Genomic DNA, 57,671 nt, shown 5'->3' with positions numbered 1-57,671 from the left:
GATCAATCCAGTAGTTGAAGACAGTGATTTTCAGATTGACTTTCCTGTTGGTACATTTGTAACAGATATGCGAAAACATGACCGCTATAACCACGAACTGAACTATATCGTGCGAAAAAATGGGAAAAAGCGTATTGTCTTATGGGAAGAACGTGACAAAACATATGATGAGCTTCTGGCATCTAATACACCACAACCGACTCAACAAATTAATTCCACTATTAACATCCGATTTCTAATAACCGTTATCAATGTTATACTTGTTCTTGTGATTTTAAGCATCGTATTCTACAAACGTTATAAAACAAAAGCGTAGTTTTTTGTGTTGAGAAAAAGTATTACCAATTTCTCTCACATTTCTTAGATTTTCGTCAGGCGACATTCTTTTAATTATTGGGGGAAGTATGAAACAAAATTGGAAGCTAGAATTTAACTTAGGAATTGTTTTGATATACGCCTTACTATTTTCGTATCAGGCTTGGAACTCACATGCATCTTGCCAAACACCAGAGTGTGATGAGTTCTCATGCTACAGGTATGACTCTAATGGTACAAAAGCAAATGAAAACATATTGTATCTCAAGGATACTGCAAAATCTACTATAAGCAATACTCCGCTTAGTGGTACTCGAGTAAAACACAATAGCGAAACCGTTACGAGATATGATTGTGCTTTCGCAGTTCCATCTGAATGTGCGAATAATTTTGTTGCACTTAGGAATTATCCAGGTACCAGTTGCCAAGATTGTTTTTTAGATCAAGACTATTTCAGATATTTTTGCGCAGAGGGTGATCCAAAAGAAGGCGTTGCTGGATCTTGGAACGAATATGAAGATGCTGATAACTAAAATTGAACTTTAGTTGTACCAATCTAAATAGAGGATGGTTAACTTTTGACCTTGCCCACAAACTTGTACCAGTTGGAATGTTAGAAATCCAAGGTAATCATGCCCGGCGCGCCGGGCATGATTTTTTCGCAAACTCCACTGGGGTCTGATTTCCCAATGTGCGATAGCCCAAGACTGGCGGACTCCTGAAGAATACTTCAGAATCTTCTTAGGAGGAAATCATGAGCAAGGAGTTCAAAGTGTCAGGGAAACAGCACCGGCGATCGTTTACGGAAGAATTCAAGCGGGATGCGGTCAATCTTGTTGCAGTTGAAGGTTATTCATTCAACCGTGCTGCACAAGCCGTTGGTGTGATGGTCTGATTTTCAAAAACTGATCCAATTGTTATGAAGGTTCTTAGCGTCCTTTAGACGAGGAGACCTTTTGATGAACAAACGAAGAAAACGCCACAGTCCCGAACAGATTGTTCGTAAATTGCGCGATGCGGATGCCATGCTGAATGCTGGTAAAGATCTGGCTTCTGTCCTGCAGATTCTTGCAGTCTGCGAATTGACCTTCCCCCCGTTTCTTGATCCATGCGGAATGTGAGAAATATTGTTATTCTTTCATTTTAAAAAGGACCAGATCTATGAAACGAAAACGCTACACAGAGGAACAAATCGCTTTTGCACTACGGCAAGCTGAGTCAGGAACCGCTGTCGTTGAGGTGACGCGCAAGATGGGTATTTCCGAACAAACGTTCTACCGCTGGAAAAAGAAGTTTGCCGGGATGGGAGTCGCTGAAGTACGTCGCCTGAAGCAACTCGAAGAAGAAAATAAAAAGCTGAAACAACTTGTAGCTGATCTCAGCTTGGATAAAAAAATGTTGCAGGATGTCGTCCAGGGAAAAGTATGAGGTCCGATCGTCGTCGAGTAGTGGTGAAACGGTTGCAAGTCAGTTATGCCGAAAGTGAACGTCGCGTTTGTAAAGCCTTGAACTTTCCGCGAGCCAGCCACCGTTACAAAAGTGTTCGAGACGAGCGGGCCGAATTACGAATCCGTTTACGTGATCTTGCCAGTACCCGTGTGGATTTCGGTTATCGTCGGTTACATATTTTCTTGTTGCGTGAAGGATGGAAAGTAAATCATAAGCTGGTTTACCGTCTTTATATCGAAGAAGGCCTACAAATGCGTCGAAAACGTCCACGGCGGAATCGAAGTTGTCAGGTCCGAATAACGCGACCGAAAGCCAGCTGCACTAATGAGAGTTGGAGTATGGACTTCATGTCCGATCAACTATTTGACGGGAAGCGATTCCGGCTGTTAACGTTAGTCGATAACTTTAGTCGTGAGAGTCTGGCTATTCGGGTCGGTACCCGGATGACGGGAGATGATGTCGTAGCAGCTCTGGAGCGAGTCAAAGAGGTTCGGGGCTGTCCTCAATCGATTCGCGTGGATAACGGCCCCGAGTTCATTTCGAAGAGCCTGGACTGGTGGGCTTACTTCAACAAGGTAACTCTGGATTTCAGTCGGCTTGGAAAACCGACGGATAATGCGTATATTGAATCGTTCAATGGACGAGTTCGCCAGGAATGTTTAAACCAGCATTGGTTTTTAAGCCTGGCAGACGCTCAAGAACAAGTTGACCAGTGGCGGCTGGACTACAACGAAAACCGCCCACATAGCTCACTGGGAAATCTGACCCCGGTGGAGTTTGCGAAAAAATCATCCTCGGCGCGCCGAGGATGATTTACATTGGATTTCTAACATTCCAACTGGCTCAAGGTTGGGGGCAAGGTCAAAGTCTATTGGAAACTCTCACAACAAATGGATCAAGTTAAGGGGGGCATGCCACCGCCGGATTGTCACACGCTGGGAATACCATGATTATCTCTACGAAAGCTTTGTTATATTCGGATGTATATTTACACTTTTAAAACGGTTTTGAGATGACCTCTAGTCATATTATGACTGACTTGCGCAAAGATTCATGCGAAAGCGATTTTGAGATCAAGATACTTTTGGGTCTACGGAACCAGTGATCTTTTGTGTCATGATGTTTATAATAACAAACGGACAGTTGAAGTGTGCATTTAGGTATCAGAAAGAGGTAATTGCGTGTTAGTTATCGTAGGTGGTGTAGTTTTATCTTATGCGATTCTCTCATTAGTACACTTGGGTATCCAAATTTGTCTGGCCCAGCTTTATCACCAGAGGGTAGTCAAGAAATACCAAAGTGCGGTTGAAAGCCAGCCGAGTATTTCAGTGATTTATCCAGTATACAACGAGAGTCCTGAAATTCTGACCATGGTGATGGAATATGCAAAATCTTGCCTTAACATTGAAGGATTAGAAATTATTTTTGTAGATGATGGATCACCAAATCGTTTTGAGTTAGATCCTGTTTACAAAAAATATGAATGCGATCAGATAAAAGTTGTTTATCAGGAAAATAAAGGCAAGCGAGGGGCGCAGCACAAAGGGCTCGAATTTGCCTCGGGAGAATTTATAATTACGGTGGATTCGGACACACTTATTATCCCGGAAAATATTCCCAAGTTGATCCAACCGCTTCTCATTGATCCCAATATTGGTGCCGTTTGTGGTGAAATTTTACCCAAGAATTCAAAAATAAACCTCCTGACTCGTTTACTGGATTTACGCTATTGGACTTCATTTAATCTGGAACGGGCTTCTCAAAGTTATTTAAAGTCTGTTCTATGCTGTTCAGGTCCTTTTTCTGCGTATCGTGCTTCCATTCTGCACGAGGTAAAGGAAAAGTATATCAATCAAATTTTTTGTAACGAAATTTGTACTTATGGAGACGATAGGCACCTTACAAACTTGGTCTTAGGTGAGGGATATCATGTCATTTATCAACCCGGGGCGACAGCCTGGACCTTCGTTCCTGAGTCACTGGGAGAATTTATTCGTCAACAGAACCGTTGGAATAAAAGTTTTTTCAGGGAAATGATTTGGACTTTTAAAATAAAGCGTTGTGTCCATCCTTATGTCTTGTTTGATATGTTGATGCAGCCGTTACTTTTCATAGGGTTTACTGTAGCTCTTTGTTTCAGTCTGTTATTAATTAATGAAACTGCCAATTTAATGATTCCGGTTTATTATTTAGGTACATTGGTCACCATGGCTACTGTGAGATCTTTTTATGGGCTGTTCCGTACGAGAGATATCCGTTACTTACTTTTTGTTTTATATGGGTTTTTGCACGTATTTATTTTGGTACCCGTGCGTTTCAAATCTTTGCTGACTTTAACTGACAATCGGTGGGGAACCCGGGGATCAGTGAAGTTGAACACTCCACTTGATTTTTTGTTCTGGGCTTCAGCCTATTTTTCAATTCTGGTTTTGGGAGCTTGTATTATCAATTTGTTATTGCCGAATGTCATTTCATCTACGAGTATGCATTTTAATGGTTCGTTGATCGATTGGGTTTGGCGAATGATCATTCCGATAGGATATTCACTGATCATTCAGATCTTACTTTTAATTGCTTTAGTCTGTTTTCCGTTCAAAAGAAAATTCAGAAATTCATAGATTCAGTCTCTGACTGAGTCATACTTTCGAAGTTTATTTTCTCAGTTTTACTTTTAATAAATAATAGAAGACTAGTGAAACCAGGAGAATATTCAAAATAAGGGTAACCCAGAGAGTAAAGTTGCTTTCGGTAGCTAACTTACTGCTTTCAGTCCGGGAAATTGGGAGATTGCTCTTAATTCTATTGAATGACCTTGTGTTGTAGCTATAAGGAGGCAGCACTGCCAGTGCTTGGTCTTGTTGAAATTCCTTTAGATTGAGCTGGCTATTATGGTCCAAGTCTAACTGATTAAAAACATTATCCACATTTGACATAATCTTTTCATATTTAATCGTATCTTTTGAGTTAATCAGTCTTTTGGTAGCAACAAATATTTCTTCAAAGGACAAGTATTGGTCGTTGTTTTTATCCAAGTTTTTGAATACGATTTCGCGCGGCGCTTTTATTAGATTGAGTTGAAGAAGGAACTCCCTTTGATCGAGTCGCTGGTTCCGGTCCTGGTCGAGGCGATGGAAGTAGTCTTGGATAAGGGTCCGAGCGACCAGTCCCTGTTTCCAGTCGAATTCGGCAGCCGAGAGCATACCGTCGTGGTCCAAGTCTTTCCGCTGCACGTGCCACTGGACCAGGGGGTTGGTGATGGGGGTGTCACGGTATTCGTAGAGTGAGAGGACGCCATCACCGTTGCCATCGAAGGCGGGAATCAGATACGGAGCCAGTTCCCGGTGGAAGCCGGTGTCAGATGCCAGTTCGGCAGCGGTGAGTCGGGCATTACCGTCTTTGTCGATCCGTTTGAAGTAGTAGACGGGATCGATCCAGCACAGGTCGGTGGTCTTCCATTCTTTCAGACTGATTTGCTGGTCTTTGTTCTGGTCCGCCTGCTGGAAGAACTTCGTGAGCTGTTGATCCTGTTTGAATTGGGGCTTGAGTTCCCCGGCACTGAGCTGCCCGCTATGATCGGTATCCAGGTGTGTGAACAGCATCCAGTTGACGACGCGGCCCGAGGGTTCCCGTAATAGCTGGCCGTCCAGAGTGCGTACGCCATAGGCGATATCCAGCAACCGCTGCAGGTCATCACGGGCGACCGGTTTGTTATTGTGCTGGTCGGCCAGTTCAGGGAAGGCTGCTTTGAGTTCTTCTATGCTGAGTTGGCTATCATTATTTTGATCGGCCTTCGGGAAGGTACTCAACTGCTGCCGTACTCGATCAATGACCGGATCGGGAATCTGCCGTTGCGCCAGAGGAACGGCAGGTGTGCCGCGGTATTCGTCGAACTCCATCCGCTGATCACTGTTCTGATCATAGAGTCGGAAGTCCCGTTGTCCGACTTTCTGGTGTTCGGGTTTGAGGGTGGCCAGGTACTCGGTTTCGTCTAGAGCACCATCGTTGTTCTTATCCGCCAGATCGAATTGCTTGCGTGAATTCAGGTTGGAAGTAAAAAAATACTCTTCGGCTGATAAGTATTTATCATCGTTAAGATCAAAATTACTGAAGAAATGAGCTTGTAATGATAGGCAGGATGGTGAGGATTCAGTCAAATATTCTGAAAAGTCTAGCAGATCATTTCCATCCAAATCTTTTCTAATGTTATACCAACTTCCTAAAGGATTGCTTAATGGGGTATGTAGAAATTCTGTAAGTGATAAAGAATGGTTATTGTCAGTATCAAAACCAGGGAAAATATATTTCACTAATTGTTTTTGCCAGCTTCCAGCATTTAACGTGATTTCATCTGAATCAAGTTCCCCATCAAGATTGGTATCAAATCTATCGAATACAGAAGCAGGGCTGAGATTATGGTACTTTAAAGTTTGAAATTCTTTAAAAGATAAGGCACCATCCTGGTCAACATCTGCTTGACGGAACTGAGTATGATCAGAATTGGAATCAAAGCCGGCTTGTGTATATTCTTTCAAGCTGAGTAGCTGGTTTTGATCTGAATCCTTCACGATGAACCATCTTAAATTCACAGTGACAGCATTATCCAAACGTAATAATTGTCCGTTTTTATCTCGGATGCCATATGCAATATCAACCAGTTCCTTGACTTCTGGCAGACTGCAGTACTGATCTTTGTTTCTGTCCCAATCATTGAAAGAAGTTTTTTTTAATTCAGTCAGAGAATTGATGAGTTGGGATTGAATCCATTCTTTTTGATTTAGTCGATTATCCGAATCTTCATCCCACCTATTCCATGAGCCCTCTATTCTGTTTTGGATAGAATGAACCATTTCATTGATAGGATCGACAATACGGTCCAGTTGATTAACTGGAAGAACTGAAGTGATTTTTGAGAATTCAGTCAAAATTAAGAACTGATTCTGATCCAGATCATGCTTTGAAAACAAGGTTTTCGATTGTTCTGAGGTCAGATTAGGAACCCCATCCGTAAACTCGTTTAAGTCTAATTGGTCATCTCTGTTAACATCGAGAAATCGAAAATTATTCAGATGACGCGGATGTTTCCCGTGTCCTCGATCGATCATCTCCTGCATCTCAAGTTTTTCATTAAAGTTAGTGTCCCAATAGTAAAACTGGACACGCCTTTTGGCTCGAATATTTGGTGGTGAAGCCTCAACGAATTCTGCAAACGAAAGATGTCGTGAATGATCAGTGTCAAACTGATCAAATAATTTTGAAATAATGAGTTTCTGCGAATTTTCATCCGGGAGATTTTTTTGTGCAGCGAGACCCCCCGAAAAGAATAATTCAATCAAAATCAGCAAAATGGTAAATCGAAGAGTCTCTAGTGAACGAGACGGTTTAAGAATGATGTTTAACATGACTCAGTTTCTCAATTCAAATATTTTCTATTCAGGATGATGAAGATCAGTATAAGAAATAAAAATCATAACAAGATCATCAGTTGTGGTTCATATCACATACGACTCGAAAACCGATAAAGGGATTCTTGTTCCAGGGAGCTGTAATCGGGTAATTTATTTTGCAGAATTCTCCTCGATAGATCCAATCTCCCCCTCGAACGACTTTGAAATAGCCAGATTCGGGGCCTTGCGGATCCTGGGAGGGCGAGCGACTATAATAGTCGCGATCAAACCAGTCAGAACACCATTCCCAGACATTGCCGCGCATGTCATACAAGCCAAATTTATTCGGTTGATAACTGCCGACTTGCGTAACTGGCAGGGGAGAAATTCTGCCTGCCATTTCACCATAAGCATCATTTTTTCTAAAGATATAAGGAGAGTCTGATCCTGTGCGACAGGCATATTCCCATTCTGCCTCAGTGGGGAGACGATACGTTCTTCCTGCTTTTTGCTCTTCTTTAACTTCTGAGAGCCGTTTGCAGAAGAGGTGAGCCTCGTTCCAGCTGACTTGTTCTATAGGGAACTGGGATGTATCCTGGGAATCAGATTGATGAGATGCAGGATTATCTCCCATAATCCTTTGATACTCTGACTGCGTAACTTCATGGCAACCTAAATAAAAAGGGGTTGTAAGCTGGACTCTGTGTTGTGGAGTTTCTGGTGGTAGATCAAAATTATTTTTACGATCAGCTAGCCCCATTTGAAACTGACCAGCCGGAATCAGGGTAAATTTCATTCCCATTGAGTTCGAAAATGCCGCGGGCGAGTTTGAACCCGTTGTTAAAGGATTGGAAGTTTTAGCTGCATCTTCAAGAATGTTTCCTATGTAGAGACGACGTTCAAAATTGGTTGCCAGGATTTCATCAGGTGTATCGCGGGAATGAATGACGTGCCAGAGTCCGGGGTCAATCTGATCTGCAATGAATTTGACAGTTCCATCCAGGAAGAGAACATTGACTCCTCCCGAGTGTTGGCTGCGTGAGGTAGCCTGTAGATTCTGATCAATGTAGGAGGGACAGCCCATCTTTTCAGTGACAAGCTTTTCGGTACCCAGTAACTTGTGCAACTTACTGCAACCGATGATATCGTCCGCTCTATCCCACGAGTTGTTTGGCCCATAATCATCTCCATTCACTCCATGCGCCCAAGTGACACTGCTGCCAATGTGCCCCCATCCCCAGACTCCGCGAGGATCAACGGGATGAATGCCGGCCCGGATTTCTTCGAGTGCGACAAGATGTGAGCTGCCGTTTGTAAAATCATCATAGTGAAATGACTTATTAAAACCGGCAATTCCATTGCCCCAATATTGGAAAGAATTTGATTCACGATCAATTGATAGGTGAGCGTAATCACTAGTGGGAGAGGATGTCGATCCCGCGCCAATTTTGGCCGTATGTGTGCCACCATTGATGGCGTAATTTCCGCGTGCCAGTTCAATGATCTTCCCATTAGAGGATTCAAATCGGTGCTTTGAGCGATTGTAAGAATCACTGGGGCAACTCAAAAGAGAAAGCGGGGTAGTTATGATTTCGATATTCTGCGGGTGGGTAACGGGTAAATTACCATTGTATGCCTGAACGGTTCCGGCAGCTTCCGTATGAGGAAGTATCAATAAAGCCCAGTTCGCATAAGAAAAACGGTCAAGTTGTTTACTGACGTGTAGACCAAGTGATCGCATACCGTTTGTCCCCCATATTGCAGCGGGAGGAAGACTATGGTGCGTTTGAATGTAGCTCTGTAACGCTTTACCCAACTGGCTCATTTTCTGTTTACACGAATCCTGCCTCGCGGATTCCCGTACTGCCAGAATCTGAGGACTAAGAAGAGCGCACAGGAGTCCTAAGATGACTAGTACCACCAGTAGTTCGCGCAAGGCAAACCCTTGACGGTGTTGTGATTTGAAAAACTTTTTTGAGAATGTAGTAAGTTGGATCTGGTTCATGTCGTACTTTTATATGATAGATAGGCCGGTAAATTTGTTTTTACTGATTGTCGAATTCAATTTCTTGTTTTTTCTAACTGGAACTGGCTTGTTCCAGTTACCTTTGATCTTTTGGGGGTAAAATTCTCTCGTAAAGACGCAGCACTGGTTCACAGTAATAATCAGGGAAAGATTGTTCTTTAACGAGCTTCCATTGATGTGAGATGGGGACTTTGATTTTCAGCCAACGGTTTTCATCCAGAGTCCAGATCCATTCCGTATAGGACTTGTCGATCTTGGGATTGCTGATGTAATCTGAATCCAGCATGACAGAACTCCCTTGGAAGTAAGGGAATTCCTGACCTTTGTCGCGCGAATAGTTAAATACGCGATCCCGGTTACTTGTGCAGGTGATTACTGTTGTGTAAAGCAAGGGATTACAGACAATCAGTGGAGCACTATTTTTACTCTTATTGTCAAAGTGAGAGATTGCTGCATGCATTCCAGGCAGTTGCGATTTTGCCAGACGAAGCTGGTCATTCCAGAAACTGCATAGGGCCAGTCCACCGAGGGCCGATGTCATCACCGAGTACTTCAGGAATTTATTTGGAATCCGACTGATGAGGACTGCCGCGGCGGCAAAGATAAATAACTGAACATACAGAAAGTAACGGGGTTTGAAGATATTTCTTGATGTCACAGAGTAAAGCACAGCCATCAGGAAAGTTATCGTTACTACCAGAAAAATGTAGAGGTCGGCTGAGCAACGCCCCAGGAGCAGTACCAGTAATCCCAGAAAGACAAGCTGAGCAATGGCCAGACCTGCCAATGTCATATTTGGAGACCAATGTTCCCCTATCAAGAGGCGGTAGAAGGTGTACCCTACATCTTTTAGTTGAATGTCTCTTGTATAAAATAGCTTGTCAACACGTTGACTCTGATCTAAAAAGCTAATTAGTACCGGTTGCCACATCCAGAAAAAAAAGACTGCCGAGAGGAAAACTGGTTTCAGTTGAAGAATACGATCTTGATATTTTGACGTAGGGGATTGAAACCAGAGGTAACCCGTAGCAAAAAAATACTGGGCTGTAACAATAAACAGACCAAAGTGGTGAGTGTAAGCGAGTGCGGTTGCGGTAAGAGTGAATAGGATCCAGTTCTGTCCCCCTGGAGCTTTCTGATGGAGTGCGCACATTAAAAACCAACTAGAGAACGCAGCCAGGCATGTGCCCAGACTATACATGCGGGCAATCATCGACCAGGAGGCCTGTAGCGGATTCAGGGCAATAAATGCGGCAGTCAGGAGCGCTGCGGTGAGAGGCATATTATTTTGCTTATCAGAACAGAGCTCGTCTCTGGTTGAATAAGCTTCTTTGATGAAAAGAAACATGCCTGCGATTGTCAGTATGCCAAAAGTTACACTAAACAGTCGGGAGGCGAGCATGGATTTACCGAACAACAGCCCCCAAAGCTTGAGCAGAATGAAGGACAGGGGAGGATGGGTGTCTTGTGAAACGCGTTGCCAGAGTTCAATCCATGAAAACTCTGTCATTTTTAATGAGAAACTTTCATCGAAGAGATACGTCACTTGGGTTAAGTAACGCGTGCGCAAGAATAATGCCAATAGTAAAATTAAAGCAAATACTATTCCCGTGTAATATACTTTCTGTCGAGATTCTTTTTGTGGTATAGTTTGAGGCATTCAAATATTCGGTCGAAAAGATTGAGTTGTAAAACACGACTTGGGCTCAACAAGGGGCACTGATTAAAGATTTCTATTGCGCCAACGACGTTCCCTGTAAAGACTGACCTTGTGGACTGGCTTGCGCTGCGTAAACTTTTCCGTCGATATTTTCAGAAACAAACTCGACCCGTCCGTCGCAGAAACCAATATTGACGCCTCCGTTATGCCCAGAGCTTGGGTAGGGGGAAGATCCCTCTGGTTGTGTCCTTCCTGAGTTAATGGCCGATCCTCCTGAATTTGAGCGGTTATAGTCTACATTTCCACTCATGCAATTACCGCTTAGGCAGGGGGCACCAATGTAATAACTGGTGAGATAGGGATTGGGAGATGCCCAGTTGGCTCTTGAATTCGCAGGATCAAAACCTGTTCGCAGGTTTTCTGAAATGAGCATGGTATTGGAAGCACCATCTGTTATAGAAGCAATGGTATGGTGACGTTTGGACCTTGATTCACCTTTCCAGGTTTCATTAAAAAACAGCCCCATCTGAGCCAAAATTTCACGGTCCGATGGTGTACCATCAGGGGCAGCTGAAGAATTACAAGTGATACCATTTCCGTTTAGATCTAAAGCCTGTTGTAAGGGATCTATGGGGCAGTCGTGGATTCCATTGCGCAGAGTGGTAAAGCCAACACCACTATTGACAACATAGGTTAAGTTACCTTGACCTGAAACTTCAGTTTTATCATCCGGACAGGTTAGGATCGGGATATGCGAATTTGCCAGCGGGGAATTAACCGGGTCTTCATATCCTTTCTCCAGATCCCATTTGTCAAAGATAACCGACTGGCCAAGATAGGGCAGGACTTCGACGACCCAGCTACGATAAGAGCCAACCGTACCGGGAGAGCCATCTCCATAATAACCGCAGGCAGGAAAGCGGTTGGCGCTGTCCGTCGCCTGTAGCAACCCGAGGCTGACATTGCGCATATTACTTAAACATTGCACCTGTCGAGCAGATTCGCGTGCCGATTGAACAGCCGGCAGTGCAAGTGCGATTAAAATACTGATGACTGCAACAACAACCAGAAGTTCGATGATCGTATAACCTCTTCTAGGATTTGAGGATCCAGAGATCGGAACGGTCTTCGCGCGATCAGCAAAACAACGTTTACACTTCATCGGCGTGCGCCTCCAGCCACCAGGCGGCAAAATAAGTCAGAACAGCCACAAAAATGACACTATCCACAAAGTACATCCAATAAGCGAAAGAGGAACATTCACCGATGATCGGAAAGATCAGCTTGGCTTCCGTTGGTTTCCGCGAAGGAAAAATCATGTTCTGCTTCTCAGACCAGTTCAGCAAGAACAAAACGGTGATATTCGCAGTAATCACAGCGGCCCCTACCCTGAATCCGACACGTAAATAGGGAGCTGCGATGTACGCTAACAATGGTCCCAGAATGAATACCGCCAGGAACGAACAGCCGGAATAGACCAGAAACAACAGCGGCGAGGTCGAGCCGACCAGGGGAAAGTATAATTTCCCCTGTCCCACCCAGCTGACGAACCCGTAGATCCCGGCACTGGCACAAAGAATAATGGCACCTGCAAAGATCAGCTTCCGAAAGACTGGATTTTGTAGAAAAGAAAGACTGATCGTGGGTACGATCTGCCGAGAAGGCAGGGGCGTTTCCTGCTTTGGGGCTCGCGCATCAATCCGTTCAACGGCCGCATTCACCGTCGATGCCCAGGTCTCTTCGGAATAGGCACCGACTTCTGCTTCGGCATCAAGATTCACCTCTCCCAAAGGAACCTCTGATCCCAGGTCTGAGTCTGCCACTTCATCATTCGTAACAGTACGATTGAGATCGACGTGGAATTCTCGCTCCCGATCAACGGGAACCGGCGGAATCTTACTGTTTCGCAGTGTCAGCAGACGTCGCAACCATCCCGGTTGTTCTACCTGCTCATGTAAAACATCGCGTTCAATCGGTTCGGGATCATCCGATTCCGCTAAAAAAGCATCCAGGTCGTCTGCATCAGTAAACTCATCACCAATGGGATCTACGGCAGACCGAACAGGGGGAAGGGTTGCCGGATCTCGCCGGGCCATATGAAACAAGCCGACAACAGAATCGGCCCGCTGCCACTCATCCAGGTAGTTGGGACGAACCATGGTTTCGGGTAAAAGCTGCTCCTCACGAACCATTTCCACCATCTCGCGGAAGGAATAAGGCCCCAGCGCTTCATCCGACTGTTTGTAATACCATTCAGTTGCCATTAATAAAGTCGCTTTAAATCCTAATTTGTAAGTAATTTACCACATAATCAGAATAAAAATAATTGAACACATCGATGCATAGAGGCAGTATACACGGACTATTAGCACAAGGCAAACATGAGTTCACTGATTTGTTGAAAATGATATAACCTGTTTTTTTTGTGTTCTGCTGGGGTCTGAAACGTTAAGAGGTTCTCAGCAGGTGATAGACGGACTCGCGTTTACGAAAAGAGCTTAGAAGTTTCCCTCTGCAATATCCTTAAGCATCGCTTGATCTAGCCCCCTTAACCGCGTCCACCTGAAATGTGGTAACATTTCGATTTGACCTTGCCCGAATTATTGGAAGGAAAGACACAGCGATCTTTCGATAGTTCCCTATGGTGTCAATTGAAAATGAACTCCAGAAAGGACCCGTAGGCCTTTTGATCAAATTTAAATCACTCCCCTGTCGAGAATCAATCAGCAATCCTTCACGTGGGGGCGATTATTTCCTGGGAAATAAATTCTGTCCTGAATGAATTTGAAAGCAGGCTTCATTGTATAGTTTCGATTCAACTGTTATTGGGTTGATACTTTTGAGTCCTTCCTTTCAACTGGTACCAAAAATGGTACCTAATATTGCCGCCGCACGCCTTCCAAATGGTAATTCACACTATCTAAAATGATAGAACGGATCTATTATAATGCTTTGTATGCAGTGTTTACCCTGTGAGTAGAATTCGAGCAGTTGCGCGATGCCGCTTTCCTAAAGCATAGGTCGCAGGTTCGAACCCTGCCGGGGGTATGTTTTCACAGGGACGGTCATTCAGCTCCGTTTATGTCATTTCCAGAAGGAATCCCGTCATGCTCAAGCCGCTCAGCATTTTTATCTCCTGCTGTCTTATTGCACTTGGAATTCTATATGCGGGGACCTCCCTCCAGGCAGAAGAGAAAGCGAAAAGCTATTACCTGATCGGCAACTCGCTGACCTGGGATACTGTTCCTTCGTTGCTCGACGGCGATGTGCAGTGGCATGTCGACTGTGGCAAGAGTCTGCCTTACATTCATGCTCATCCGGAAAAGCCTTGTGTCAAGAACTCCACACTCTGGCCCACGGCACTCAAAGAGAAACAGTACGATCTGATTTCCGTACAGCCGCACTATGGCTCCACACTGGCAGAAGATGTCGATACGATTTCCAAATGGGTCAAAATGCAGCCTAAAGCGACATTCATCATTCATACCGGCTGGGCGCGCAGTGCGACGCGGGCTGATGAATATGCCAGTTCAGACGTTTCTGGCAAGCTGCAGCATAGCCCTGCGTATATCAACGCCTTGATTGCGGCTCTGAAAAAACAATTTCCCGATCGAGAGTTTAAACAGACCTACGCCATCAATCTGCTGGAGCAGGTCGATGCCGATATTAAGCAGAACAAGGCACCTTTCGACCAGATTACGGATCTCTATCGCGACGCCATCCACATGAAAACCGACAGTGGCCGCTACCTGATGCACAATGCAATGCGTCATGCGATGGGACAACCTCGGTCCGAGAAAGGCTATGAAAAAGTCGATCCGAAAGTGAAACAGTATCTGAATCAGGTGCTTGATACGCTCAACCAGCCGTAATTATAACTCCGGCAGTTCAGCAATCAGTTTCTGCTTTTCCTCGTCAGAGAGAAACGCCGCGGTGAATGAATTTCGGGCGAGTTGTACCAGATCCTTGCGAGACAGGTTAAAGGCTTCCTGGATCGCCTGATAATTCTCGTTGACGTAACCGCCGAAGTAGGGGGGATCGTCAGAATTCACGGTCACCAAGAGGCCCGCATCCATCATTTGTTTGATCGTGTGATCCGACATCGATTTAAAAACGCATAATCGTACATTCGACAGCGGACAAACGGTGAGTGGAATCTGTTCTTCTGCGAGCCGTTTTACGAGAGCCGTATCTTCCATACAACGCACCCCATGATCAATGCGTTCGGCGTGCAGCAGATCCAGGGCTTCATTGATGTATTCCGGCGGACCTTCTTCACCTGCATGGCACACCACCCGGAACCCCTGCCGACGGACTTCTTCGAATACGTTCACAAATTTGGAGGGGGGATGCCCCAGTTCCGAAGAATCCAGGCCGACGCCGATAAATTGATCACGGAAGGGAAGTGCCTGTTGTAAGGTCTCCATCGCCGCTTCTTCTGAAAGATGTCGCAGGAAGCTGAGGATCAGTTTCGAAGTCACACCGAGTTCTGTTTCCGCTTTCCGAAGTGCCGCCGTGATCCCGTTGATGACCGTTCCCATGGGAATATCGCGTGCCGTATGCGATTGAGGATCGAAGAAAATTTCGGTGTGCCGTACGTTCTGTGAGGCCGCCTTTTTCAGGTAAGCCAGCGTCAGGTCATGAAAGTCTTCTTCTGTCTGCACCACACTGATCGAGGCGTAATACAAATCCAGAAACGATTGCAGATCGCTGAAATTATACGCGGCCCGCATCTCATCCACCGATGAGAAGGGGAGTGCAACCTGATTCTTCTCCGCGAGCGCAAAAGCCAGCTCTGGTTCCAGTGTTCCTTCAATGTGCAAATGTAGTTCTGCTTTGGGCAGTTGAGCAATGAACTCGTCCATGTTCCCGTCTCCGTCTCGCTGTTGATTCTGTGAGTGTTCAAGATTGGCATCATCCTAGCCCGCTGACGATCGTTGTCAATATCATGATTTCCGAAGTGAGTCTTCGTTGACGTGTCGTGATCGGATAGGATAAATTGGAGTGCGCTGATCGCTTGTTTTTTGAAAGAGAATGAAGCCATGTTAAGACTCGTCTTGTTTTGTCTGACTGCTTTGCTGGTCTGGGCTCCGTCAATGTTACTGGCTGGCGACTGGAAGGTCGGCATGGCCCGGGTGGATATTACGCCGACGAAGAAAATCTGGCTTGGCGGATACGCTTCGCGTAAAAAGCCGGCTGAGGGCACAACGCACCCCTTGTGGGCCAAAGCGTTGGTGTTCGAAGACAAGCAGGGATCCCGCGCCGCAATTGTCACCACCGACCTGATCGGGCTGACGCGGGAAATTTCCGACGCGGTCGGGAAACGGGTTGCTCAGAAAACGGGGATCACCCGCGAGCAGATTCTATTGAATTGCTCGCACACGCACAGCAGTCCCGTCGTATTAGGCTGTGCGTCGCTGGCCTATGATTTGAGTCCCGTGCACCAGAAAGAGATTGAGGACTACGCAAAACAACTTCAGGATAATCTGGTCAAAGTCATTGTAGAGGCCAGCCAGTCGCTGTCCGACGCATCGCTCAGCTACGGCGAAGAACGGGCCACGTTTGCCATTAATCGACGCGGGCGGATCAATCCGGATGGCCCCGTTGATCATACCGTTCCCGTGCTTAGGGTGAATGATCCAACTGGTAAAATGCGGGCAGTCCTGTTCGGCTATGCCTGCCACAACACCACGATCGCTCTGTTCAAGTATTGTGGTGACTACGCCGGCTTCGCACAGGTGGCGCTCGAGAAAAAGTACCCGGGAACCATGGCGCTGTTTATGATCGGCTGCGGTGGTGATGCCAATCCCGATCCGCGCGGCACACTCGCTTTGGCAGAACAGCATGGAAATTCTCTGGCGGAAGCCGTGATACGAGCCGTGGATCAACCGCTGGAGCCGATTCACGGGCCGTTGACCGTTAAAATGAAGCGAACCGATCTGCCGTTTGTTGCCCCCCCTACCAAAGCAGAACTGCTGAAACAGCAGGGAAAAGGAGATGTCTATTCTCAGCGACTCACGAAGTATCTGTTGAATCAACTCGATGAGCAGGGCGCGATTGCAACTTCTTATCCGTTTTCAGTTCAGGTGATCCAGTTTGGCGACGACCTGACGTTGATCGGCCTGGGGGGGGAGACGGTGATTGATTATTCCATTCGGCTGCACGAAGAATTTTCCGACCGTCGCATCTGGGTGGCTGGCTACTGTAATGAAGTCTTCGCTTATGTCCCTTCAGAACGGGTTCTTAAAGAAGGCGGCTATGAAGGGGGCGGTGCGATGAAGTACTTCGGTTTTCATGGCCCCTTTAAACCAGGCGTGGAAGACCGCGTCATTCAACTCGTGCACTCTCTGGTGACGCCATAGAACCCTGTGCAGATATTGCTCAGAAGAGAAGAGCATTTTTTCATTTGGTGGTTGAATGAAAAATTACTCTGAATGCCTCCTGATTCTGAAAATCATGCGCAAAAAACTTTAAACGCTTTCGTGGTTCTAAGCGTAGTTATACTTGGAGGTATGGTAGAGTGCGCACTTCATAAAAACGTAACAGTTCCAGTCTGTCCAATCTGATCAGATTCATTACGTTCAGGAGTCCTCTCTTTCGTTTAAGCTTATCAGAGCGTTTTCATGAATGTTTCTCTAACTGCCTGTTATTTAGTAACTTACTGAGAGTTTTGTTCGATACGCAATAAGGAACAATTTTGACGCGTCAAAGATTGCTATTGTCTCAAATAGAAGCGTGGGAAATAATAGAAGTGCTCGAAACGTAATAAAAGTCACTTACATCCCGGTGTGGCATGCTCTGAGAGCTGTCGAGTCACGTCCACACAATAATCCCTGATTCACAATTTGGTGTTGGCCATGGATGGTCTTAAAACAACCTCGTCACAGATTTATTTTTGTATGAGGGAACTTTCCCTGCGCGGATCGTGTCTCGAACTTACAAAATTTCGGTCTTTGTGAAAGGCAGTCGAACTTTAGAAAAATTCTTTAATCAAATCACCTCGAACTTATTGGCCGATAAATCGACCTGCTCGAATGCAAGTCGTCATGCCAGGAGGAAAGTCCCATGGAAAATGGTCGATCAATCTTAAATCAAATCTCTGGTCAGCTTAACTCTGACTCGTTTCTACAGGAACATTGGCAGGGGACTTTTGATGAGTACCTCGATCTTGTTCGAGCAGACCCCAAAGTAACGCGAACCGCGTTCCAGCGCGTCTATGACATGATCATGAGCTATGGAACTTATCCCGTCGAAGGCAAAAAGGGACTGATTCGCTATCGCTTCTTTGATGATCCGGTGAATGACGGTCGCGATGGAATCTTCGGACTCTCGAAGCCGTTGATGGACCTCGTGAACGTTTTCAAGTCGGCAGCCCTCAAGTACGGCAGCGAACGCCGTGTGCTGTTACTGCACGGCCCGGTCGGTAGTTCGAAAAGTACAATCGCCCGTCTGTTAAAGCAGGGGTTGGAACGCTACTCGCGCACCGAAGAAGGTGCCGTGTATAGCTTTGGTTGGAAAGAAGAAGACGGTTCGATTCTCTGGGACCCCATGAATAGTGAGCCCCTGCAGTTGATTCCGTTAAAGCATCGACAGGAAATCTGCGATTATCTGAACGAGGGACGCGATCCCAACAAAGAGACAGATTATATCGTGGAAATCACGGGCGAAGTCTGCCCGCTCAGCCGATTCATGTTCAACGAAAAACTGGAAAAAGCCAACGGCGACTGGACCAAAGTTATGGACCAGATCGTTGTCCGGCGGATCACTTTTTCCGAACAGGATCGGATCGGCATCGGTACGTTCCAGCCTAAGGATGAGAAAAACCAGGATTCGACTGAATTAACGGGCGATATTAACTACCGTAAAATCGCCGAGTTCGGTAGCGAAAGCGATCCGCGTGCGTTTAATTTTGATGGTGAGTTTAATGTCTCTAACCGGGGACTGATCGAATTCATCGAAGTCCTCAAACTGGATGTGGCGTTTTTGTATGATCTGCTCGGTGCATCTCAGGAACACAAAATTAAACCCAAGAAGTTTGCTCAGACCGACATAGATACGGTGATCATCGGCCATACGAATGAGCCGGAATATCGCCGTCTGCAGTCGAATGAATTCATGGAAGCCCTGCGTGACCGTACGGTGAAAATTGATGTGCCGTACGTCACGAAGCTGAGTGAAGAAATCAAAATCTACGAGAAGGATTACAATACCAAACGTGTCCGCGGCAAACACATTGCCCCGCATACGTTGGAAATAGCCGCCATGTGGGCCGTGTTAACGCGACTGGAAACACCCAAGCATCACGGCTTGACGCTGGTTCAGAAAATGAACCTGTACAACGGCAAATCGCTGTCCGGTTTCACGACTGAGAATGTCGAGCAGCTTCGCAAGGAAGCCAAGTCGGAAGGTCTGTTCGGGATTTCTCCTCGCTACGTGCAGGATAAAATTTCGAATGCATTGGTCGTGAATTCGCAAAGCTCCAACCTGAATCCGTTCATGCTGTTGAATGAACTGGAAGAAGGGCTGAAGCATCATTCATTGATTGCCAATGAAGACATGCGTGATCATTACCGCCAGTTGATTACCGTTGTGAAAGAAGAGTACACCGACATCGTGAAGAACGAAGTTCAGCGTGCGATTGCCGCTGACGAAGAAGCGCTCACACGACTGTGTGGTAATTATCTGGATAACGTTAAAGCCTACACACAGAAAGAACGCGTGAAAAACAAGTTTACGGGCGAGTACGAAGAGCCGGATGAACGCTTGATGCGATCGATTGAAGAACGCATCGATATTCCGGAAACCCGGAAAGATGATTTCCGCCGTGAGATCATGAATTACATTGGTGCTTTGTCCATGGACGGGAAATCGTTCGATTACAAAACGAATGAACGCTTGCAGAAGGCCCTCGAAATGAAACTGTTCGAGGACCAGAAGGATACAATCAAATTAACCAGTCTGGTATCGAATGTGGTCGATGCAGAAACGCAGGAGAAAATCGATATCGTCAAAGCCCGGTTAATTCGGAATTACGGTTATGACGAAGAATCAGCAACCGACGTTCTGCAGTATGTTGCCAGCATTTTTGCTCGCGGCGATACGAAAAAGAACAGCGACGCCGCCTGATCTGAAAGTATCTTTTCATTAATTCATAGGAATCGCAGCCGGGAGAAACAAGAATAGATTGAGAGCCGACTCACTCTGATTCCCTGTTCTGAAAGGGGCTCAATAATATGGTACGCAGAATTGATCGTGACCAGCAACGGTTCGAGAAAATTATCAAAGGAAAGGTGCGACAGCAGCTCAGAAAATACATCAATCATGGCGAAATGATTGGTCGTAAAGGACGAGAAACCGTCAGCATTCCCGTACCCAATATCGAAATTCCCCACTTTCAGCATGGAGAAAAAGGGAGTGGCGGCGTCGGGCAGGGTGAAGGCGAAGTCGGTCAGCCCATCGGTCGCGGAAAGTCCGATGGCGATGGTCAGGGCCAGGCCGGAAATGAGAAAGGCCAGCACATTCGAGAAGTGGAACTCACCCTCGAAGAACTGGCGGATATGCTCGGCGAAGCGCTTGAACTGCCGCGGATTGAACCTAAGGGTGACGACGCACTCACATCGAAAAAAGACCGCTATACTTCAGTCAGTCCGACCGGCCCCGATTCGCTGAGGCACTTTAAGCGGACATACAAACGTGCCCTCAAGCGGATGATTGCGACCAATAATTACGATCCCAAGGATCCAATGATTATTCCGACCAAAGACGACGAGCGGTTTCGAAGCTGGAAGACGGTTTCCGAACCGCACACGAATGCGGCTGTGATTTACATGATGGATGTTTCCGGGTCGATGACCGACGTCCAGAAAGAAATTGTCCGCACGGAAGCATTCTGGATCGATACCTGGCTCAAACGTCAATATAACGGGATCGAACGCCGTTATATCGTGCACGATGCTGTGGCTCATGAAGTGGATGAAGATACGTTTTATCGCGTTCGCGAGAGCGGGGGAACGCGTATCTCATCCGCTTACCGGGCAGCCGACCATATTATTCAACGGGACTTCCCTCCATCACTGTGGAATATTTACTGCTTCCAGTTTTCCGACGGCGATAACTGGGGTGAAGATAACACAGAGTGCATTGAGAATCTCAAAGAAAATATTTTTCCGATCTGTAATCTCTTCTGTTATGGCCAGGTCAGAAGCCCGTATGGCTCGGGAGATTTTATCAAGGAACTGCGTAAGTTCGAAGAAGAATTTGACAATTTGATTCTATCTGAGATCGACGACAAGGAAGCTATTTACGGTTCGATTAAAACGTTTCTGGGAACCGGAAAATAGAATGAACAGTATGTGCTGCCCTCAAAAGCAGCACGCAGTCAGCCGGTGGTTCAAACTGCATTGATTGCTGACGGAGGCTTGTATGGTAGTAACAACACATCGCCCCTTACCAAAGGAATTAAGCGACATCCAGCAGGAGATGGAGCAGCATGCGCTCGATTATGGACTCGATTTTTTCAAAACGATTTTCGAAGTCCTCGATTATGAAGAGCTGAGCATGTTTGCCGCCTATGGTGGGTTCCCGGTGCGTTATCCGCACTGGAGATTTGGTGCGCAATATGACGAGCTGATGAAAGGCTACTCTTACGGCTTGCAGAAAATCTACGAGATGGTGATCAATACCGATCCCTGTTATGCGTATTTATTGAGTGCGAATGATATTACCGATCAGAAGCTGGTGATCGCCCATGTTTACGGCCACTGTGACTTTTTCAAGAACAATGCCTGGTTCGCGCATACGAATCGCAAGATGCTGGACCAGATGGCCAATCATGCTACGCGGATGAATCGCCACATTGATACGCACGGCTATGAAACGGTCGAAATGTTTATCGATACCTGCCTCTCGCTGGAGAGCCTGATCGATCCGTATGCACCACATATCAAACGTGAGTCAAAAGCGGAACGCAAGCCTGAGACAAAACAACAGGAAGAGGAGGCAGGCGAAGCTTCGGGCGGCCGTTTTCCTGCGAAGAACTATATGGACCGCTACATCAATCCGGATGAAGTACTCGAAGCAGAAGCCAGTCAGAAACGTGAAAAAGCCCGCGAGATGTCGGATCAGCTGAAGTTTCCCAAAGAACGCATGCGGGATGTATTGTACTTTTTGATTCAGTATGCCCCTCTGGAAGACTGGCAGCGGGATGTGTTGTCGATCATTCGGGATGAAGCATATTATTTTGCGCCGCAAGGTCAGACGAAAATCATGAATGAAGGCTGGGCCAGTTTCTGGCATTCCACCATCATGACGCGACACGGTCTGACGGACGAAGGGCTGATCAACTACGCCGACCATCACAGTGGCACGATGGCAACCAGCCCCAATCGTTTGAATCCCTATAAGCTGGGGATTGAATTGTTGAAAGACATCGAGGAACGCTGGAATAAAGGACAGTTCGGCCCGGAGTACGAAGACTGTACCGACATGTTCGAGAAAGAACGCTGGGATAAAGATCTTGGATTAGGCAGAGAGAAAATCTTTGAAGTCCGCCGCATTCATAACGACATCACGTTTATCGATACATTTCTGACGCCCGAGTTCTGCTATAAAAATCGCATGTTTTCCTTTGCGTTTAACGATTCGAATAAAACGTATGAAATACAGTCGCGCGAATTTGAACAGATCAAACAGCAACTGCTCAACAGCCTCAGCAATCATGGGCGGCCTGTGATTTATGTGCAGGACGCCAACTATAAAAACCGGGGCGAACTTTATCTCGAACATGAATACCTGGGAGTCGAGCTCAAGCTGGACTACGCCCAGGATACGCTGGTCAATCTGCATCGTATATGGAAGCGACCGGTGAATATTGAAACCGTCGTCGATGATCGGCCGACAATTTTGAGCTACGACGGCAAAAAACATTACACGAATTCAAAAGAAAAAACCTAATATCCTCGTTAGGAGGATTTCAAAATGTCTGTACTCAACCAATTAAATCATGAACTGAAACAATTAACCGGATTTCAATCGGCGCAACCAACAACCGTCACTCTGGCTGCGAAAGGCAAAATCGAAATCAATATCGATTTTACCTCCGTCGATTCCATGAGTTGTTCGTTTCAGGAAATTCGCGTCAATGTTCCATCTCTGTCACAGTCAACTTATGACAAGTTGAAAGAATGGGGGCAGAAGCTCTGTCAGCGGATCACGTATCTGCTGGAGAATATTGGTCCCCTCGAATATGACGAAGATGCCGGTCAGGTTCTCATCCGTTCGACACCCCCGGACCAGAATCAGGCGGGAACCCAGTTCTATGAAATCATTCTCTCCTCCCACGCCAATGGGAACTTCAGCTTGAAACGCTTCGCCAGCCAACCGGGTCAGGGGGGGCGAACTCAGGTCGATTTACATGTGACGCACGAAGTATTGCGCAAGCTGGTTGATGATCTGGTTGATACCGTTCCCTGAGTTGACTGATTCCGATTCGCTCACTCTTAAAAACAATTTGTTACCTGAATGCCTTAAGTGATGATTCGCTTAAGGCATTTTTGTTTATAGACTTAGGTTCTGAAAAGTAAACTTGTATTTCGTGCTTGACGAGCGGTGTTTTATATGTAAAATCATATTTCATGAGTAAAACATTAGAAAGAACTGATTCAAGAATATCGTATCGAGTGCCTGCCCTCGAGAAGGGGCTAGAGGTTCTGGAGTTACTGTCCGGGATCTCCCGACCGCTCTCTTTGACCGATATTGCAGACCGTCTGGGGCGAACCAAACAGGAGCTGTTCCGCGTGATGGCATGCCTGAACGAGCAGGGGTATTTGATCCGGGATGCCAATCAGGGGTATCGGATGAGTACGAAACTGTTCGAGCTGGGGGCCAAGCATGCCAGCACAGAAGCGCTGATTGCCCGTGCGACTCCGCATATGGAAGCCTTGACGAATGAACTCAAAGAGTCGTGCCATCTGAATATTGTCGTTCGCAACAAGATGTTGGTGATTGCCCGCGTTGATTGCGACGCTGATGTTTCACTGGCCGTGCGCATCGGTGCCAGCTTCAAGTTGCATGAGCGCAACAGCGGCCATGTTGCACTCTCATTTCTGCCGGAAGAGCAGCGACAGAAATACTGGGAGCAACACGATCTCTCTTCCGGTCAGATTGAGGAATGGGAGTCGGATTATGTCGACATCAGGCAGGCCGGTTTTCGAACGATGGAAAGTACGTTGATTGTTGGAGTTCAGGATACGGCGACACCGATTCTGGGAGCCGACGGAAGGCTGCTGGCTGTATTATGCGTTTCACATATTTTACGGGTTGGCGAGTCTGACGACAGCACCCGAATTTCTTCTACGATGCTGGACTGTGCACAGGCCATCTCAAGTGAATTCGGGCCCACGATGATTAACAAGTCGGACATTGAAACGCACAGTGTCAACTGAAACAAGCGGATGAATTGAACGGAGTTTTCATGCTGGATCAACAAAAACGACAACAGGACTTTCCCAGCTTGTCGGAACGCGTCTATTTAAATACCGCCGCCGAAGGCATTCCCCCGCTGGCAGTCGGCGAAGCGTTTCAACAGTATTTTCAGGATAAACTCCTGGGCATGGATGGCCGTACGTTGCACGAAGCTCAGTGGGACGCGGCCAAAGCGTTGGTCGGACAAATGTATGGTCTGAGTTCCGATGAGGTCAGTATCTGCTCCTGCAGTTCCGAAGCATTCAATCTGGCGTATCAGGCATTGCAGCTGAAAGCCGGGGATGAAGTCATCGTCAGCGATCTGGATTTCCCCGCCAGTTATACGTTCGGCTTGCAGGCAAGCTGTCCAGCGACAACAAAAATCTGGAAGGCTCGCGACTGGGAACTGCGTCTGGAAGACTTGCAGGAACTTCTCAGCGATAAAACGCGCGTGGTGAGTATCTCACTTGTCAGCTTTTTCAACGGGTTCAAAATACCGCTGAAGGAAGTGATTCAGACCATTCGCCAGCACTCGTCTGCTCTGATCGCTTTGGATGTCACACAGGCACTGGGACGAATTCCCCTTGATCTGGAAGACATCGATTTGATTATCAGCAGCACTCACAAATGGATTCTCGCTTCACATGGCGGCGGCCTGGTGGGAGTTCCTTCAGCAAAGGCGAATGAGTGGACCGTGCCCGCGGGTGGCTGGTTCAATCTGAAAGATGCGTTCGGCGATCAACGGTTTGATAAAGCGGAAAGCCTGCCGGGCGCAGCCAGCTTTACGGTGGGCATGCCCAACTATCCCGCCGTGTATGCCATTCGTGCCGCGTTGGACTATATCACCCAGACCGGCGTCGAACAGATCAATCAGGCGGCAACCCCGCTCGTCGAAGCATGCCTGGAAGGCCTCAAACAGACGTCGGTCGAACTGATTTCACCCAAAGAGGCGGAGAATCTGGCGGGCATTATTGCGTTTCGGCATCCAGAGGCAGAACGCATTTATCAACACTTACACAGTAAACAAATCCATCCCATGTATCACGCAGGACGAATTCGAGTGGCGCTGCACGGTTACAATACGATGGAAAACGTGGAAACGTTCCTGCGAGAGTTAAATGTGGCACTGTCGAAAAGTTATGTCGGAAATGCCGCGGGTTAAGTCTGAATACAGTGTAAAAAATTGCTTGGAAGTCATTTAAAATATGTATTTTTGCTGATTTCTGAACCAAATGGAATATAATAGTAAGGTAAGCATAAATTCATTCTTCAAACATTCTTACCTTCACGCACATGCCACCAATTGTTGGGGTGAGAGATAAGCGCTCATCAAATAAATTTGTGGTTCCTACCTCAAACTGCTGGGAATAATAATGAAGATGCCTGCTCGTTTACGAGATCGTTTCTTTTCGTTCGTCAAACAGTCTCCCTCCGGGTTATTGATCGCAGCCGTTGTGCTGATTGTTTCTCCACTCTCCGCAGCCGAGAAACAACCAAATCAGCAACAGATTCAGTTCTTTGAAGCAAAGATCCGGCCGCTGTTGATCAAGCACTGCTACGACTGCCATGGGGCAGACGAGCAGGAGTCCGGATTACGCGTCGATACATTCAAAGGCATTGCCAAAGGTGGCAAAGCCGGCTCGCTGCTGATTCCGGGGAAACCGGAACAGAGTCTGCTGATCACGGCTGTGAATTATCAGGTCTCCGATTTACAAATGCCACCAGAAGAGAAACTGAGCAAGCAGGAAATCGAAGATCTGACCAACTGGGTCAAGATGGGCGCACCTTACCCCAATGCCGATCTCAGTCTGCTGAGACCGTCCAGTGAAAAAGGAAAATACGATCTGGAAAAAGAACGTGAGTTCTGGTCTTTCCAGCCAGTCAAGAAGCCGGCATTACCTGCGGTCAAACACAAGGACTGGGTGAAAACTCCGATTGATCAGTTCGTTTTATCGAAACTGGAACAGGCGGGATTGACGCCTGCGAAACCCGCTGACAAACGGACGCTGATTCGCCGGACTACCTTTGATTTAACCGGGCTGCCTCCGACACCCGAAGAGATTGATGACTTCCTGAACGACACCTCGCCACAGGCATTCGAGAAAGTCGTGGATCGCCTGCTAGCGTCACCGCATTACGGTGAGCACTGGGGCCGGCACTGGTTAGACATTGCCCGCTATGCCGATTCGAATGGTCTGGATGAAAACATTGCTTTTGGGAACGCCTGGAAATATCGCGACTATGTGGTCAACGCGCTCAACAAAGACAAACCCTACGATCTGTTTCTCAAAGAACAGTTGGCCGGTGATCTGCTGGAACCCGCGAAAGATGTCGCCGAACGGAATGAACGTCTGATTGCCACTGGTTTCCTGTCTCTGGGCCCCAAAGTTCTGGCAGAAGTTGATGAAACCAAAATGGAGATGGATATCATTGACGAGCAGATCAACACGATCGGCGTCTCCCTGATGGGCATGACGCTGGGCTGTGCCCGTTGTCACGACCACAAATTCGATCCCATTTCGGCTCACGATTATTACGGCCTGGCGGGCATCTTGAAAAGCACCAAAACCATGGAGCATTACAAGAAGATTGCACGCTGGCATGAGAACTCACTCGCCACAGAGGCAGAACTCAAAGAACAGGCCGAGTGGGACAAAAAGATCAAAGCGGAAGAAGAGAAAATCGCCGCGCTTGTGAAATCAGAGAATGAACGCTTAAAGAAAGAAGGGGGCAAAGACTTTAAACTGCCGAAGAAACCAGAACCCTCTTATTCCAAAGAAGCAAAAGCAGAACTCAAAACATTGCGGGATCAAGTCGCCTCGCTTAAGAAAGAACGCCCCGAAGTTCCCACAGCGCTCGGCGCAACCGAACGGGAAATCATTGATGTTCCCGTTCATATTCGGGGCAGCCATCTGACTTTAGGGGAAACCGTGCCGCGGCATGTTCCCGTGGTATTGAGTCCCCAGCCTGAAAAACCATTTTCGAAAGAGACAAGCGGCCGTCTGAAGTTTGCCGAATGGCTCACCAGCCGCGAGCATCCTCTCACATCACGTGTGTTTGTGAATCGGGTCTGGCGCTGGCACTTTGGTAAAGGAATCGTGGCGACCCCGGATAACTTCGGAAAGCTGGGCGCCAAACCAACGAACCAGCCCTTACTCGATTGGATGGCTGCCAGCCTGATGGACGAAGGTTGGTCGATCAAAAAACTGCATCGCATGATTCTTCTTTCTAACACCTGGCAGATGAGTAGCGAATTCAATGAGAAAGCAGCTGCCGTGGATCCCGATAATGATTTGCTGTGGCGGGTCGATGTGCGTCGTCTGGATGCCGAATCCATTCGTGATTCGATTCTGGCAGTCAGTGACGGCCTCGATCTGACAATGGGCGGCTCGCTGCTGACGGTTGAGAACCGTGCGTTTGTCTTCAATCACGAATCCAAGGATGCGGTAACCTATGATTTTAACCGACGCTCTTTGTATCTCCCCGTCATTCGAAACCATCTGTTCGGGATGTTCATGCTGTTTGATTATGCGGACGCCAGTGTTTTGAATGGGAATCGCTCTTCAACCACCGTGGCACCCCAGGCACTGTTCCTGTTGAACAGTCATCTCGTCGAAGAGGCATCACAACGCATGGCCGATACCGTTCTAAGTCAGACCGCGTTAGCACCGGAACAAAAAATTCAACATCTGTTTTTAAAATCGTTTGGACGTTTACCGTCGGATTTGGAAGTCAGCAAATCATTGCAGTTCCTGGATGAACTGGATAAAGAATTGCAGGCGGAAGAGTCTGATTCCGAAAAACGTATCCATCGCAGCTGGCAGGTGCTCTGTCAGTCCATTTTTGCATCGAGTGAATTTATCTATCTCAGATAACCTGGATGTGAGACAAAAGTTAATATTAAAGTCATACCCATAGAGATCAATCGAGACCTGCCATGAGCATCCTACCTCAATCACTATTTTCCCGCCGCGATCTGTTGAAAAAATCAGCCGTGGGTTTTGGGAACCTCGCCTTGCTGTCGATGTTGAACGAAGAAGCACAGGCCGCTTCTTCCAAAGATCCGCTGGCTCCGAAAGAACCACATTTTACACCACGGGCCAAACGCGTGATTTTTCTGTTCATGAAGGGCGGACCGTCCCACATGGATACGTTTGACTACAAGCCTCAGCTTCAAAAGTATGATGGCAAGCCTCTCCCGTTTGATAAACCACGGGTTCAGTTTGCCCCGACCGGGAACTTGTTGAAATCCCCGTGGAAGTTCAAGCAGTACGGCGAAAGTGGAATTCGCGTCAGTGAACTCTTTCCGAATGTCGCCGAGTGCGTGGATGATCTCTGTATCATCAATTCCTTGCATGGCACCAATGCCGCTCATGGCGGTGCGTTACTCAAACTGCATACCGGCAGCGATGCCTTTGTGCGTCCCAGCATGGGCTCATGGGTGACTTATGGTCTGGGAACGGAAAATCAGAATCTGCCAGGCTTTATCACCATCTGTCCCACACTCGCCCATGGTGGCGTAAAGAACTGGAGCTCTGCGTTTCTGCCGGCTCCCTATCAGGGAACACCTCTGGGAAATGCCGCCGTTGCCGCCGAGCAGGCTCAGATTGAATATATCAAAAACAATTTTCTTTCTCGCAAAGTCCAACGCAAGCAGGTCGAATTCCTGAACGATTTAAATCGACTGCATCAGGACCAGACCGGCCCGAATCAAATTCTGGAAGACCGCATTGGTTCGTTTGAACTAGCCTTCCGCATGCAGGAAGAAGTGCCGCAGATTCAGGATATCTCGGGAGAAACGGAAGCCACACGAAAGATGTACGGTCTGGATGAAGAAGTCACTGCAGACTTCGGACGTCAGTGTCTGATGGCACGCCGGTTTGCAGAGCGGGGCGTCCGCTTCATTCAGGTTTCTCACAGTGACCAGAAAGTCCAGTGGGATCAACACAGCAACTTACTGGAAGGGCATGGTAAGAATGCGAAAGAGGTTGATAAACCGATCGCCGGTTTATTGAAGGATCTCAAGCAACGCGGCTTGTTAAAAGATACGCTGGTCGTCTGGGGGGGCGAATTTGGTCGCACGCCAACCGCTCAAGGAAAAAATGGTCGCGACCATAACCCGGAAGGATTTACCATGTGGCTGGCAGGGGGGGGCGTGAAAGCCGGCTTCCAATATGGGGCGACTGATGAGTTTGGCTACTACGCTGCCAAAGATAAAATGCACATTCATGATTTCCATGCCACATTGCTGCATATTCTGGGAATGAATCACGAAAAACTGACGTATCGCTACGCGGGACGAGACTTCCGCCTGACCGATATCGCCGGCCATGTAGCGCATGGCGTTCTGGCCTGATTGATTTCCCTGTTTCAGTATCGATTCTTCAAATCAGAAAACCCCTCTTTTTGAAAAAATGGAGGGTTTTTTGATGCGCGGTGAACCTGAGACGGTGATCCTGCGTTCTCATCATTAAGGAGAATCATGATCACCGGCCCTTTAGGCTGAAATCAGTCAGCAATGCGCTGCCGAGATTGAAAACCGTAATCGCAGCAGACTATGATTCAGGTTCAGTGACCTTGCATGTGCGGTGGCTCTGATCTATGGTGTCTCTGCGTGGCCTTAGCCGGGTCTTTGTATCAGCATTGATTTATGAAATGTGAAGCAGTTATGAGTTCAAAAGACAAAAAGAAATGGCGTTCCACGACGATATTAACAGTCCGACATCAAGGGCAGGTTGCTATCGGCGGCGATGGACAGGTAACTCACGGAAATACCGTGATGAAAAGTGATACCCGTAAGATTCGAAAAATCCTCGACGGACAAGTCATTTGCGGGTTTGCCGGCTCGACGGCAGATGCCTTCTCGTTACTGGAACGATTTGAAGTCAAAGCACGGGACTATCCCGGAAATATGCCTCGTGCTGCGACGGAACTTGCCCGTGACTGGCGAACTGATCGCGTGCTGCGAAAGCTGGAAGCTTTGATTGTTGTGATCAATACCGAACACAGCCTGCTGATCACAGGGCAGGGTGATGTCGTGGTTCCCTCGGATGGGATTATCGGTATCGGTTCAGGTGGCAACTATGCTACGGCTGCTGCCCGGGCACTCGTCGGTCATTCAGATTTGTCGGCTGCAGAAATTGTCAAAACATCTTTAGGCATCGCATCAGATATCGATATCTATACGAATAATAATATCATCGTGGAGGAGCTGCAGTGCAAGAGTTAACGCCGCGACAGATTGTCGCCGAGCTGGATAAACATATTGTTGGTCAGGATGACGCAAAACGGGCTGTGGCGATTGCCCTGCGAAATCGCTGGCGCTGGCAGCAACTTCCCGATGAACTTCGAAAAGAAATCACTCCTAAAAATATTATCATGATCGGCCCCACCGGGGTCGGTAAAACGGAGATCACCCGTCGGCTGGCCCAGTTAATCGAGGCGCCGTTTATCAAAGTCGAAGCGACCAAATATACGGAAGTCGGTTATTACGGTCGTGATGTCGAAAGCATGGTCCGCGATCTGGTGGATTCAGCCAAGAATCTGGTCCGCGAAAAGAAACGCGTTGAACTGGTTGATAAGGCAAAAGTCCGCGTCGAAGAACGACTGCTCGATCTGCTGGTGCCTCGCCCTGAATGGGAAAGTTCTTACAGTGAATCAACAGAAGAGGGTAAGGAAGACGATGCCCAGGAACGCTATGAGCGCACGCGTGAGAAGTTTCGCAAGATGCTGAAGAATGGAGATCTGGAAGAGAAAGAAGTCGAGATTTCCATCGACCAGAAAAGCTCTCCCGTGCAGGTCTTCTCCAATATGGGCATGGACCAGATGGATGTGGACCTGCAGGGCATGTTCGAGCGGATCATGCCACAGCAGAGCAAGAACCGAAAGCTGACGGTTGCAGAAGCACGCAAAGTCCTGCTGGAGCAGGAAGTCGAAGGTTTGATGGATAAAGATGCGATTGCTGAAGAAGCGATTGAATTGGCAGAACGCAGTGGGATCGTCTTCATCGACGAACTTGACAAAATCTGTACGTCTGAAGAAGGGGGCAGCCGCGGCGGCGATGTGAGCCGGCAGGGAGTGCAGCGCGATTTACTGCCGATCGTCGAAGGCACGACCGTGCAGACGCGGAGTGGTTCCGTGAAAACCGATTATATGCTGTTTATCGCAGCAGGGGCCTTTCACCGAACCAAGCCTTCCGATTTAATGCCTGAACTTCAGGGACGTTTTCCGATTCGCGTGGAACTACAGGAGCTGACTCGCGATGATTTTCTGAGGATTTTAACAGAGCCGACCAGTTCAATCACAATGCAATATCAGGCGTTGCTGAAAACGGAAGGAATGAAGATCAAATTCGAAAAAGACGGCCTGGAAGAACTGGCAGAAATTGCGTTCCAGGTGAATCAGACGACACAAAATATCGGTGCCCGTCGACTGCACACGATTTTGGAGCGTCTGCTGGAAGAGGTCAGTTTTGAGGCACCCGATCTCAAAACGAAGAAGCTCACGATTGACGCCGCTTATGTGCAGCAAAAACTACATACCATTGTTGAGGATGAAGATCTCAGTAAATTTATTTTGTAAGCGGCATCGAGTTCGAAATCAAAAAACTCTCCCCGATCTAAATCTTCGATCGAGGAGAGTTTTTTTGTATTCATCGTTTTGTATCTTACTGGGAAATCAGAACTCGCCGATCACATTTCCATCGCTGATTCTTCCCAGATTTTCGTAAGTGGTGCCATCGAGATTTTCGCTCAAAAATCGAACCGCGCCATCGCCAAGCAGGAAATGGGCGCCCCCCGTGTGTCGACTGCTGAATGCCCATTCCCGGGTTCCGTTAATCAGCGCGGCGGGATGATTTTCTGTGAGCCAGACGACGGAAGCGGTTTTTCCGTTATCATAATAACCAACCCAGATGGCTCCGTTATAAGTAATACTTCCCACACGGCCTCGGGCGGTTTCTCCAATCATGACAGTATTGCTGGCACCATCGGTAATATCACGCAGGCGCGTATTGCTGTTCGACCAGAAAGAACCATTGCCAGGTGCGCTATTATGCGGATTGGAATTCACAGCATTGTTGGCGCCCCGGCTTCCATAGACGCCTTTATAGTTTGAAGTCGCATGCCCGCCTCGATCGGAATTCAGGTTACTTCCAGAATCAGAGGGGCAGCGAAAGATCGGAATCGTCGTTTTCGATTCAGTCGAAGGTGTGACGACCAGATGAGTACTTCGCACATTGAGTGCATTGTAGAGAGTCGCCTGTTCAATGAATGGAAGTAACATCGTTCCCCAGCCCCAACCGGGAAGGCAGCCACTGGTACTTGAAGAAGAATTGGCCTGACAGGTGGACGCTCTCGAAGGCTGAACCCAGCCTGGAGGAAAGCAGCGGTGGGTTTCATGGTAATTGTGCAGGGCGATCCCGACTTGCTTCAGATTGTTTTTACAGGTGCTGCGCCGGGCGGCTTCCCGGGCCTGTTGTACGGCTGGAAGTAACAAGGCAATTAGAATTGCGATGATGGCGATCACAACGAGTAATTCGATCAAAGTAAATCCGCGCCTTCGGCCCGGTTTTAACAGGTAAAACTGCATCAAGACTCTCCAAGGTGAAAAATGAGAATTAGTAAATGATTTCAATGTGTACCACCGCTGGAGTGGTAAATTGTAGGTGGCAGGCAGTCAGGCATTCATGATGGGAAACTGATATCAAGAAACGCCGATATGAGGGGACGCAGATGAAATAAACCGCGCGATTCAACATCACTCAATGGAGTAAACAACCTATTGTTGAATACCGAAAAGAGGCCCAATCTCACGGGAAAAAATGAAATATTCACAAAACTGTTGTATGATTAGTTTAATAATCCTTGATGCGTCCCGGAACCCCCGTCATAGTCAGTGAGTTTCAAAGAAATACTGATAAAATCGCAGGATGTTTTTCTGAAAGAAGACAGAGATGGACCAAGACTGGGAGTATGATGACGAGGATGAGTGGGACGAATCGGAATTCGATGACGATGATGTGAATGAGACGGTTGCCTGCTCAAATTGTGGGGCGGAGATTTATGAAGACGCCGTCTCCTGCCCGATTTGTGGCGAGTACGTCACGACAAATACGCACCCTTTCAGTGATCGCCCCAACTGGTGGATCACGCTGGGAATCGTCGGCGTGATCGCCACCATTTTGAGTTTAATCTTTCTGGTTTGAATAAAAGTGAGAGATGAAAATGCCGTTGGATCAGATCATTCTGGGGTCCCGCTCTCCACGTCGAAAAGAGTTGCTCTCGCAGATTGTTCCGGAAGCATCGATTGAAATTGTTCCGCCACAAGATTCCGAGGAAGCCGGTTTTGATCAGCTGAGTGATTTGGAATCGATCCGTCAAAGGCTGATCTCGATTTGCATTACTAAAAACGACGACGTTGATCGGCAGCTCAAACGGAGAGGGGCTACTACCGTTCCCATATTGACGGCAGATACCATCGTGGTCATTGAGCGACCAGATTCAGGCTATCACGTGATGGGGCAACCTCCCTCTGAACCAGAGTGGAAGCAGACGGTTCGTGACTGGTTTTTAGACGACTATGCAGGGAAGACACACCGGGTGATGACGGGGCTCTGCTTTCGAGAGGGGGAACAACTGATTACAGAAATTGCTCAAACGCTGGTGACCTTTCATGACCGGGATAATGTGGACCGCCATCTGGAATGGTATCTTTCCACCGAGGAATCAGTGGGGAAAGCCGGCGGTTATGCAGTCCAGGGGGCAGGCAGTGTCTTTGTGAACCGCATTGAAGGCAGCCTGTCGAATGTAGTAGGATTACCTCTGGAAAATGTACTAAGATTACTCAATTAAACGCCCGCGTGTATAGATCGAAGATAAAACCGTCTCATGTCAGTGATCAAGTGGAGTTCAACGGAATCTCCGGAAATACAAATTGGAAATCGACGACTCAGCTCACGCTATTTTCTGTCGCCACTGGCCGGATATACGCAGCATGCTTTCCGTGTCGCCTTACGTGAATTAGGCGGCGTGGGTTTATGCACCACCGATCTGGTGCTCGCTTCGCAGATGCTTTCTCGCAGCCGCAAAGCGAAAGCGTTGCTGAAAACGTCTCCTGAAGACAACCCGCTCACCGTACAGATTTTTAGCGGCATCGCGAAAGAACTGGTGATTGGCGCACGCTGGTTAGAAGAGCAGGGCTATAAAGCCGTCGATATTAACATGGGCTGTCCGATGGCCAAGATCAATGGAAATGGAGGTGGTGCACGGATTATGTGTGCTCCGGATGCAGCCTGTCAGATGGTGGCGGATGTCGTTGATGCAGTTTCCATTCCGGTAACTGTCAAAATGCGCCTCGGCTGGGATCGCGATTCCATTACCGCACCACTGCTGGCTCGAGAATTCGAAAAAGCAGGAGTAGCCGCGATTACGATACATGGTCGCACGCGCAATCAGGGTTTTGGTGGAACCGTGGACCTGGACGGGATCAGGCAGACAGTGGAAGCAGTCCAGCAGATTCCTGTTGTCGGTAACGGCGATGTCTGCACGGTCGAAGATGCTTTTCACATGAGGAATGAAACCGGCTGCGAAGCCGTCTCCATCGGTCGCGGGGCGATGATGGATCCGTGGATCTTTCGTAAAATTCAGCAGGCGGTTCAGGGAGAAGAACCGGTCTCAGAACCAACGAGAGAAGAGCAGCTTCAGTTTCTGGTGCGTCATTTTACTCTGATGGTTGATCAGCATGACGACTACGGATGTCTGTTGATCCGCAAATTTGCCGCCTGGTATGGTGCCCGGCTGGGAATTCCCGAAGATCTGGAAGATCGCTTGCGGCGGGTTCAGTCGATCGATGAATTTCATGATATCGTGGGACACATACAACTAAGGCATGGAGAGCGTGCCTCTTCCGTTCCCACAGCATTAATCAAAACTCCGAATGGTCCGGTGGAACGTTGGTAAATACACCCGTTGTAGTTGGCACCTGATTAAAAATAAAACAGCCTCTCTGAAGTCAGTTTTCAGAGAGGCTGTTTTCGTATTTAGAGTTGCTTGCTGGTATCAGTTACGGATATCGTGAGCACCGGCATTGTTAATGTCCAATCCCAGATCCAGCAGGAACCAGTCGTCTCCACGGGCAATGGCACCATACAGCTCATCGACTTCGCCATCGTTGAAGACGGTTGTGTCATCGAGCCTGATATTATTCACGCCAGCGGCTGTGTTGTCGACGCGTGTGCGGATATTTTCGACACGGTCACCGAATGGGTTCGCTGAAATCCATTCTAAATAAATTCCGAAGAGTTGTGCTAAACCGTTGTCATAAACGGTTGCTCCGCCGATCAGAATATCGCCGTTTGCTCCGTAGTTGGTATAAATCGCTTCGTTGTGGCCGCGAATAAAGTCAGATCCGTAACCACCAATCAGGATGTCAAATCCGTCAGGGCCACCTTCGAGGATATCATTACCGTCACCGCCGATCAGGATATCGTTCCCCCAGCCTCCCACGAGTCGATCGTTTCCAACTCCACCGAAGAACATGGATTCTCTGTCATAGAACTGGTCATCAGCAAGAATCTGATCATTTCCACCCAGACCCCAGGCATAGACGCCACCGGTGGGCTCAAAATAAGGCAGATTAGTCGATGGGTTGATAATAAGCACATGATTTATTTTGACTTGGATCAGACCGTGGTTCGTTTCTGAAATTTCAATAAGGTCATCTGCATTCGTTCCTGTGATAAACAGAGCTGATTGACCAGGACGGTTCGGGTCGGGGACTAATCCGACGAAGTTTTGTGGAACAACTGTGACGAGATAATCTTCCACTTCTCCATCCGCGGCGGCACCTGTTGCCGATAATCCACCGGCCGAACTCAAACGGAATCGGGCGGCAACCTGGCCGACAATGACTCCCCCGGGGAGTACGATCGAAACAGAGTTGCTACCGGCAACGACAGCATGGCTACTGAGAACCTGCTCATTGGCGTCCCAGGTTCCGTTGCCATTGAAATCGATCCAGGCATCAACAAAACCGCTGCCTGTTGAAAAGACCGTAACCGTTGATGCAGAATCACCGGCGATGATGGGGTTCAATAGAACTCCGTCATCATCGTCAAGATTAGCCGAAAGTGATTCCTGTCCGTCGACATCAGCAGTCACTCCCTGTCCCAGGAACAGCCCGTTCGCATTGATTGCGTGGCGGGCACCATCTTCTGCCAGCAGGTTCGGGAATGAGGCAGGAGCATCACCATAGTCGACACCGCTGTTGGTGACGATGAGAGCAGTGTCAGTAATTGTTTGCGGAGTCGTGGTTCCAAACGGACCGGCAAATTTCAAAACCTTACCCAGGTCAGTATCGACGACATAGAGGTTGTCATCTGGTCCAAAGGTCACGCCATAAGGCAGCTCGATGGTGGCTCCGAAAGTATAGTTATCAATAAAAGCGCCTGTAACAGGATCGAATCGGAGAATACTTTCGGTTGCACCATTGGCAACGTACAGCAAACCATCAGGACCGATGGTCAAACCGCGAGGATTCGCCAGCCCACCCGTTCCAGCGGCAATGAATGGTCCGCCAGGAACGACATCACCGTTCGAATCAAATTTCAGGATTTCATTGGTGTTGAAGCTGGCGACATACAGGTTGCCGTTAGAGTCAAAGACCATCCCGTAAGGTTTACCCATGCCACCTTCGTTAAACGAGACAAACTCTCCGAGGAAGTTACCGGTCAGGCCATCAAATTGCAGAATGCGATCACGGAGGAAACCGGTGTCGCCAACATACAAATTCCCATCTGGTCCAAAAGTAATGAATCTTGGTTCTACCAGTCCGCCACCTGAAGCGAAGATACCATTTCCGATAATCGCTCCGGTCTGGCCGTCATAACGCAGGATTTGTCCGGTATCGGAGCTGGCAACATACAGGTTCCCATCCGGCCCGAATACCATTCCGTTGGGAACGTCAATTCCGCCTGCTCCGGGAATCACAAATGAACCTTCAGGTGCCCCGGTCTGGCCGTCAAAGCGTTCTACTGTGTGGTCAGATCCGTTTGAGTTTTCAAAACCGTTGCTCACATAGAGGTCGCCCAATGGACCAAACACAATGTCGCGTGGGCTGTTCAATCCCGTTGCGACAAAATCACCCAGATAGTTTCCTGGTTGACCCTGTCCTGTATCTGCATCTTCGTAGGCTGCGGTGATGGTTTCACCAAACACAACTTCCAGAATCCCGTTTCCGGTAACAAGCGTACCGGGTGAGGAAACGATCGTTCCCACAAAAGTACCACCCGCTCCGGAGACTTCTGTCAAAGTCACCGTTTCAGCATCACCCCCGGATGATGTAACTTGTACGTTGACCGTGCCGGCCCCCAGTAAGTCACCGTCGGTTACAGTAATGGTAATTAAATTTCCGGCCTCATATTCTGCAGCATCAAAGGTGATGGTACCAAAGCGGGAAACCGTCAAGTCTAAACGGTAGTCTTCGACTTCACCGTCAGGAGCAAGACCTGTTACATCGAGTCCTGCCTGTGAGCTGTACCGGAAGCGGGCGAATGTTTCACCCACACTGAATGCGGCTCCTTGAGGAACAGCGAACTGAATTGTATGTACGCCCGTAGTCAGTGCTTCATCGACGATGATTTGCTCGCTGGAATCCCAGACGCCATCACGATTGAAGTCTATCCAGCCTTGCAGGAAACCATCGCCGGCCACTTCTACCTGAAGTGTTGAGAAGGCATCGCTGACAGAAATACCGTTGGAGAGGAAGACGATACCGTCATCGTCGATGCCATCCCCTGAGGCATCGAGGGTTGGAATTCCGTCAGCGTCTAAATCAATCGCCGCACCGAGTCTCAGGCTTCCTTCGAGAGTATGTCTGGCACCATCATCGGCAAGCAAAGTTGGATAGATGTCTGGTGCGTCTCCAAAATCACGACCAAAGTCGGCACCCGTTGATAATCCAAATGCAAGCGTGTTAACGCTATCCTGAGTTCCAGTGAATTCAAACAGGGAATCAATTCCGAAATCGACATCCACATCATCGCCAGTGCCGAAGAAGCCGTCCGGACCGAGGCCGATGGTATTCCCGAGGTTACCACCTGCATCAATGATTTGAGGTGGCGAAAAACTGAAGTTAAAGGTATGCCATACACCGAAGAAATGACCTGCTTCATGAGTGGCAATATTACCAACGGCAACACCAATCAAATCAACCATCGAGCTGGTAAAGTTGCGGATGATATTATTGAGAGAGTTCGGATCTGCCGGGTTGGTACTGCTGAGCAGGTCCAGCAGCACAACGGAATCTTCAGACGTATCAAAGTTTCCAACATCAATTGATTCTGCTCTGCCGATCGTTGGGATTCCAAATTCTGAAATCGTACCACCTATAATGACCCGACTGACATTTTCCTGACCAAAGGGATCTGCATGATCGCGGCTGTTTAAAATCCGAATACCGTAGTCACCGGGAATCATGGTGGTGTCGAAGTCACCATTATTTCCCACCATCCCAAGATCAGCAAAGTTTTCTGTGATGGTTGCCAGAATCGCATCAATCACGGCATCTTCATCAGCGGCAGTCAGTCCCCAGTCACTGAGAAACGAGCTCAACGGGGAAAGGGCTGCCGTACTGGATCCCAGAGTGTCATCAAAGGTAGACGGGTCGACTGTCGCGCCGTCAAAATCAATAAACAGCGTCTGGATGGCATCTGGACCCACCATTTGCGTTTCCAGTTGAGGACGGAAAGCCCTTAACTGCAGGTCATACAGGCCATAATCTCCGGTCACTGCAACAAAATATGTTCCGCTAACCGGGGCTACAATCGAAGCGGACGCATTTCCATCACCGGGAAGCGGACTGTCTTCAGGGTAAAGGTCCTCCAGGAAACGTGAAGATTCAAACATCAACAGGCCCGTGGGGCTGTATAATGACAGGGTTTGTCCTGCGCCATAAACGTTCGCGCCCAAAATGTCGCCAGCTTCCAGTTCAACCGCATAATAATCGATATCAGCAGCATTCAAACCGATGGTGAGATCATACAGGCCTTCAGAGTCTGCATTCGCACCGACACCAGTACCACTTGCTGAATCAAAGGGATCGGTAGGGCCTCCTGTACCAAAGCTACTGACCATGACGTAATAATCGCCGGTCACTGGTGCATCAAATTCCAGAAAACTATCCAGTCGAAATCCACTATCGTCATTAAATGCGACTAATGTTCCATCGCTGGCATAAATAGAAACCGTTGGATCCAGGTTAAAGAACTGGGTTGAATCTTCCACTGAAACGGTGATGCGCTGTCCGGCCTGGACATTGGAAACTTGGTAGAAATCAAAGTCACCTGAGTCAGTGCCGGCAGAACCTCCGGTACCATACGGGCCGTTTCCAAGCGTCGCACCCAGAATTCGAATTTCCTGGCCTGCTATCAGACCGAGATTATTTGCGAGTAGAATGGAGCCATCATCTTCAGGAAACTCACCGAAGAATGATGTAAATGCTGTATTGGCGAGAAAGCCAGCAAGATCGACTTCCGGATCGTCATTAGCACCCGTACCGAAGCCGGCAATCACCTGTGCATTCAGCGGGATATCGTTCGAGCCACTTGTTCCAATGATTTCATTTTCGTGGGTTGCAAACGCTAAAAAATCTTCAGTTGTTTGAAGATTGACGGGGTTATCCACTTGCCCCTTATCTTTGAGAGCAAGTTCTTTTACTTCTTCAGGTGCGGGGTTGTTTTGTTGATATTGAGCTTGATCAATTTCAGAAGGCAATTGCGCTGTTTGATCATTGTCTACTTCGCCAGGCAGTGCCACACTGATATTAGTCGTACCATAAATATTATCACTGTAGAATGGATTACTTGCTGAAAGCAGTGTCCTGTCTTCCAGGCACTCAACGATGGAAATCGTATTGGATAACGAGTTCACACGTTGTTTGCGCAAGCGACTGTTACGACCTTTGAGGAGATGGCTGAGGAGTGAACCAATTCGACCTGGCTGGTTACGACGTTTAGTTCTCGTAAACATCATTTGCATCTTTCCATATCATGCCAAAACGGGCAACTTGGGTTGATCTGAGTTGCTGGCTTTGGTGAAGTTGATATTTATAACTCTTATGTATTTAGTGACTTATGTTTATCGGAGTAGACCAGGATGGACTTGGAAAGCCATCTCGTTCACGTTAATTCAAATCCACCTGCTAAACTCTTTGTTAAAATAGGCAAATTCAAGACTGATTGTGCAGCAATAAAACTATGGATGTCAAGCAAAAGATCGAAAAGATCATCCGAAAAATAACGGTTGCTACTGGTTTTGCGGATGAATCAGAGGCTGACTCTTCTCTTCTGGACGTCTGAGATTTCAAATTCTCACCTGATATATGGGGATTTTCATTGGAAAAAGAGTAGTCCCTGTACTTTATGTTCAATTAATTCCATCAAATTCTGAATCGAGATATCCGCTGAAGAAATCATCCGATTCTTCATAGGAGGAGAGTTTCCGCTCACCCGGATCCAAAGCAGGCTCCATGAGCGTGCTTTCATGATCATGGTCGTAACCTAGAAGGTGGCCCAATTCATGCAGCAGAACTGTGAGTAAGTCGATTTGGCCCTCTGCTGGACTGAACAGAGATGCATCGAATATTCCCATGGTTGTTTGGTTGAATTCTTCATTCTGGAACGGAGTCGAATCAACAAACCACCCCCAACCAGCGGCATTCACATCAAGATAAATGGTACGAGTATCGGCGTTTGCTTTGGCGATTTGATTTCCTGATAGTTCGACAACCTCGATCTTTACATCGGCCAATTCTTCTGAAACCGAATCGCCGTGGGTTTCGGCCAATTGTTCTTTGGCCGCATTCAGAACCGGTTCAACAGTTTCTACGGTCAAAGATTGAGAAGTGGTGTCTTCCGAATTGATAAGCGAGGTGACAAGGTTATTTTGCTGCCAGATCTCATCAAAATTTGAGGGATAAAACAGGAATGTGCCACTTCCCTGAACCTTATTGTAGTTAGAAATCAAGAGAATCAGGTCGCGAATATTGACAGTACCGGAACGATCAAAATCAGCAGCCCAGACATCAGGTGCCGCAGTCGCCCCCGTACTTTTGTTGTAAACGTTAATGAATTGAACCAGATCCCTGAAGTCGACGGAACCATTGTCATCCAGATCGTATAAGGCGGGAACTAACGTCAGGTTGACTGCTGCCCCTTCGGTGACTGAGGCAGCACCGACTGACGATAACAGAGTACTGTTTAAGATTTGGAAGTTCAGATCAGCAACTGGCTCGATATAGTGCCCGTCCGTTTCTAACGGGACAGGCTTGACTGAGAGATGAACCCGAGCCAACAGGACGAGTGTTTCCGCTCCATAGCCAGCTTGGCTGGTTGAGGCACCTAGTCCGGTAATCATCCCTGTTACGTTATCAATCGTTGCCGTTTGATTCGCAGTAAAACCGGGGCCGTACTCGATGGAATCGGCAATCAAATATTGAGCATCAAAATTTAAATCGACCAAAGCCGATGAGATACCATTTTCAGATGAATTCGTGATACTCACCCAGATTTCGACGATGACCGGGTTCCACTCGTCAATGAAGTCCACGTTGGAAGGGAGCGCACCAATTTGGCCGGAAGACCCGACATTAGTGACACTTCGTTTCACTGTCAGGTCGGTACTCGCCAGGACGGACTCTGCTTCATAAGCACCGATATCAAGACGACTGGTTGAATCGTTATTCCCGTCAGCAACACGAGCGGAGCCTCTCTGATCTAAAGCTAAAGTGGGCGTAAAGGAATTCGGGTCGAATGCGGGGTCGCCTGCGTCAATCGCGAGACTGCCGGAAGAAAGAGCATGAGTTTGAGTCGACCCGCCATTATCGGCCAATGGAAGCAGTCCCGGGTCCTGGCCTGTGATGAAATTGGTCGTACTGAAAAGATCTAAGCCATCGGTATTTTCGATCAGACTGTATCTACCAAGTAAGGAGCCGACTCCATCGGCGCCATTACCCGATGCTGTATTGTCGGCAATAATCGAGTTGTTGGCTTCGATCGTGTTCATAATGAATTGAAAAAAGAGCCCGCCGCCATCCCCGTCTGCATGGTTTGCAGCGATCGTACTGTTATCGATGGTTCCACTCACCAATTCCAGGCGATCTAAGAAGTAAATACCCCCACCATTTTGACTGGCTGTGTTACCCGAAATCGTCGAATTCAAAATCGAGGTCGTTCTGGTACCGCTATAGATTCCCCCTCCGTCACCAAACAGGGCTTCGTTTTCAGAGAAAGTACTATTTCTGACTGACAGAGTACCCAGGTTTTGACTTAAGCCGCCGCCTGAACCAGAGCTGCGGTTCGCATGAAATGTCGAGTCGGTAATGCTGGTTGTGGTCTCATTGGCATAAATACCAGCTCCAGATAATGCACTCCCCGTCGAATTGCTGATGAAGGAAGAGCCCGTTACAGTCAGCAGCCCCTGATCTTGATAAAGTCCACCTCCGCTGCCATTAAAACCCGTATTATTGGAAACAACGCTGTCCGTTAAGGTGACATTTGCGTTCATGGCATAGATACCACCGCCAGAACCCTCGGCATCATTGTTGTCAAGTGTGGTCTGAGTGAGCGTGACCGAGCCGAAATTGCTGGCGATGGCACCACCTTCAGAACCGACAGAATGATTTGACTGTAATACAGAGTTTGAAATTTCAAGCGTTCCTGTATTAAAAATGGCCCCCCCCACACCAGACGTCGATTGATTGTTCAGCAGCTGACTATTCGAGAGCACTAGATGCTCTGCATTGTAAATCGAACCACCGTTATCATTGGTCTTGCCTTCGATTAAGATCAGGTTCTGCAAACTGACTAGAATCGTATTGGCTGTTATTCCATCGTCGATGTAAAAATGCCTCGAGGAATCACCACCGTCGAGCGTGCCGTCGATCGTTAACAGTGGATCTCCACTTTCTGTTGTTGGAGCAATGATCGTGAGAGAATCGGTAATTGTAAAATGTTGACCTTCCCCTCGAATCAATAACGTTTGGGGGGTGATGGCAGATGTGTCTTGATCGATAAACAAATTCGGAGCAAACATGATCGTATCAGGACCGTTTCCTGCTGGCACAGCAAACAGAGAAGACATATCTAGGTTTGCTGCCTGAATCGCCTCACTCAACGTCACGAATTGGTCATCGTTCTGATTATCAAGCAGTGAAGTCACCAGGATCACTCCTTCAGGAGCAATCGAAAATGTCACGGTGGCAGTCTCGGAATAAGCACCCAGATTGTCTTTCACTCGGTAAGTGAATTCATCCAGCCCCATATACGTCGAACCATTGGATGTAAAATTAATCTTGTTAGTTTCTGAATCGTAGGTGACTGTCCCCCCCCCGTTTTCTGGTTGCGTTACAATCTCGACCGTATATCCTTCGCCTATTACATCGAGAAGGGGGGAGCCATCATTGGCGGTATCATTCAGGAGAATATCCAATTCATCCGTGTCGCCTTGGATTACAAAAAAATCATCGTTGGCGACAGGAGGGTCACTCACGATAATCGTAACAAGCCCATAATCGACATATTTAGGGTCTGTAACGCTGTTGGGAATTTCTAATTCAACAGCAACTGAGAATTGATATACACCAGGGACTACGGTTTCTGAGAGATTGACCGTAAGTAGTCCCGTGTCTTCATCGAGATTCACGATCATTCCTGGTGGGATGGGGGCAGGAAGCTCGAATCCCTTTTGTGTGAGCCAGTTTGGTGGATGGTACTTGATCGAAGAATTTCCATTCTCAGTGCCAAGGTCAACGTCGATTGCAACGATCTGATATTGAATTGTTTCTTGTGGTCGAGCTTGCAGAGTCGGAAGATCTGGCAGATAAGGTTTGGCATTACTATCATCCGTGATGGCCGAAATTGTATCCTTCGTGGCGTTCACTTGAAACTGGCGCTGCGTAAGATTGCCATCCTGATCTTCGACTGTGACGGTGATCGTCGAGGTCCCGGTGGTGCCCTCGGCTGCCGTTAACACCAGAGTTGCGTTTTCATCGTCTGTAAAAACATCAACGGTTTCCATGGTAATGGTATAGTCGGGAAAGTTGGCAGTGACTGGTACTTTGCTAAGTGCATCACGCACCTCTTCCCCTTCGACAAGATATCCGAAGATCGTATTCTGAAAATCATAATTCCTGCTTGCACTACCCGTAATGATAAACCTGGAATTATTTAAATCGTCAAACGTTTTAGCATCTGTATCACCTTCTTGTTTGATATCCTCAGGTTTGAGTACCGTCAGCAGGCCAGATTGCACATGCTGCAGTTCGGGATGAAACTGGTCATCAAAGAATCCAAAACCAGAGCCTCCAAGTCCCGTGTTGAACGGGTCGCCTCCCACCAGTGATCCATTCAGGATGTTGTAAAAATCGAGTCCATCAAAAAAGTTAAGTTGTTCAGCGTGGTAGATGATATAGTCGGTGGCCTTTGATGCACGGCCTTCGAATAATTCAAAGACCATATCGCCGTAACCTGCGACAGAGATCCGCAGACTGCGGTTTCCCCGCAGAATTCTTGCCTCGATGTCCGGGTTACTCGAAACGGCGTCGTGAAAAATTAATCCGCCGTTATCCGGATCATATCCATCCAGCGCCACATGCAGGCCGGTCCCGGAAAGTAGATTCTGATCGGCAATTTCTTTCAGGAACGGACCATCTGAATTCAGAATCGCGACACCCGTTGCCGTGGATAAATCTTGCAGGGTATTGATCGTGCTTCCTTCGATCAACGTACCATCGTTGAGCCGCCAGATGGGACGCACCATTCCTTCTGTAATTCCAGCGATAGTAGCGTTCGAATTTAATGTGCGGTCCGCATTGGTCACATCAACAAAGTTTAAAAACTGCGCACCATCTTCCAGCAAAGCCTTTTGTTGTGTGGTATCCGCATCCCAGGCGGCGCCATACAGTGTGACATTGGCAGCAGTCAGTGCTTGTGCAAAGGCAACCAGATCCTGCCCGCTCAGCAGCGTTCTGTCTTCCAGTTTTTCCGTAGCAATCATCGGAGCCGTTGCCCGTTTTGATCTACGGTGGTGCTTGCTTCGTCGGGGGCGCCAGAGGTTGTCAACGAATTTTGAGATCATTTAACTGGTGTCTTTATATAGTGAATTTGCTTAGTTGAAAATTTTCAACACTCAGACATGCCCCATTTGTATAGAGAAAAGCCTGACTGTTCAGTTAAAGATTTTAAATGGTGCGTCATACATAAAAAAACAGGTAAATTGGAATGTTTCCAATGTTTGCGATAATTGTGTGCTATGGGAGGACTGTTTGTGTTTACCTTAAGCAAAATAGAAACTGCATCGAAAGTGACGATTGGTTGCGATTAATCTAACATTTGATCCAGAAGTTCAGATTTTTATGTTGCTTTAAGTCAACAAAATATAACAACTTACATCATCAAAACCTTTTTGATGATACAGCAGCGGATTTGCAGAAAATCGTTTTGTTGTAAGAACGTTCATCGGTTAAAATAATCAAAGACGGTTCAGAAAGACGACACGTATTATTGCTGTAAGTATTTTCTGATAGAGACTTTAAGATTTCAGCGGCGATGTGGCCTCTGATAGAACTCACAAGAATTTCGTTCGACGTGAATTCTGTTTTCTTCCGTTACTTTTACATGGTTGGTCCGTCATAATTCTTGAGCCACTTTTGTTTGTTTTGAACCAGCATGGTTCGAGTGATCGTATCTGTTTTTGAGAGAATCCCAATGATCCTGGAGGCATTTTGAGCATCGCATCCCATAGTTATCATTGGATGAAAGGTGGTTTTCGCCCCAAGCAGTCTCGCTTGTCTCGCTGGAGTGCGCTAGCCGGTCAGATCATTCAGCGTTGCGAATCGCTGAAGAAGATGACCGATGATCGGCTGGAACGGTATTCACTGGAATTGCGTTGGCGTGCCAAATCGGGCGAACCATTGAAGAAAATACTTCCCGAAGCGTATGCCCTGGTACGAGAATCTGCCTGGCGTACGAAAAATATGGAGCATTTCCCGGTGCAGTTGATGGGGGGCATTGCTCTCTTCGAAGGCGGCATCGCCGAGATGCAGACCGGGGAAGGAAAAACGTTGACCGCAGTCCTGCCGGCTTACCTCCGTGCTCTGATGGGAAAAGGCTGTCACGTCATCACGGTCAATGACTATCTGGCACAACGTGACTCGGAAATCATGGGGCCGATTTTCAATAAGCTGGGGCTGTCTGTTGGCTGTATCACTTCAGATATGGAAGACGAAGATCGCCGCATTGCCTATGGTCTGGATGTCACGTATGGTACTGCGAATGAAATGGGATTCGATTTTCTCCGCGATCGCATTCGCATCGGAGCCAGCGCTCCCGGTCAATTAGAACAGGCCATTACAAATCATAAAGCATCAGGAAAAGAACCCCTCGTGCAACGTGGAAATTATTTTGCGTTAATCGATGAAGCCGACAGTGTCCTGATTGATGAAGCACGGACCCCTTTGATTATCGGGCTCATTCAGCCGAATGACGCTGCCTCGGTCAACCTGTTCCGCTGGAGCAACCGGGCAACACATCAGTTGGAATCCGAAGTCGATTACGTTTATGAACCCAAAAAACGGTCTGCTTATCTGACGGATCAGGGATGTCGAAAAGTCTTGTTGATGGCGAAACCTTCCTTGCTGGATTCGATTGATACCGAACGGATCTATAAACAGGTAGAACAATCTCTGGTGGCCCGGTTTGGATTCCTGAAAGACCGGGACTATGTGGTTGTCGATGATGAAGTCGTCATTGTCGATGAATCAACGGGCCGCATGATGGACGGTCGGAAGTGGCAGGATGGTCTGCATCAGTCAATCGAAGCACAGGAGCACGTTCCCATTACCGCCGCCACAGGACAGGCAGCGCGCATCACCGTACAAAGTTTCTTCCAGAATTATTCGCATCTGGCAGGTATGACGGGGACTGCCGCATTAGCGGAAAAAGAGATCCGGAAAACCTATAAAGTCTCTGTGACCTCGATTCCCACACATCGCCCCTGTATTCGTAAAGGAACTAAGCCGCGCGTCTTCAAAACCATGCAGGATAAACGCATGGCGGTGGTTGATGAAATTGAACTCATCAGAAAAAAACGTTGTCCGGTTCTTGTCGGAACGCCTTCCGTTGAAGCATCGGAAGCATTGGGTGATTTGCTGGCGATGAAAGCCATCCCGCATCAGATCCTCAATGCAAAATATCATGCACAGGAAGCAGAAATTGTGAAGAAGGCGGGGGAACCGTCGCGCGTCACGATAGCAACAAATATGGCCGGACGTGGAACCGATATTCTGCTCTCCGATGAAGTACGCGAAAACGGAGGCCTGCACGTCATCGCGACCGAGATGCATACCTCTGCTCGAATTGACCGCCAGTTGATCGGTCGTTCTGCCCGGCAGGGAGATCCGGGGCACTACCAGTTTTTCCTCTCTCTTGAAGATGAACTGCTGCGATGCCTGGAGCAATTTCAACTCGACAAAATTATCAAATCTGCCAAAGCAGATGAAAAAGGGGAGCTGCCGGGGAGTTGGATTTCCTTCTTCAATAATACGCAGAACTTCCTGGAGAAACTGCATCACAAACAGCGGCGTGATATGCTGAAGCATGAAAAGCACCGCATCGAAATGTTTCACAAAATGGGGCTCGATCCCTATCTGGAATGGACTGACTGAAACGGTTTATGTATTCGCATTCACAAACCGTGTTTGGGCATTCTTCCACGTGATCTGCGTTTCGATTTCCATTCCCAGGTCAGACTCTTTCAGCTTGTTTAAGCTCGAATCCAGATAGAAAAACGGCAAATAGGAACCGAACAGAATCTGCTGGTAAGGCACCTGTTTCATCAGTTTCTCAATCCCGCCGACTCCTTCGAGCATCGAAATTTCAATCGTCAGATTCGGGTTTTCAGTCAGGCTGGTTAAGTTCGCTCCTCTCAGCGATTTCATTCCATTCAGAATCGTCACTTGCAATTCATCGTGTTGCTTCATCAAGTCGGGTAATGCCTCGAACTTGACATCGGGAATACGCATCAAAGGATGCTGCGTCCGATCGTCTTCCATCCGCATCGCGATCTGCACAAACAGCTTTCGCTCTGCCGCCATCGCAAACAGTTTTTTTACCGCCGGATTGCTCAGTTGATACTCATGATAATTGGGATGCAGCCGCACGCCGGGCATCTTCCATTCTTCATGACAGGCGATCACATCATCTTCCCAGCCAGGTAGACGGGGGTTGATTGTTCCCACCGGAATCAGCAAATCGGGACCACTTTTTTTGCATTCCGCAACCAGTCTTTGATTCACCGCGCGAATATCCTTGTGCAGTAAACCGTCAAAGCTGCCGGCGAAGGCCTGTTGGATCTGATTCTGTTTCAATTTTTGAACCAGCTTCGTTGTTTCATCGTGCGGCAAGCGTCGGAACGGCCAGCGGGAGAGATATACATTCACGTCAAAAATCATACTTTGATCCCCTTCTCTTTCAAAATGGGGGTCAGCAGTCGTTTCAGATTCCCACCCAGAATAAGTCGTTTGGAAACTTCAGGAATGTCGGCGCCTTGAACCTTGGCGAGTTGTGAAGAAAAACTGCGGCCGCCGATATCGCTGCCATACAGCACGCGGTCGGCCCCCAGCGTTCGCACCGCCATTTCTGTGATTCCGGCAGTCGGATCAAATCCGCCAATCCCGGCGTACAGATTGGGACTGTCTTGAATCGCCCGCAGCCCCAATTCCCAGTCACCTCCGATATGTCCGGCGATCAACGGTGTATCCGGATGTCGTTTCGCCATCAGCGCCAGATCGCTGGGAGTCGATTCGCCTACCAGGTTCCCCCCGGTTTTGAACCAGGTATGCTGGTAAATCAACGCTTTCAGTTTCGCCGCGTGTTGAATGATGGGATCAATGGCGGGATCATTACAGCGCGCCGCCACCCACAATTTCACGCCGACCATCGGTCCGTTTTTCACACAGCGATCCAGTTCTTTGATGCTTTCGTCTACATACTTTGCATTGAGATACACAAAGCCAAACGCACGATCATGCCAGTGGCTGATTGCCTGCAGCACCTGATCGTTCTGCTCTCGAAATTGTTTGGGACTCGGATCAGTGAGAAAGGGCCAGCCCATAAAAAACACCAGCCGTTCCACTCCCATCCGGTCCGCATATCCCATCAACTGGGCGATGCGTTCATCGGCCGTTTTTCCATCCACCCCGGACAGGTGGCAATGTAAGTCCCAGATCATTGTTGATACTTTCCGCAATCAATTCTGTTCGGCGTTTAACGTGAGCGAGGCGGTCGAAGGGTGAGCATAATTCTGCCAGACTGTTTCTGTGCGCGGATGAGCCTGTCCATCGTGAACCAGAAAACGATAGTGGCTGATGTTCGGCTTGCCCGGTTCAATCCCCCAGTCACCCAGCGCACTGGGCGTAAACACCATGTAAGGCATCGAAGGGTGAATTCGTACCGGCTCAGGAAATCGAAAATTGGAAGGATGACTCAGAATGGTAAATCCGCTCCAGCCTTTTTTCTGATCAACGGTTCCCGAAATATCGCACCAGCGTGAACGATCGTGATTTCCATTCTCGCGCGTCTTGCCGTTCGATGTCAAAAACCGGCAGTTCTCTTTTGACCAGCCACGACCGCCGCGAATCGCCATCCCGCCATAATGGTACTTGGGGAGTTTGAGTTCACTCTCCGTAGCGCAACGGGCTTCTGAAGTAATATCATACAACCAGAAGTCCGGCTTTTTACCAGGCTGATTCCAGACCCGAATCGTCCACACTTCAATCAGCGCGGGCTTTTCTTCCGGGCCGGTCAGGTCCACGTGTTCCTGCTCTACTTTCAATTCTGCAAAGACGGGACCTGCCTGTTTCGAAATCAGCTTGTGAAAACGAACGCGGCCTTTTTTACTTTTGATTTCCCAGAAGTTCGTCGCCCGTCCTTCGAATTCCGCTTTGGTATAAGCCAGGAACTGACCACTCTGATGCGCGTGATCGGGAGGGAATTCGTCAGAGACAATCTTTCCGCCGGGCGTCCAGATCGGATGAATGTGGGCACTGCGTCCATAGAGCGGATCGAGTGAATCAGGCGCCGGAATGTGTTTATAGTTGTAATTTAAAACCGGACGCTCTCCGACCCGCATCTGGTACGCCTTCCCGGTATCTTTGATCGTGACCTTGTTTTTGACGTCAAGTTGCCCCGCTTTTAAATCAAACACCCGTTTGGTCCCAGCGGCTGTCTTGCCCGGCGGAATGAACCAGAGCCGATCTGCCGCCGATGGTCGCTTTTCAATCTGTGCGGGAATCTTCTGTGAATTCGAACCCGAAGTTTCCACAAGGTAAACCGCGTCTTGAGCCAACCCGGTTTCAGGCAGCGTCACAAACACCGGTTCATTTTCCATCGCCTGTGAATCGTTTTGGATGGTGATCTGGCCCAGCGTGGAATCGGCCGCATGCAGGGTAGCCGGAATTCCAATGAAACAGAACACCAGCATCAGTAATAAGAATCGAGCACAGTGGGGCAATGAATTCATCTGAATCTCTCAGGCAAGGGGAGAAAATCCTCGGCATGAGCCGGTAAATGGATCATCTCTATGCTACTCACTTATTGAAGGGACTTGCAATCTTACAAACGCCGATTGTGTAAGATCATCGGGAATGCCTCGGCGAATTCAAGTACAGTTTATGAGCTGTTCTGAACGAATTCCCGGGAACCGTCTCAGGGATACAGATAGAGCACAGGCAGATAGATCGGCTGTGGCTGGCAGGGGCAGGACTGCACAGGGCCGGGCTGTACCGGGGCAGGGGGAGTGGCCGGAGTCGTTTTCTTCGGCTGAGGCACTGGTGTCGGTTTGGGGGTAATTTGCTTCGCCAGAATCGTCTGGTCCCATACCTCTACATCCAGCGAAATATCTTGAGAAACCAGCTGCGCCTGCGATTTCACATTGCCGGGTTTGACTGCTTTCACGCGCGCTCGTAGCGTTCGTGATTCACCGGCTGCCAGTTGATCAATCTTCAGCGTCAGTTGACGTCCTGCCTCGTGTTCCAGTCCTTCCGGCAGATCCAGATCCAATCGGATCTGTTCCTGGCTCAGACGTCCCTGATTATGAATGATCAAATCGAGTGGGAAGACATCGCCCTCGCTGACGACTTCAGGCACTTGAACCTTAAGCTCAACTTGTGGATTCGAGATTTCCGTCGAACTTGCCACATTCGAAACCAGTTTGATTTCCGAATTCGTTTTCACGCTCCCCGCCTGATCCAGAAAGACCTTAACCTGCAGCTCGCGTTCTTCATCAGGGTCCAGTCTCGCAATCTTCCAGTGCAGATGATTTTGATCAACGTCCGCCGGCGGTGAGAGATCCACCAGGCTGGCGGCTGGGGAAATGGTCTCGTCCACACGCACATCATAGGCGGGTCTCGTCCCCCGGTTGGTGACCAGAATGGAATATGTCAGCAGGTTCTGCACTGTGCCTTGCTGCGGAACCTGTTTTTGTATTTCGATATCGAGCTGTTCTTCCGCTTGAGGGGCACTCACCCGTGTGAGCCGATCAAGCTGACTTCGGTCGAGTGGCTGCTCTTGCCCTACCTGCAGATGTTCTCCGCCGGGAAAGCGTTCGTGGTACAGTGTCGGGCGAATGACCTGTTGGGGCTGTGTCTCTGCGCGGGCCAGATCTATTAGGCGCCAGCTTTGATCAAACAGCAGTCGTTCTGATGGCTCAAGCTGACCAGGCACTTCCGTCGACGATGGCTGTGCTTCTACAAAAAACGCATCATCTATCGCCGGGTCCAGCAGCTCCCGTTCAATAATGAGAATTTTCTGCACGTCCATCACCAGCGAGGGAGCAGCCGTCGGCAGCTCAGGTCGCATTGGTGTTTCTTCACGTGCTGCGATTCCCGAAAAGGCATCGGTTAGTTCTCCAAACGAAACATACAGCGGCTCTGTTTCCAGTTCGACGACAGGCAAGGAGACATCCGGTTCAACGCTAACGCGTGTGTCGATTAACGTCGTATCAGGCAGACTGGCAACGACTTCCGGTTCAGGGGGAATAATGGCATCAGCCACGTTTTTAACATGATCCTCGGGCATCGCCAGTAACAGCAGTACGGTCAGAATGATGGCTACCGCACCAACTGTCGAAGCCAGCGACCATTCGGGATCGGTGCCATACAGCGACTTGAGTTTCTGCATCCAGACCGGGGCAAAGTCTTCAAATTTGAACGAGAGATCAAAGCTTTCGATCTCGTCTTGCAGATCGTCGCTGTCCCAGTCAGATTCGAGAGACGATCCAACCTCGGTTTCTTCCATTTCGCTGTGAATACGTTCCTCTGTCTCCGATTCGGAAGGCAGTGGTTCACGACGATTCAAACTCGAGTTGAGGTCATCTGACTCGGGCATCACAATATCAAGTCCGTTGAATTTGTTCGTTGCCGATCCTGGCAACACTTGTCTCAAAATGAGCGAAGGAAAGATACACAGTGCGTGAAAATTAGCAAAAACAGCCCATAAAGGGAAGTGCGATTCAATTTCCCCCTCCAATCGGGTATTTTATTGTAAAGATAGATAGATCTAGCAGACTGTGAAAAATCTGGTATTCTAAAATAGTCAACATTGTCATAGTAGAAATCGTCTGCGCAGAGGAACAGCATCATGCAAAATATCGATCGTCGTACCTTTATCAAAACCGCATCGGCAGGTCTGGTTGCCGCCCAGACCGGAATCAGTTTGAGTGCCGAGAAAACGCCCCCGGTGAAACTCCCTGCGAAAGTTGTTGACACACATACGCATTTCTACGATCCCACGCGCCCCGAAGGCGTCCCTTGGCCGAGCAAGGGATCTTCTCTGTATCGCACCGTCCTCCCGAAACATTTTATCGAATTGAAAAAGTACCAGCCGGTCAACGCGACCGTGATCGTGGAAGCCAGCAAACTGGTCGAAGACAACCAGTGGATTCTGGATCTGGCGAAAGAGAATCCGGTCATCATCGGCTTTGTCGGCCGCCTGACGCCCGGCGATCCCATGTTCCGCACGCATCTCAAACGCTTTGCGAAAAATCCGATCTATAAAGGCATCCGTGTTAATTACAATCTGCTCGAACCCGGCTTGTCTCAGAACCAGTTCATTGATGACATGAAACTCATGGCCGACATGGGACTGCAGGTCGATCTGAACGGCGGTCCCGTCACACTCGACGGTGCCCGCCGCCTCGCGGAAAAAGTTCCCGATCTGCGCATCGTCGTTGACCATATCGGCAACGTCGTGATCAAGGGAGAGGAAATCGATCCCGAGTGGAAACGTTATATGGAAGCCCTTTCCGATCAGAAACAGGTCTTCGTTAAAATCTCCGCACTGGTCGAAGGCGCCTCTCGTCATCGTCCGGACAACGTTCCCGCCGACGTGGACTATTACCGCCCCACGCTGGACGTGATCTGGAAACAGATCGGCGTCGACCGCATGATCTTCGGCAGTAACTGGCCCGTTTCCGAACGCGCCGCCGACTATGTCACGCTGCAGAAAATCCTCGTCGACTACCTGCAGGACAAAGGCCAGTCGGCTCTCGACAAAGTCTTCTGGAAAAACTCCAAACTCGCCTACCGCTGGGACAAATACCCCGGCGAGTAATAGAATTATGAGCGGAATGGCGCTAGCCACCGTTTTTGAACCAGCAATCGATTTGTGTCTAGGGTTTCTGCATTTGTGGAACATCCAACACCAGTGCATCAATATCTCCGGAACTGAATAAACTCGCTCTTGACGCCGCGCCGCATAAACGAAAACTGCTCCCTTGTGTGTCGCGCGCGCGAATGAGCACCATCGTTTCAGGTGAAAAAACGGCATGCTGAGATAATGAGTACTATAAAACTCGCTGGTTTCAGCCATTTTTCAAAAAATCGCGGGCTGAAACTTATGCGGGTCGACACACTTCGGCGCACTTCTGCGCCACTTGGGACGTCTCCCGTCTTCCATGGACAGCTGCTCGGCACAGGTTCCCGTACAAACAATTTCCATTTTCTGTTGACTCCCTCACGCCGTTGAAAAGAATCCACCGAACAAATCCGGGATCACGAAATCCCTGTCATGATGAAACAACATCGAAACGGGAAAATGACCCCAAGCTGGTGAGACTGTTGGTTTACCAACAGTGAGTATGACATGAGAGAGAATCCTACCAGATATCCCTCGGACGACCCCAGATAAACATACAGAACCGAAACACATGGCACGTCATTTCATTTGCTACCACGAAAGACACGAAAAGCACGAAAAATGATTCTGTGAATTGGTAGTAAACTACAAAAAACAGATGAGACTCAAATAAAAAAGGGTGGCACTGTTGGCTTGCCCAACAGTGTTTAGAGTGACTCAATTAATTTGATGCTCCCCACACTCATTTATTTGATTGGTTAGTTATTTTGAGTTTGAGTCTCAGACTAAACCTGAAATTGATGCGGGATGCAATCTTGTAAATTGACTCCAGCACGACTGAAAATGGTTTAAAATAAAAGGTGAATTTAGTAAGGGACGATTGATATTACCCTCACTGTTGGACGAGCCAACAGTGCCACCCAGCCGAACGAGGGAATCAGAGAAAACTTCGCACAACCTTCCGCATTCCACATCGATACCGCAGGCCGACAAATGGGAGAGCCTCTGCAATCCGTTTTTAAGTGCTTTCGATTTTACCGGTAGGAAAATCTTGAAGAGTTGAAAGAAGAGCATAATCCAAGAATGGAAAGCTTAAGGCGATTTCAAAGGATTGCCTTTTGTGTTCAATTCTTCCAGCTGTTTCAGTTTTTTCAGAGAATCAGGCAACGAGGTGAGTTGGTTATTGGATACGGTTAATTCAGATAACTCTTCGAAACAACCGAGTGAATCGGGCAAAGCGCTCAACTGATTATTATCCAGATTCAACACAGTGAGTCCGACCAGCTTCTCGAACGATTGAGGTAATTCCGTGATTTGGTTGTTACTGACATCTAATAGAAATAATTGAGTTAATTGACCGAGTGTCTCTGGCAGGGAAGTCAGTTGATTGTCGGATAGATAAATGTGTGTCAGTTGGGAGAGTCGACAAAGAATTTCTGGAAAAGCTGAAAACTGATTCTGTTCGATACGTATGTAATAAAGCCGCGACAGTTTTTCTATGGAGTCAGGTAAAGCAGATAGTTGATTATTGCTTACTTGCATTTCTTCCAGCTGTTGCAGTTCACCGATGGAATCCGGCAATGATGTTAATTCATTGACAGACGCTGCCAATGCTTTCAAACGGGTGAGTTGTCCCAACGAATCTGGCAAAGATGTTAACTGGTTTTCAAACAGAGAAAGGCTCTGTAACTGACTCAGTTGACCCAGCGATTCCGGTAATGTACGGAACTGATTCCGATCTATGTCTAATGCGATTAGTCGCGCCAGGTCTCCTATCGATTCTGGCAGCATCGTCAAGTGGTTGACGGAGACTCGAAAATCCTCCAGATGAGACAGCAGTCCTATTGAGTCTGGTAAGGAATTCAATAAGTTTTCGGTGACAGACAAAGCTACCAGATTACCAAGCTGGCCAATTTCTACCGGAAGTGATGTAAGATGATTTTCATTGAGAGAGAGACATTTTAATTGCGAAAGCTGGCCTATCGTTGTCGGTAGCTCAGTGATCTGATTCCCGTTTATCTCCAGGCACTTCAATTCAGAGAAATTGCCAATCCATTCCGGCAGGGCAGAGATCTGGTTTCCTCCCAGATAAAGTTCCTTTAATCGGTTGAGTTTTCCGATTGATTCAGGAACAGACGTTAGATGATTGGAGGACAGAATCAGTCGATTTAGATGCGTCAGGTTCGCCAGGGAATCGGGGAGTATTCCTAATTCATTAAAACACAGATTTAGTTCTGTCAGTTGGGTGAGTGCACCGAGCGATTCCGGCAACGATTTCAAACAGTTACCACTCAGGTCAAGTTCAGACAATTGAGTCAGTTCTGTGAGTGATTTCGGGATTTCTGTCAGATCCAGACCACACAGGTCAAGCTCTTTTTCTTCATCGATGATCGCCTGTTGAATGGCCTGTTCTGCTTCCTGATAAGCTTTATTATTTGACATGAAAAAATAAATTTCTGTTTAATATTTAAGCGTACCAGGATTTTTTCTGGTTCCATTGCAGGAGTGATCTGAGAAGGAATGTCACCAGGCAGGCACACAGGCACTGCCTCTACGACAACATCGCGCCATCCCAATTTCTTTAATTCGAAACGCTTTTGTTATTTGTCGGTTGGGTGGCACTGTTGGCTCGTCCAACAGTGGGTGTAATATCAATCGTCCCTTACTAAATTCACCTTATATTTTAAACCATTTTCAGTCGTGCTGGAGTCAATTTACAAGATTGCATCCCGCATCAATTTCAGGTTTAGTCTGAGACTCAAACTCAAAATAACTAACCAATCAAATAAATAAGTATGGGGAGCATTAAATTAATTGAGTCACTCTAAACACTGTTGGGCAAGCCAACAGTGCCACCCTTTTTATTTGAGTTTCGTCTGTTTTTTGTAGTTTACTACCAATTTATAGAATCAGTTTTCGTGTGGTTTCGTGCCTTTCGTGGTAGCCACAAAACTACTTCGATTGCAGTCCCGCTGTATTGACCGCTTTCACACGATACTGGTACTGCTTTCCGTTTTCCGCCGTCTTGTCGACGAACTGGAATTTCAACAGCGGCAGCACCGGCGTATCCCCGTAGCTCATCCCCTGAAACAGCGGGCGGCCGAAACGGTTGGTTGGCTTTTCGGGAAGCTGGCCGATCTGGTTGCCGTCCCGTTCAATTACGAATGATTGAATGCCGCTTTCGAAGTCGGTTGGTGCGGTCCAAGTGATGGTGCCCGTGGAAGAATCGACTTTGACGTTGGTCGGTGCCGGTGGCGGCGTGGTGTCTTTGGTGGCACCCGTTTTGACGAAGTCGAGCCAGGCCATCGCGACGGTCTTGTTCGGCAGCCAGACGGCGGTCGCTTTGTCTCCCTTGTATTCCGCAAAAGGAACCGGCGTCTCTTCGCTGTTCAGCGGCGCCAGCCAGCCATCGCTGACTTTGACGGTTTTCAAAGGCGCGCCCACTTTCTCCGGCAGACGCATTTGCAGGCAGGCGTTAAAGAAGGGGATCGCCAGATAACGCGAGTCACCGGTTTCGTGTCCTGTTTTAGGATCGGGGGCAAAGCCGATCGGGGCGCCTTTAGCGCGGTAGGCTTTAAACATCGCCAGGCTGCCATCCCAGGCGCGGCGGAAGCGTTCGTGGCCTTTTTCTTTCAGGCCGGGATTGGCCATCATTGGAATTTGCATCGCTGCTTCGGGAATTTCCGGAGC

37 protein-coding genes and 1 pseudogene (2 of these 38 only partly in view) are annotated in these 57,671 nt (G+C 48.1%); 23 read left to right on the top strand and 15 right to left on the bottom strand.

Annotated elements, in window-relative coordinates:
* From Pan241w_RS20950 to Pan241w_RS20930, 6 genes and pseudogenes are all read left to right on the top strand, one after another.
* Positions 1 to 316, top strand: partial view of a hypothetical protein gene (locus tag Pan241w_RS20950; RefSeq protein WP_145219604.1) — the final stretch only. The gene continues 854 nt to the left of window position 1, outside the view; only the last 316 of its 1,170 coding nucleotides appear in the window; its start codon lies off the left edge, out of view; it ends in the stop codon at positions 314 to 316.
* Positions 317 to 404: 88 nt separating this feature from the next.
* Positions 405 to 848, top strand: coding sequence for a hypothetical protein (locus Pan241w_RS20945; RefSeq protein WP_145219602.1), 444 nt, complete (start codon positions 405 to 407; stop codon positions 846 to 848).
* 221 nt (positions 849 to 1,069) lie between these two features.
* Positions 1,070 to 1,210: a transposase gene (locus Pan241w_RS20940; protein ID WP_145219600.1), complete on the top strand. Its 141-nt coding sequence runs from the start codon at positions 1,070 to 1,072 to the stop codon at positions 1,208 to 1,210.
* 64 nt (positions 1,211 to 1,274) lie between these two features.
* Positions 1,275 to 1,406 (top strand): annotated as a pseudogene (locus tag Pan241w_RS29470) (IS3-like element ISBlma5 family transposase); the annotation flags it as partial.
* 70 nt (positions 1,407 to 1,476) lie between these two features.
* Positions 1,477 to 2,576, top strand: a protein-coding gene (locus Pan241w_RS20935) for an IS3 family transposase (protein ID WP_390621024.1) whose coding sequence is annotated in 2 segments (ribosomal slippage) — positions 1,477 to 1,741 and positions 1,741 to 2,576 — 1,101 coding nt in all. Because the reading frame shifts where the segments join, the coding sequence is not laid out codon by codon here.
* A gap of 369 nt (positions 2,577 to 2,945) precedes the next feature.
* The gene (locus Pan241w_RS20930) at positions 2,946 to 4,382 is read left to right on the top strand and encodes a glycosyltransferase (RefSeq protein WP_145219598.1); all 1,437 of its coding nucleotides are present in this window, start codon (positions 2,946 to 2,948) and stop codon (positions 4,380 to 4,382) included.
* Positions 4,383 to 4,415: 33 nt separating this feature from the next.
* On the opposite strand, the gene Pan241w_RS20925 is transcribed toward Pan241w_RS20930, so the two are convergent.
* The 5 genes from Pan241w_RS20925 to Pan241w_RS20905 all read right to left on the bottom strand — a co-directional run bounded on the left by Pan241w_RS20925 (position 4,416) and on the right by Pan241w_RS20905 (position 13,098).
* Entirely contained in the window at positions 4,416 to 6,329 is a 1,914-nt protein-coding gene (locus tag Pan241w_RS20925) for an EF-hand domain-containing protein (protein ID WP_198000053.1), read from the bottom strand.
* 913 nt (positions 6,330 to 7,242) lie between these two features.
* Positions 7,243 to 9,153 carry an SUMF1/EgtB/PvdO family nonheme iron enzyme gene (locus Pan241w_RS20920; protein ID WP_145219596.1) on the bottom strand — a complete coding sequence of 637 codons (1,911 nt, stop codon included), beginning with the start codon at positions 9,151 to 9,153 and terminating at the stop codon, positions 7,243 to 7,245.
* Positions 9,154 to 9,250: 97 nt separating this feature from the next.
* The gene (locus tag Pan241w_RS20915) at positions 9,251 to 10,834 is read right to left on the bottom strand and encodes a glycosyltransferase family 39 protein (RefSeq protein ID WP_145219594.1); all 1,584 of its coding nucleotides are present in this window, start codon (positions 10,832 to 10,834) and stop codon (positions 9,251 to 9,253) included.
* Between the two features lie 73 nt (positions 10,835 to 10,907).
* Positions 10,908 to 11,996, bottom strand: coding sequence for a DUF1559 family PulG-like putative transporter (locus tag Pan241w_RS20910; RefSeq protein ID WP_145219592.1), 1,089 nt, complete (start codon positions 11,994 to 11,996; stop codon positions 10,908 to 10,910).
* Entirely contained in the window at positions 11,986 to 13,098 is a 1,113-nt protein-coding gene (locus Pan241w_RS20905; RefSeq protein WP_145219590.1) for a DUF4339 domain-containing protein, read from the bottom strand. The genes Pan241w_RS20910 and Pan241w_RS20905 overlap by 11 nt, the downstream gene beginning before the upstream one ends.
* 843 nt (positions 13,099 to 13,941) lie before the next feature.
* On the opposite strand from Pan241w_RS20905, the gene Pan241w_RS20900 reads away from it, so the two are divergent.
* A complete protein-coding gene (locus Pan241w_RS20900; RefSeq protein ID WP_145219588.1) occupies positions 13,942 to 14,706 on the top strand; it encodes a hypothetical protein in 765 nt (254 codons plus the stop codon).
* Here Pan241w_RS20900 and Pan241w_RS20895 read toward each other — a convergent pair whose 3' ends face one another.
* On the bottom strand, positions 14,707 to 15,699 hold the full coding sequence (locus Pan241w_RS20895; protein WP_145219586.1) for an adenosine deaminase: 993 nt from the start codon (positions 15,697 to 15,699) through the stop codon (positions 14,707 to 14,709). It lies immediately after the preceding gene.
* Positions 15,700 to 15,876: 177 nt separating this feature from the next.
* On the opposite strand from Pan241w_RS20895, the gene Pan241w_RS20890 reads away from it, so the two are divergent.
* The 11 genes from Pan241w_RS20890 to hslU all read left to right on the top strand — a co-directional run bounded on the left by Pan241w_RS20890 (position 15,877) and on the right by hslU (position 31,876).
* Positions 15,877 to 17,196 (top strand): neutral/alkaline non-lysosomal ceramidase N-terminal domain-containing protein, encoded by a 1,320-nt coding sequence (locus Pan241w_RS20890; protein WP_145219584.1) that lies wholly within the window; start codon positions 15,877 to 15,879, stop codon positions 17,194 to 17,196.
* A 703-nt stretch (positions 17,197 to 17,899) separates the two neighbouring features.
* Positions 17,900 to 19,960 (top strand): PrkA family serine protein kinase, encoded by a 2,061-nt coding sequence (locus tag Pan241w_RS20885; RefSeq protein ID WP_145219582.1) that lies wholly within the window; start codon positions 17,900 to 17,902, stop codon positions 19,958 to 19,960.
* A 107-nt stretch (positions 19,961 to 20,067) separates the two neighbouring features.
* Positions 20,068 to 21,174 carry a DUF444 family protein gene (locus Pan241w_RS20880; protein ID WP_145219580.1) on the top strand — a complete coding sequence of 369 codons (1,107 nt, stop codon included), beginning with the start codon at positions 20,068 to 20,070 and terminating at the stop codon, positions 21,172 to 21,174.
* Between the two features lie 82 nt (positions 21,175 to 21,256).
* A complete protein-coding gene (locus Pan241w_RS20875; protein WP_145219578.1) occupies positions 21,257 to 22,786 on the top strand; it encodes a SpoVR family protein in 1,530 nt (509 codons plus the stop codon).
* 24 nt (positions 22,787 to 22,810) lie between these two features.
* Complete coding sequence (locus Pan241w_RS20870) at positions 22,811 to 23,305, top strand: hypothetical protein (protein WP_145219577.1); 495 nt, start codon at positions 22,811 to 22,813, stop codon at positions 23,303 to 23,305.
* 206 nt (positions 23,306 to 23,511) lie between these two features.
* Entirely contained in the window at positions 23,512 to 24,276 is a 765-nt protein-coding gene (locus tag Pan241w_RS20865; protein ID WP_232107219.1) for an IclR family transcriptional regulator, read from the top strand.
* A 29-nt stretch (positions 24,277 to 24,305) separates the two neighbouring features.
* Positions 24,306 to 25,457 (top strand): aminotransferase class V-fold PLP-dependent enzyme, encoded by a 1,152-nt coding sequence (locus tag Pan241w_RS20860; RefSeq protein ID WP_145219573.1) that lies wholly within the window; start codon positions 24,306 to 24,308, stop codon positions 25,455 to 25,457.
* A 217-nt stretch (positions 25,458 to 25,674) separates the two neighbouring features.
* Positions 25,675 to 28,170 (top strand): DUF1549 domain-containing protein, encoded by a 2,496-nt coding sequence (locus tag Pan241w_RS20855; protein WP_232107218.1) that lies wholly within the window; start codon positions 25,675 to 25,677, stop codon positions 28,168 to 28,170.
* A 62-nt stretch (positions 28,171 to 28,232) separates the two neighbouring features.
* Complete coding sequence (locus tag Pan241w_RS20850) at positions 28,233 to 29,651, top strand: DUF1501 domain-containing protein (protein ID WP_145219569.1); 1,419 nt, start codon at positions 28,233 to 28,235, stop codon at positions 29,649 to 29,651.
* Between the two features lie 312 nt (positions 29,652 to 29,963).
* Complete coding sequence (gene hslV / locus Pan241w_RS20845) at positions 29,964 to 30,524, top strand: ATP-dependent protease subunit HslV (RefSeq protein WP_145219567.1); 561 nt, start codon at positions 29,964 to 29,966, stop codon at positions 30,522 to 30,524.
* Entirely contained in the window at positions 30,512 to 31,876 is a 1,365-nt protein-coding gene (gene hslU / locus Pan241w_RS20840; RefSeq protein WP_145219565.1) for an ATP-dependent protease ATPase subunit HslU, read from the top strand. The genes hslV and hslU overlap by 13 nt, the downstream gene beginning before the upstream one ends.
* Positions 31,877 to 31,972: 96 nt before the next feature.
* Here hslU and Pan241w_RS20835 read toward each other — a convergent pair whose 3' ends face one another.
* Positions 31,973 to 32,884 (bottom strand): DUF1559 domain-containing protein, encoded by a 912-nt coding sequence (locus Pan241w_RS20835; RefSeq protein WP_145219563.1) that lies wholly within the window; start codon positions 32,882 to 32,884, stop codon positions 31,973 to 31,975.
* A 364-nt stretch (positions 32,885 to 33,248) separates the two neighbouring features.
* Between Pan241w_RS20835 and Pan241w_RS20830 the strand changes: the two genes are divergently transcribed.
* The 3 genes from Pan241w_RS20830 to Pan241w_RS20820 are packed head-to-tail and all read left to right on the top strand — an operon-like array spanning position 33,249 to position 35,253.
* Positions 33,249 to 33,500, top strand: coding sequence for a zinc ribbon domain-containing protein (locus Pan241w_RS20830; protein WP_145219561.1), 252 nt, complete (start codon positions 33,249 to 33,251; stop codon positions 33,498 to 33,500).
* 13 nt (positions 33,501 to 33,513) lie between these two features.
* Positions 33,514 to 34,146: a Maf family protein gene (locus tag Pan241w_RS20825; RefSeq protein ID WP_145219559.1), complete on the top strand. Its 633-nt coding sequence runs from the start codon at positions 33,514 to 33,516 to the stop codon at positions 34,144 to 34,146.
* Between the two features lie 36 nt (positions 34,147 to 34,182).
* The gene (locus Pan241w_RS20820; RefSeq protein WP_145219557.1) at positions 34,183 to 35,253 is read left to right on the top strand and encodes a tRNA dihydrouridine synthase; all 1,071 of its coding nucleotides are present in this window, start codon (positions 34,183 to 34,185) and stop codon (positions 35,251 to 35,253) included.
* A 99-nt stretch (positions 35,254 to 35,352) separates the two neighbouring features.
* Here Pan241w_RS20820 and Pan241w_RS20815 read toward each other — a convergent pair whose 3' ends face one another.
* On the bottom strand, positions 35,353 to 40,323 hold the full coding sequence (locus tag Pan241w_RS20815) for a GEVED domain-containing protein (RefSeq protein WP_198000052.1): 4,971 nt from the start codon (positions 40,321 to 40,323) through the stop codon (positions 35,353 to 35,355).
* A gap of 393 nt (positions 40,324 to 40,716) precedes the next feature.
* The gene (locus tag Pan241w_RS20810; RefSeq protein ID WP_145219553.1) at positions 40,717 to 45,426 is read right to left on the bottom strand and encodes a choice-of-anchor Q domain-containing protein; all 4,710 of its coding nucleotides are present in this window, start codon (positions 45,424 to 45,426) and stop codon (positions 40,717 to 40,719) included.
* 646 nt (positions 45,427 to 46,072) lie between these two features.
* On the opposite strand from Pan241w_RS20810, the gene Pan241w_RS20805 reads away from it, so the two are divergent.
* The gene (locus Pan241w_RS20805) at positions 46,073 to 48,013 is read left to right on the top strand and encodes a preprotein translocase subunit SecA (protein WP_145219551.1); all 1,941 of its coding nucleotides are present in this window, start codon (positions 46,073 to 46,075) and stop codon (positions 48,011 to 48,013) included.
* Between the two features lie 6 nt (positions 48,014 to 48,019).
* On the opposite strand, the gene Pan241w_RS20800 is transcribed toward Pan241w_RS20805, so the two are convergent.
* From Pan241w_RS20800 to Pan241w_RS20785, 4 genes are all read right to left on the bottom strand, one after another.
* Positions 48,020 to 48,799 (bottom strand): amidohydrolase family protein, encoded by a 780-nt coding sequence (locus tag Pan241w_RS20800; protein WP_145219550.1) that lies wholly within the window; start codon positions 48,797 to 48,799, stop codon positions 48,020 to 48,022.
* A complete protein-coding gene (locus Pan241w_RS20795; RefSeq protein ID WP_145219548.1) occupies positions 48,796 to 49,578 on the bottom strand; it encodes an amidohydrolase family protein in 783 nt (260 codons plus the stop codon). Before Pan241w_RS20795 ends, Pan241w_RS20800 begins: the two co-directional genes overlap by 4 nt.
* Positions 49,579 to 49,596: 18 nt before the next feature.
* The gene (locus Pan241w_RS20790) at positions 49,597 to 50,868 is read right to left on the bottom strand and encodes a DUF6807 domain-containing protein (protein WP_145219546.1); all 1,272 of its coding nucleotides are present in this window, start codon (positions 50,866 to 50,868) and stop codon (positions 49,597 to 49,599) included.
* A 185-nt stretch (positions 50,869 to 51,053) separates the two neighbouring features.
* Positions 51,054 to 52,733 carry a COG1470 family protein gene (locus Pan241w_RS20785; RefSeq protein ID WP_145219544.1) on the bottom strand — a complete coding sequence of 560 codons (1,680 nt, stop codon included), beginning with the start codon at positions 52,731 to 52,733 and terminating at the stop codon, positions 51,054 to 51,056.
* Between the two features lie 252 nt (positions 52,734 to 52,985).
* Between Pan241w_RS20785 and Pan241w_RS20780 the strand changes: the two genes are divergently transcribed.
* Entirely contained in the window at positions 52,986 to 53,957 is a 972-nt protein-coding gene (locus Pan241w_RS20780) for an amidohydrolase family protein (protein ID WP_145219542.1), read from the top strand.
* Between the two features lie 1,116 nt (positions 53,958 to 55,073).
* Here the strand turns inward: Pan241w_RS20780 and Pan241w_RS20775 are convergent.
* Both Pan241w_RS20775 and Pan241w_RS20770 read right to left on the bottom strand, forming a co-directional pair.
* Positions 55,074 to 56,423 (bottom strand): leucine-rich repeat domain-containing protein, encoded by a 1,350-nt coding sequence (locus tag Pan241w_RS20775; protein WP_145219540.1) that lies wholly within the window; start codon positions 56,421 to 56,423, stop codon positions 55,074 to 55,076.
* Between the two features lie 510 nt (positions 56,424 to 56,933).
* On the bottom strand, positions 56,934 to 57,671 hold the 3' portion of the coding sequence (locus Pan241w_RS20770; RefSeq protein ID WP_145219538.1) for a hypothetical protein. The gene runs 627 nt beyond the window's last position; only the last 738 of its 1,365 coding nucleotides appear in the window; its start codon lies off the right edge, out of view; its stop codon occupies positions 56,934 to 56,936.

The organism is Gimesia alba, assembly GCF_007744675.1.
Classification (GTDB): domain Bacteria; phylum Planctomycetota; class Planctomycetia; order Planctomycetales; family Planctomycetaceae; genus Gimesia; species Gimesia alba.
Note: the sequence above shows the minus strand (reverse complement) of the source record. Positions and strands in the feature narration are given on the sequence as shown.

Excerpts from the sequence above, each read along its gene's own strand:
- Pan241w_RS20785 (WP_145219544.1), bottom strand. The coding sequence starts at position 52,733 with ATGCCCGAGTCAGATGACCTCAACTCGAGTTTGAATCGTCGTGAACCA.
- Pan241w_RS20820 (WP_145219557.1), top strand. The coding sequence starts at position 34,183 with ATGTCAGTGATCAAGTGGAGTTCAACGGAATCTCCGGAAATACAAATT.
- Pan241w_RS20920 (WP_145219596.1), bottom strand. The coding sequence starts at position 9,153 with ATGAACCAGATCCAACTTACTACATTCTCAAAAAAGTTTTTCAAATCA.
- Pan241w_RS20890 (WP_145219584.1), top strand. The coding sequence starts at position 15,877 with ATGTTAAGACTCGTCTTGTTTTGTCTGACTGCTTTGCTGGTCTGGGCT.
- Pan241w_RS20900 (WP_145219588.1), top strand. The coding sequence starts at position 13,942 with ATGCTCAAGCCGCTCAGCATTTTTATCTCCTGCTGTCTTATTGCACTT.
- Pan241w_RS20850 (WP_145219569.1), top strand. The coding sequence starts at position 28,233 with ATGAGCATCCTACCTCAATCACTATTTTCCCGCCGCGATCTGTTGAAA.
- Pan241w_RS20790 (WP_145219546.1), bottom strand. The coding sequence starts at position 50,868 with ATGAATTCATTGCCCCACTGTGCTCGATTCTTATTACTGATGCTGGTG.
- hslV (WP_145219567.1), top strand. The coding sequence starts at position 29,964 with ATGAGTTCAAAAGACAAAAAGAAATGGCGTTCCACGACGATATTAACA.
- Pan241w_RS20815 (WP_198000052.1), bottom strand. The coding sequence starts at position 40,323 with ATGATGTTTACGAGAACTAAACGTCGTAACCAGCCAGGTCGAATTGGT.
- Pan241w_RS20835 (WP_145219563.1), bottom strand. The coding sequence starts at position 32,884 with ATGCAGTTTTACCTGTTAAAACCGGGCCGAAGGCGCGGATTTACTTTG.
- Pan241w_RS20825 (WP_145219559.1), top strand. The coding sequence starts at position 33,514 with ATGAAAATGCCGTTGGATCAGATCATTCTGGGGTCCCGCTCTCCACGT.
- Pan241w_RS20910 (WP_145219592.1), bottom strand. The coding sequence starts at position 11,996 with ATGAAGTGTAAACGTTGTTTTGCTGATCGCGCGAAGACCGTTCCGATC.
- Pan241w_RS20830 (WP_145219561.1), top strand. The coding sequence starts at position 33,249 with ATGGACCAAGACTGGGAGTATGATGACGAGGATGAGTGGGACGAATCG.
- Pan241w_RS20775 (WP_145219540.1), bottom strand. The coding sequence starts at position 56,423 with ATGTCAAATAATAAAGCTTATCAGGAAGCAGAACAGGCCATTCAACAG.
- Pan241w_RS20945 (WP_145219602.1), top strand. The coding sequence starts at position 405 with ATGAAACAAAATTGGAAGCTAGAATTTAACTTAGGAATTGTTTTGATA.
- Pan241w_RS20810 (WP_145219553.1), bottom strand. The coding sequence starts at position 45,426 with ATGATCTCAAAATTCGTTGACAACCTCTGGCGCCCCCGACGAAGCAAG.
- Pan241w_RS20780 (WP_145219542.1), top strand. The coding sequence starts at position 52,986 with ATGCAAAATATCGATCGTCGTACCTTTATCAAAACCGCATCGGCAGGT.
- Pan241w_RS20870 (WP_145219577.1), top strand. The coding sequence starts at position 22,811 with ATGTCTGTACTCAACCAATTAAATCATGAACTGAAACAATTAACCGGA.
- Pan241w_RS20940 (WP_145219600.1), top strand. The coding sequence starts at position 1,070 with ATGAGCAAGGAGTTCAAAGTGTCAGGGAAACAGCACCGGCGATCGTTT.
- Pan241w_RS20875 (WP_145219578.1), top strand. The coding sequence starts at position 21,257 with ATGGTAGTAACAACACATCGCCCCTTACCAAAGGAATTAAGCGACATC.
- Pan241w_RS20860 (WP_145219573.1), top strand. The coding sequence starts at position 24,306 with ATGCTGGATCAACAAAAACGACAACAGGACTTTCCCAGCTTGTCGGAA.
- Pan241w_RS20885 (WP_145219582.1), top strand. The coding sequence starts at position 17,900 with ATGGAAAATGGTCGATCAATCTTAAATCAAATCTCTGGTCAGCTTAAC.
- Pan241w_RS20880 (WP_145219580.1), top strand. The coding sequence starts at position 20,068 with ATGGTACGCAGAATTGATCGTGACCAGCAACGGTTCGAGAAAATTATC.
- Pan241w_RS20795 (WP_145219548.1), bottom strand. The coding sequence starts at position 49,578 with ATGATCTGGGACTTACATTGCCACCTGTCCGGGGTGGATGGAAAAACG.
- Pan241w_RS20915 (WP_145219594.1), bottom strand. The coding sequence starts at position 10,834 with ATGCCTCAAACTATACCACAAAAAGAATCTCGACAGAAAGTATATTAC.
- Pan241w_RS20895 (WP_145219586.1), bottom strand. The coding sequence starts at position 15,699 with ATGGACGAGTTCATTGCTCAACTGCCCAAAGCAGAACTACATTTGCAC.
- Pan241w_RS20905 (WP_145219590.1), bottom strand. The coding sequence starts at position 13,098 with ATGGCAACTGAATGGTATTACAAACAGTCGGATGAAGCGCTGGGGCCT.
- Pan241w_RS20800 (WP_145219550.1), bottom strand. The coding sequence starts at position 48,799 with ATGATTTTTGACGTGAATGTATATCTCTCCCGCTGGCCGTTCCGACGC.
- Pan241w_RS20855 (WP_232107218.1), top strand. The coding sequence starts at position 25,675 with ATGCCTGCTCGTTTACGAGATCGTTTCTTTTCGTTCGTCAAACAGTCT.